General features: G+C 67.3%; 61 protein-coding genes (1 of these 61 cut by a window edge). 41 read left to right on the forward strand and 20 right to left on the reverse strand.

What is annotated here, in order from left to right; translation table 11 throughout:
• The 23 genes from AC1DT6_RS20610 to AC1DT6_RS20720 form a co-directional block, all read left to right on the forward strand.
• The coding region (locus AC1DT6_RS20610; protein ID WP_477111534.1) for an acyl-CoA dehydrogenase family protein at positions 1 to 222 on the forward strand (222 nt) is incomplete at its 5' end.
• A gap of 132 nt (positions 223 to 354) precedes the next feature.
• Positions 355 to 2193 (forward strand): bifunctional isocitrate dehydrogenase kinase/phosphatase, encoded by a 1839-nt coding sequence (gene aceK, locus AC1DT6_RS20615; RefSeq protein ID WP_441636625.1) that lies wholly within the window; start codon positions 355 to 357, stop codon positions 2191 to 2193.
• The gene (gene can, locus AC1DT6_RS20620; RefSeq protein WP_441636627.1) at positions 2190 to 2861 is read left to right on the forward strand and encodes a carbonate dehydratase; all 672 of its coding nucleotides are present in this window, start codon (positions 2190 to 2192) and stop codon (positions 2859 to 2861) included. Before aceK ends, can begins: the two co-directional genes overlap by 4 nt.
• A gap of 105 nt (positions 2862 to 2966) precedes the next feature.
• Positions 2967 to 4163 carry an acetyl-CoA C-acetyltransferase gene (locus tag AC1DT6_RS20625; protein WP_477103451.1) on the forward strand — a complete coding sequence of 399 codons (1197 nt, stop codon included), beginning with the start codon at positions 2967 to 2969 and terminating at the stop codon, positions 4161 to 4163.
• Between the two features lie 84 nt (positions 4164 to 4247).
• Positions 4248 to 4928 carry an SDR family oxidoreductase gene (locus tag AC1DT6_RS20630; RefSeq protein WP_045236239.1) on the forward strand — a complete coding sequence of 227 codons (681 nt, stop codon included), beginning with the start codon at positions 4248 to 4250 and terminating at the stop codon, positions 4926 to 4928.
• A 60-nt stretch (positions 4929 to 4988) separates the two neighbouring features.
• Entirely contained in the window at positions 4989 to 6119 is a 1131-nt protein-coding gene (locus AC1DT6_RS20635) for an acyl-CoA dehydrogenase family protein (RefSeq protein WP_477114837.1), read from the forward strand.
• Positions 6120 to 6206: 87 nt separating this feature from the next.
• Positions 6207 to 6890, forward strand: a complete 684-nt coding sequence (locus tag AC1DT6_RS20640) for a 2-hydroxychromene-2-carboxylate isomerase (protein ID WP_441636633.1) — start codon at positions 6207 to 6209, stop codon at positions 6888 to 6890.
• Positions 6887 to 7576, forward strand: a complete 690-nt coding sequence (locus tag AC1DT6_RS20645; protein WP_441636635.1) for an HAD family hydrolase — start codon at positions 6887 to 6889, stop codon at positions 7574 to 7576. Before AC1DT6_RS20640 ends, AC1DT6_RS20645 begins: the two co-directional genes overlap by 4 nt.
• Positions 7573 to 7992, forward strand: coding sequence for a YchJ family metal-binding protein (locus tag AC1DT6_RS20650; RefSeq protein WP_441636637.1), 420 nt, complete (start codon positions 7573 to 7575; stop codon positions 7990 to 7992). Before AC1DT6_RS20645 ends, AC1DT6_RS20650 begins: the two co-directional genes overlap by 4 nt.
• Entirely contained in the window at positions 7989 to 8681 is a 693-nt protein-coding gene (locus AC1DT6_RS20655) for a glutathione S-transferase family protein (protein WP_477114838.1), read from the forward strand. Before AC1DT6_RS20650 ends, AC1DT6_RS20655 begins: the two co-directional genes overlap by 4 nt.
• A 44-nt stretch (positions 8682 to 8725) precedes the next feature.
• Complete coding sequence (locus AC1DT6_RS20660) at positions 8726 to 9595, forward strand: dienelactone hydrolase family protein (RefSeq protein WP_441636647.1); 870 nt, start codon at positions 8726 to 8728, stop codon at positions 9593 to 9595.
• Positions 9596 to 9895: 300 nt separating this feature from the next.
• Positions 9896 to 11371, forward strand: coding sequence for an adenosylmethionine--8-amino-7-oxononanoate transaminase (gene bioA, locus AC1DT6_RS20665; RefSeq protein WP_441636641.1), 1476 nt, complete (start codon positions 9896 to 9898; stop codon positions 11369 to 11371).
• Positions 11361 to 12578 (forward strand): 8-amino-7-oxononanoate synthase, encoded by a 1218-nt coding sequence (gene bioF / locus AC1DT6_RS20670; protein WP_441636643.1) that lies wholly within the window; start codon positions 11361 to 11363, stop codon positions 12576 to 12578. Before bioA ends, bioF begins: the two co-directional genes overlap by 11 nt.
• The gene (gene bioD / locus AC1DT6_RS20675) at positions 12575 to 13312 is read left to right on the forward strand and encodes a dethiobiotin synthase (RefSeq protein ID WP_477114839.1); all 738 of its coding nucleotides are present in this window, start codon (positions 12575 to 12577) and stop codon (positions 13310 to 13312) included. Before bioF ends, bioD begins: the two co-directional genes overlap by 4 nt.
• A 57-nt stretch (positions 13313 to 13369) precedes the next feature.
• Positions 13370 to 14416 carry a biotin synthase BioB gene (gene bioB / locus AC1DT6_RS20680; RefSeq protein ID WP_477114840.1) on the forward strand — a complete coding sequence of 349 codons (1047 nt, stop codon included), beginning with the start codon at positions 13370 to 13372 and terminating at the stop codon, positions 14414 to 14416.
• Between the two features lie 372 nt (positions 14417 to 14788).
• Positions 14789 to 15730, forward strand: coding sequence for a 2-hydroxyacid dehydrogenase (locus AC1DT6_RS20685; RefSeq protein WP_045236229.1), 942 nt, complete (start codon positions 14789 to 14791; stop codon positions 15728 to 15730).
• Positions 15731 to 15815: 85 nt separating this feature from the next.
• A complete protein-coding gene (locus tag AC1DT6_RS20690) occupies positions 15816 to 16751 on the forward strand; it encodes a hydroxymethylglutaryl-CoA lyase (RefSeq protein ID WP_477114841.1) in 936 nt (311 codons plus the stop codon).
• Between the two features lie 26 nt (positions 16752 to 16777).
• Positions 16778 to 17299 (forward strand): YbaK/EbsC family protein, encoded by a 522-nt coding sequence (locus AC1DT6_RS20695; RefSeq protein ID WP_477114842.1) that lies wholly within the window; start codon positions 16778 to 16780, stop codon positions 17297 to 17299.
• Positions 17300 to 17377: 78 nt separating this feature from the next.
• Positions 17378 to 17626, forward strand: coding sequence for a DUF1289 domain-containing protein (locus AC1DT6_RS20700; RefSeq protein ID WP_441635915.1), 249 nt, complete (start codon positions 17378 to 17380; stop codon positions 17624 to 17626).
• 54 nt (positions 17627 to 17680) lie between these two features.
• Positions 17681 to 18361: a 2-hydroxychromene-2-carboxylate isomerase gene (locus AC1DT6_RS20705; protein WP_441635917.1), complete on the forward strand. Its 681-nt coding sequence runs from the start codon at positions 17681 to 17683 to the stop codon at positions 18359 to 18361.
• A 27-nt stretch (positions 18362 to 18388) separates the two neighbouring features.
• Positions 18389 to 19321: an MBL fold metallo-hydrolase gene (locus AC1DT6_RS20710; RefSeq protein WP_477114843.1), complete on the forward strand. Its 933-nt coding sequence runs from the start codon at positions 18389 to 18391 to the stop codon at positions 19319 to 19321.
• A 59-nt stretch (positions 19322 to 19380) separates the two neighbouring features.
• Complete coding sequence (locus tag AC1DT6_RS20715) at positions 19381 to 19977, forward strand: GatB/YqeY domain-containing protein (RefSeq protein WP_477114844.1); 597 nt, start codon at positions 19381 to 19383, stop codon at positions 19975 to 19977.
• A 97-nt stretch (positions 19978 to 20074) separates the two neighbouring features.
• On the forward strand, positions 20075 to 20647 hold the full coding sequence (locus tag AC1DT6_RS20720) for a GNAT family N-acetyltransferase (RefSeq protein ID WP_441635923.1): 573 nt from the start codon (positions 20075 to 20077) through the stop codon (positions 20645 to 20647).
• 67 nt (positions 20648 to 20714) lie between these two features.
• Here the strand turns inward: AC1DT6_RS20720 and AC1DT6_RS20725 are convergent, their stop codons facing one another.
• On the reverse strand, positions 20715 to 22298 hold the full coding sequence (locus AC1DT6_RS20725) for an ABC transporter substrate-binding protein (protein ID WP_441635925.1): 1584 nt from the start codon (positions 22296 to 22298) through the stop codon (positions 20715 to 20717).
• Between AC1DT6_RS20725 and AC1DT6_RS20730 the strand changes: the two genes are divergently transcribed.
• Together AC1DT6_RS20730 and AC1DT6_RS20735 are read left to right on the forward strand one after the other, a co-directional pair.
• Positions 22288 to 22530, forward strand: coding sequence for a hypothetical protein (locus tag AC1DT6_RS20730; RefSeq protein WP_441635927.1), 243 nt, complete (start codon positions 22288 to 22290; stop codon positions 22528 to 22530). The genes AC1DT6_RS20725 and AC1DT6_RS20730 overlap by 11 nt on opposite strands.
• 55 nt (positions 22531 to 22585) lie before the next feature.
• Complete coding sequence (locus AC1DT6_RS20735) at positions 22586 to 23209, forward strand: glutathione S-transferase family protein (RefSeq protein WP_477114845.1); 624 nt, start codon at positions 22586 to 22588, stop codon at positions 23207 to 23209.
• Positions 23210 to 23254: 45 nt separating this feature from the next.
• Here AC1DT6_RS20735 and AC1DT6_RS20740 read toward each other — a convergent pair whose 3' ends face one another.
• From AC1DT6_RS20740 to AC1DT6_RS20765, 6 genes are all read right to left on the reverse strand, one after another.
• On the reverse strand, positions 23255 to 25423 hold the full coding sequence (locus AC1DT6_RS20740) for a TonB-dependent receptor (RefSeq protein WP_477103454.1): 2169 nt from the start codon (positions 25421 to 25423) through the stop codon (positions 23255 to 23257).
• Positions 25424 to 25590: 167 nt separating this feature from the next.
• Entirely contained in the window at positions 25591 to 26058 is a 468-nt protein-coding gene (locus tag AC1DT6_RS20745; RefSeq protein WP_441635933.1) for a hypothetical protein, read from the reverse strand.
• On the reverse strand, positions 26048 to 27361 hold the full coding sequence (gene zigA / locus AC1DT6_RS20750; protein WP_477114846.1) for a zinc metallochaperone GTPase ZigA: 1314 nt from the start codon (positions 27359 to 27361) through the stop codon (positions 26048 to 26050). Before zigA ends, AC1DT6_RS20745 begins: the two co-directional genes overlap by 11 nt.
• Positions 27362 to 27613: 252 nt before the next feature.
• Positions 27614 to 28033 carry an RNA polymerase-binding protein DksA gene (gene dksA / locus AC1DT6_RS20755; protein ID WP_035874393.1) on the reverse strand — a complete coding sequence of 140 codons (420 nt, stop codon included), beginning with the start codon at positions 28031 to 28033 and terminating at the stop codon, positions 27614 to 27616.
• Between the two features lie 574 nt (positions 28034 to 28607).
• Entirely contained in the window at positions 28608 to 29690 is a 1083-nt protein-coding gene (locus AC1DT6_RS20760) for a CobW family GTP-binding protein (protein WP_477114847.1), read from the reverse strand.
• A 102-nt stretch (positions 29691 to 29792) separates the two neighbouring features.
• Complete coding sequence (locus tag AC1DT6_RS20765) at positions 29793 to 30269, reverse strand: Fur family transcriptional regulator (RefSeq protein ID WP_276286661.1); 477 nt, start codon at positions 30267 to 30269, stop codon at positions 29793 to 29795.
• Between the two features lie 230 nt (positions 30270 to 30499).
• Here AC1DT6_RS20765 and AC1DT6_RS20770 point away from each other — a divergent pair, with 230 nt between their 5' ends.
• From AC1DT6_RS20770 to hslU, 4 genes are all read left to right on the forward strand, one after another.
• On the forward strand, positions 30500 to 31399 hold the full coding sequence (locus AC1DT6_RS20770) for an alpha/beta fold hydrolase (RefSeq protein WP_477114874.1): 900 nt from the start codon (positions 30500 to 30502) through the stop codon (positions 31397 to 31399).
• 295 nt (positions 31400 to 31694) lie between these two features.
• Positions 31695 to 32681 carry a tripartite tricarboxylate transporter substrate-binding protein gene (locus AC1DT6_RS20775; RefSeq protein WP_477114848.1) on the forward strand — a complete coding sequence of 329 codons (987 nt, stop codon included), beginning with the start codon at positions 31695 to 31697 and terminating at the stop codon, positions 32679 to 32681.
• 238 nt (positions 32682 to 32919) lie between these two features.
• A complete protein-coding gene (gene hslV / locus AC1DT6_RS20780) occupies positions 32920 to 33456 on the forward strand; it encodes an ATP-dependent protease subunit HslV (RefSeq protein WP_006162714.1) in 537 nt (178 codons plus the stop codon).
• 89 nt (positions 33457 to 33545) lie between these two features.
• Complete coding sequence (hslU, locus tag AC1DT6_RS20785) at positions 33546 to 34877, forward strand: ATP-dependent protease ATPase subunit HslU (RefSeq protein ID WP_477114849.1); 1332 nt, start codon at positions 33546 to 33548, stop codon at positions 34875 to 34877.
• Between the two features lie 66 nt (positions 34878 to 34943).
• On the opposite strand, the gene AC1DT6_RS20790 is transcribed toward hslU, so the two are convergent.
• The gene (locus tag AC1DT6_RS20790; RefSeq protein WP_477103455.1) at positions 34944 to 35495 is read right to left on the reverse strand and encodes a YcnI family copper-binding membrane protein; all 552 of its coding nucleotides are present in this window, start codon (positions 35493 to 35495) and stop codon (positions 34944 to 34946) included.
• Between the two features lie 255 nt (positions 35496 to 35750).
• Here AC1DT6_RS20790 and AC1DT6_RS20795 point away from each other — a divergent pair, with 255 nt between their 5' ends.
• From AC1DT6_RS20795 to AC1DT6_RS20805, 3 genes are all read left to right on the forward strand, one after another.
• Positions 35751 to 36332 (forward strand): hypothetical protein, encoded by a 582-nt coding sequence (locus tag AC1DT6_RS20795; RefSeq protein ID WP_441631449.1) that lies wholly within the window; start codon positions 35751 to 35753, stop codon positions 36330 to 36332.
• 75 nt (positions 36333 to 36407) lie between these two features.
• Positions 36408 to 36611 carry a CsbD family protein gene (locus tag AC1DT6_RS20800; protein WP_045236210.1) on the forward strand — a complete coding sequence of 68 codons (204 nt, stop codon included), beginning with the start codon at positions 36408 to 36410 and terminating at the stop codon, positions 36609 to 36611.
• Positions 36612 to 36902: 291 nt separating this feature from the next.
• Entirely contained in the window at positions 36903 to 37199 is a 297-nt protein-coding gene (locus AC1DT6_RS20805; protein ID WP_441631451.1) for a hypothetical protein, read from the forward strand.
• A gap of 19 nt (positions 37200 to 37218) precedes the next feature.
• On the opposite strand, the gene AC1DT6_RS20810 is transcribed toward AC1DT6_RS20805, so the two are convergent.
• On the reverse strand, positions 37219 to 37818 hold the full coding sequence (locus AC1DT6_RS20810) for a response regulator transcription factor (protein ID WP_441631453.1): 600 nt from the start codon (positions 37816 to 37818) through the stop codon (positions 37219 to 37221).
• On the reverse strand, positions 37815 to 39230 hold the full coding sequence (locus tag AC1DT6_RS20815; protein ID WP_477114850.1) for an ATP-binding protein: 1416 nt from the start codon (positions 39228 to 39230) through the stop codon (positions 37815 to 37817). The genes AC1DT6_RS20810 and AC1DT6_RS20815 overlap by 4 nt, the downstream gene beginning before the upstream one ends.
• Before the next feature lie 179 nt (positions 39231 to 39409).
• Between AC1DT6_RS20815 and AC1DT6_RS20820 the strand changes: the two genes are divergently transcribed.
• Complete coding sequence (locus tag AC1DT6_RS20820; protein WP_045236206.1) at positions 39410 to 39889, forward strand: copper chaperone PCu(A)C; 480 nt, start codon at positions 39410 to 39412, stop codon at positions 39887 to 39889.
• Between the two features lie 34 nt (positions 39890 to 39923).
• Here the strand turns inward: AC1DT6_RS20820 and AC1DT6_RS20825 are convergent, their stop codons facing one another.
• Complete coding sequence (locus AC1DT6_RS20825; RefSeq protein ID WP_477114851.1) at positions 39924 to 40859, reverse strand: LysR family transcriptional regulator; 936 nt, start codon at positions 40857 to 40859, stop codon at positions 39924 to 39926.
• 95 nt (positions 40860 to 40954) lie between these two features.
• Here AC1DT6_RS20825 and AC1DT6_RS20830 point away from each other — a divergent pair, with 95 nt between their 5' ends.
• Positions 40955 to 41467, forward strand: coding sequence for a DMT family transporter (locus tag AC1DT6_RS20830; protein WP_477114852.1), 513 nt, complete (start codon positions 40955 to 40957; stop codon positions 41465 to 41467).
• On the opposite strand, the gene AC1DT6_RS20835 is transcribed toward AC1DT6_RS20830, so the two are convergent.
• Genes AC1DT6_RS20835 through AC1DT6_RS20845 form a run of 3 tightly spaced genes read right to left on the reverse strand, consistent with a single transcriptional unit; the run spans position 41468 to position 42510 of the window.
• Positions 41468 to 41686, reverse strand: a complete 219-nt coding sequence (locus tag AC1DT6_RS20835; protein WP_035874353.1) for a cysteine-rich CWC family protein — start codon at positions 41684 to 41686, stop codon at positions 41468 to 41470. It lies immediately after the preceding gene.
• The gene (locus AC1DT6_RS20840) at positions 41683 to 41910 is read right to left on the reverse strand and encodes a zf-HC2 domain-containing protein (protein WP_441631463.1); all 228 of its coding nucleotides are present in this window, start codon (positions 41908 to 41910) and stop codon (positions 41683 to 41685) included. Before AC1DT6_RS20840 ends, AC1DT6_RS20835 begins: the two co-directional genes overlap by 4 nt.
• 24 nt (positions 41911 to 41934) lie before the next feature.
• Positions 41935 to 42510 (reverse strand): sigma-70 family RNA polymerase sigma factor, encoded by a 576-nt coding sequence (locus AC1DT6_RS20845; protein ID WP_035874347.1) that lies wholly within the window; start codon positions 42508 to 42510, stop codon positions 41935 to 41937.
• Positions 42511 to 42760: 250 nt separating this feature from the next.
• Here AC1DT6_RS20845 and argB point away from each other — a divergent pair, with 250 nt between their 5' ends.
• The 3 genes from argB to slmA are packed head-to-tail and all read left to right on the forward strand — an operon-like array spanning position 42761 to position 45387.
• Positions 42761 to 43690 carry an acetylglutamate kinase gene (gene argB, locus AC1DT6_RS20850; protein WP_017226062.1) on the forward strand — a complete coding sequence of 310 codons (930 nt, stop codon included), beginning with the start codon at positions 42761 to 42763 and terminating at the stop codon, positions 43688 to 43690.
• Between the two features lie 60 nt (positions 43691 to 43750).
• Positions 43751 to 44731 (forward strand): pyrimidine 5'-nucleotidase, encoded by a 981-nt coding sequence (locus AC1DT6_RS20855; RefSeq protein WP_441631466.1) that lies wholly within the window; start codon positions 43751 to 43753, stop codon positions 44729 to 44731.
• Positions 44728 to 45387: a nucleoid occlusion factor SlmA gene (gene slmA / locus AC1DT6_RS20860; RefSeq protein WP_045236201.1), complete on the forward strand. Its 660-nt coding sequence runs from the start codon at positions 44728 to 44730 to the stop codon at positions 45385 to 45387. The genes AC1DT6_RS20855 and slmA overlap by 4 nt, the downstream gene beginning before the upstream one ends.
• 42 nt (positions 45388 to 45429) lie before the next feature.
• On the opposite strand, the gene AC1DT6_RS20865 is transcribed toward slmA, so the two are convergent.
• The 5 genes from AC1DT6_RS20865 to creB all read right to left on the reverse strand — a co-directional run bounded on the left by AC1DT6_RS20865 (position 45430) and on the right by creB (position 50611).
• Complete coding sequence (locus AC1DT6_RS20865; protein WP_441631468.1) at positions 45430 to 46335, reverse strand: DUF817 domain-containing protein; 906 nt, start codon at positions 46333 to 46335, stop codon at positions 45430 to 45432.
• A gap of 7 nt (positions 46336 to 46342) precedes the next feature.
• A complete protein-coding gene (locus tag AC1DT6_RS20870; RefSeq protein ID WP_477114853.1) occupies positions 46343 to 46900 on the reverse strand; it encodes a metal-dependent hydrolase in 558 nt (185 codons plus the stop codon).
• Between the two features lie 15 nt (positions 46901 to 46915).
• Complete coding sequence (creD, locus tag AC1DT6_RS20875) at positions 46916 to 48331, reverse strand: cell envelope integrity protein CreD (protein WP_477114854.1); 1416 nt, start codon at positions 48329 to 48331, stop codon at positions 46916 to 46918.
• A 101-nt stretch (positions 48332 to 48432) separates the two neighbouring features.
• Positions 48433 to 49875, reverse strand: a complete 1443-nt coding sequence (gene creC, locus AC1DT6_RS20880; protein WP_441631474.1) for a two-component system sensor histidine kinase CreC — start codon at positions 49873 to 49875, stop codon at positions 48433 to 48435.
• Between the two features lie 37 nt (positions 49876 to 49912).
• The gene (gene creB, locus AC1DT6_RS20885) at positions 49913 to 50611 is read right to left on the reverse strand and encodes a two-component system response regulator CreB (protein ID WP_477114855.1); all 699 of its coding nucleotides are present in this window, start codon (positions 50609 to 50611) and stop codon (positions 49913 to 49915) included.
• Between the two features lie 354 nt (positions 50612 to 50965).
• On the opposite strand from creB, the gene metX reads away from it, so the two are divergent.
• Together metX and metW are read left to right on the forward strand one after the other, a co-directional pair.
• Entirely contained in the window at positions 50966 to 52138 is a 1173-nt protein-coding gene (metX, locus tag AC1DT6_RS20890) for a homoserine O-succinyltransferase MetX (RefSeq protein ID WP_441631478.1), read from the forward strand.
• On the forward strand, positions 52135 to 52746 hold the full coding sequence (gene metW, locus AC1DT6_RS20895; protein ID WP_441631480.1) for a methionine biosynthesis protein MetW: 612 nt from the start codon (positions 52135 to 52137) through the stop codon (positions 52744 to 52746). Before metX ends, metW begins: the two co-directional genes overlap by 4 nt.
• Before the next feature lie 32 nt (positions 52747 to 52778).
• Here the strand turns inward: metW and AC1DT6_RS20900 are convergent, their stop codons facing one another.
• Positions 52779 to 53705 carry a LysR family transcriptional regulator gene (locus AC1DT6_RS20900; protein ID WP_477103456.1) on the reverse strand — a complete coding sequence of 309 codons (927 nt, stop codon included), beginning with the start codon at positions 53703 to 53705 and terminating at the stop codon, positions 52779 to 52781.
• Positions 53706 to 53825: 120 nt separating this feature from the next.
• Between AC1DT6_RS20900 and AC1DT6_RS20905 the strand changes: the two genes are divergently transcribed.
• Both AC1DT6_RS20905 and AC1DT6_RS20910 read left to right on the forward strand, forming a co-directional pair.
• Positions 53826 to 54770 (forward strand): DMT family transporter, encoded by a 945-nt coding sequence (locus AC1DT6_RS20905; RefSeq protein ID WP_441631484.1) that lies wholly within the window; start codon positions 53826 to 53828, stop codon positions 54768 to 54770.
• 93 nt (positions 54771 to 54863) lie between these two features.
• Positions 54864 to 55342, forward strand: the 5' portion of a protein-coding gene (locus AC1DT6_RS20910) for an acyl-CoA thioesterase (protein ID WP_441631486.1). 352 nt of this gene lie beyond the right edge of the window; 479 of the gene's 831 nt are visible here — the first part of the coding sequence; the start codon lies at positions 54864 to 54866; the stop codon falls past the right edge of the window.

Below are 55342 nucleotides of genomic sequence, written 5' to 3' on the forward strand. Positions count from 1 at the left end.
CGCCAGGTGCGCAAGGACTGCGCCGCGGTCATCCTGTACACCGCCGAGAAGGCCACCTGGATGGCCGGCGAGTCGGTGCAGATCCTGGGCGGCAACGGCTATATCAACGAATACCCGGTCGGCCGGCTGTGGCGCGACGCCAAGCTGTACGAGATCGGCGCGGGCACGTCGGAAATCCGGCGCATGCTGATCGGAAGGGAGTTGTTCTCGCAAACCATGTGATGCCGGCGCTGCATGGCGATGGCGCCCGGTCTGGCGCCGCGCCGGCCATGCCGGATTGACCGAAAGAGCACTCGCCCTGCCGCCGAACCAATTTACAATCTCCGGAACCCCCAATCGTCATCGGCCTGCGTCATGTCCCACTTCCCAAAGCTGCTGTCCTCGCAGATTGCCTATGACGTGGCCCGCACCATGCTGGACGGGTTCGACAAGCATTACCGGCTGTTCCGCGAGGTCAGCCACCAGGCCAAGGTGAAGTTCGAGGCGGCCGACTGGCAAGGCCTGCAGCAACTGCAACGCGACCGCATCGCCTTCTACAACGAGCGGGTGCGCGAAACCAGCGTGATCCTGGAAGACGAGTACGACGCCGAGAACATCGAGGACGAAATCTGGCAGCAGATCAAGCTGCACTACATCGGGCTGCTGACCAACCATCACCAGCCGGAACTGGCCGAGACCTTCTTCAACTCGGTGTGCACGCGCATCCTGCACCGTTCGTACTTCAACAACGATTTCATCTTCGTGCGCCCGGCCATCTCGACCGAGTACATCGAGAACGAGGAGTCTCCCACCAGGCCGACCTTCCGTGCCTACTATCCGGGCAGCCGCGCGGGCATGGCGGCGTGCTTCGAGCGCATCGTCCACAACTACCAGATCGAGCGTCCATTTGCCGATCTCACGCGCGATATCGGCTACGTGGTGCGCGCCGTCACCGAGTATTTCGGCGACTTCCGCATTGCGCCGAATTTCCAGATCCATGTGCTGTCGTCGCTGTTCTTCCGCAACAAGTCGGCCTTCATCATCGGCCGCATCCTGAACGCCGACCGCACCTTCCCGCTGGCGATTCCCATCGTGCACACGCCCGACGGCAAGCTGTCGCTCGACACGGTGCTGCTGAAGAAGGTGCAGCTGCTGATCCTGTTCTCCTTCACGCATTCCTACTTCATGGTGGACATGGAGATCCCGTCGGCGTACGTGACCTTCCTGCGCGACGTCATGCCGCGCAAGCCGCGCGCGGAGATCTACACCTCGCTGGGTTTGCAGAAGCAGGGCAAGAACCTGTTCTACCGGGACTTCCTGCATCACCTGCAGCATTCGTCCGACAAGTTCATCAGCGCGCCGGGCATCAAGGGCCTGGTCATGCTGGTGTTCACGCTGCCATCGTATCCCTACGTGTTCAAGGTGATCAAGGACTACTATCCGGCGCCAAAGGAGACCACGCGCGAGCTGATCAAGTCGAAGTACCAGCTGGTCAAGCAGCACGACCGCGTGGGCCGCATGGCCGATACGCTGGAGTATTCCGACGTGGCATTTCCGCTGTCGCGCTTCGACGACGCGCTGGTGCGCGAGCTGGAACTGCACGCGCCGTCGATGATCGAGTACCAGCGCGGCAAGGACGGCGGCGAGGAAATCGTCGTGCGGCACGTCTACATCGAGCGCCGCATGACGCCGCTCAATATCTGGCTGCAGGAGGGCTCCGATGCGCAGGTCGAGCACGGCATCGTGGAGTACGGCAACGCCATCAAGGAACTGATCGCCGCCAATATCTTCCCCGGCGACATGCTCTACAAGAATTTCGGCGTCACGCGCCACGGCCGCGTGGTGTTCTACGACTATGACGAGATCGAGTACATGACGGACACCAATGTCCGCCACGTGCCGCAGCCGCGCAACGAAGAGGAGGAGATGTCGGGCGAGGTCTGGTACAGCGTGGGCCGGCACGATATCTTCCCCGAGACCTACCGCAGTTTCCTGCTGGGCGACCCGCGCGTGCGCGCCGCCTTCCTGCGCCACCACAAAGATTTCTTCGATCCTGCCATGTGGCAGGGGCACAAGGACCGGCTGCTGGCCGGACAAATTCACGATTTTTATGCCTATGACGTTTCAGAACGCTTTGTCAATCGCTATGCCGCCGCAGCCTCAACCCGGGCTAAATCCGGCGACCAGCCAGAACCGGCAAGGAGAGTCGCATGAGTGACGCCATCGCCCAGCTGTTCCGCAACAATCGGGAGTGGGTCGACCGCGTGAACGCGGAGGATCCGGGTTTCTTCATGAACCTGGCAAACCAGCAGGCACCCGAGTACTTGTGGATCGGCTGCTCCGATTCACGCGTTCCGGCCAACCAGATCCTGGGGCTCGCGCCGGGCGAAGTGTTTGTCCATCGCAATATCGCCAATGTCATCGCGCACAGCGATCTCAACGCGCTCTCCGTGATCCAGTTTGCCGTGGAGTTGCTCAAGGTGCGCCACATCACGGTGGTGGGCCACTATGGGTGCAGCGGCGTCAAGGTCGCGCTCAAGCGCCAGCGCGTCGGGCTGGCAGACAACTGGCTGCGCCACGTGCGCGACGTTGCCGACAAGCACGGCGCCTACCTCGGCACCATCACCCGCGAGGAAGACGCGCACACGCGGCTGTGCGAGCTCAATGTGATCGAGCAGGTCAACAACGTGTGCCAGACCACCGTGCTGCAGGATGCCTGGGACCGTGGCCAGCCAGTCACCGTGCACGGCTGGGTCTACGGCGTGTCCGACGGCCTGCTGCGCGACCTCGGCATGGCTGCCAGCAGCAATGAGGAACTGCACGAGCAGCTCGAAGCGGCCTACCGCCAGTTCGGCGATCCGCCGCAGGCGTCGATCCGCTAAGCGCCGGCCTCGCACGCATCGGCAAGCAAAGAGAGATTCAGGAAGAGCCAACAATCGCCGCCACGTATCGCGCCAACCCGCGCCCCTAATCATTGGAGACACCCCATGCATGATCCCGTTGTCATCGTATCCGCCGCCCGCACCCCGATGGCGGCCTTCCAGGGCGAGTTCTCCGCCCTGACCGCCCCGCAACTGGGCGCCGCCGCCATCCGCGCCGCGGTGGAGCGCGCCGGCCTCAAGCCGGAGCAGATCGAGGAAGTGGTGTTCGGCTGCGTGCTGCCCGCCGGGCAGGGCCAGGCGCCTGCGCGGCAGGCAGCGCTGGGGGCAGGTCTGCCGCTGGGCGTGGGTTGCACCACCGTCAACAAGATGTGCGGCTCCGGCATGCGTGCCGCCATGACCGTGCACGACGCACTGATCGCGGGCTCGTTCGAGATYGCCATCGCCGGCGGCATGGAAAGCATGACGAATGCGCCATACCTGGTGCCCAAGGGCCGCGGCGGCTACCGCATCGGCCACGGCATGATTTTCGACCACATGATGCTGGACGGCCTGGAAGACGCCTATATCAAGGACGAGAAAGGCGGCGGCCGCTCCATGGGCACCTTTGGCGAGGACTGCGCGTCCAAGTACAACTTCACCCGCGAGGCGCAGGATGCGTTCGCCATGGAGAGCGTGCGGCGCGCACAGCAGGCGACCGAGCGCGGCGATTTCCGCTGGGAGATCGCGCCGGTGACGGTGCCTGGCCGCGGTGGCGACACTGTCATCGATACGGATGAAGGCCCGCGTCGCATCAAGGTCGACAAGATCCCCTCGCTCAAGCCGGCCTTTGCGAAGGACGGCACCATCACCGCCGCATCGTCCTCGTCGATCAACGACGGTGCCGCCGCGCTGGTGATGATGCGCGAATCCACCGCCAAGCGCCTCGGCCTGGTGCCGCTGGCCCGCTTGCTGGGTCACACCACGCATGCGCAGGCACCCGGCTGGTTTACCACCGCGCCGGTGGAAGCCATCAACAAGCTCTACCGCAAGCTCGACTGGACCACGGACAGCGTCGACCTGTTCGAGATCAACGAAGCGTTCGCCGTGGTGCCGATGGCCGCCATGCACGACCTCAAGATCCCGCGCGACAAGGTCAACATCCACGGTGGCGCCTGCGCGCTTGGCCACCCGATCGGCGCCTCGGGCGCGCGCATCATGGCCACGCTGATCGGCGCGCTGCGCAAGACCGGCGGCAAGCGCGGCGTGGCCAGCCTGTGCATCGGCGGCGGCGAAGCCACCGCGGTGGGGCTGGAGATCGTCTGAACCCGCGGTACCGCCCGCAACAGAGTGGCTGCCGCCATCGCGCGGCAGCCACACCGCAAACAACATAGAGAAAGGAGTACTGCCTTGCCAACCGCTCTCATCCTTGGTGCCTCGCGTGGCATCGGTCTCGAATTCGTGCGCCAGTACCGAGCCGATGGCTGGCGGGTACTGGCCGTCGCGCGCAGCGACGACGGCATCAAGGCCATCGAAGCGCTTGGTGCGGAGGCGTTGCGCGCCGACCTGACCGACGCGGGCCAGGTCGCCGGGCTGGGCTGGAAGCTGGACGGCGAGTCCATCGACGTAGCGATCTACAACGCCGGCGTGATCGGCCCGCGTACCGAAGGCGCGCAGCCCGTGACCCGCGAGGATTTCGACAAGGTGATGCATGTCAACGTGCTGGGGCCGATGATGGCGCTGCCGTTGCTGCTGCCGCTGGTCGAGACCGGACGTTCGGGCAAGGGCGGCGTACTGGCGGTGCTGGCCTCGCGCATGGGCAGCATCGGCACCATGGACAGCAACCGCAGCTGGCTCTACCGGGTCAGCAAGGCCGCCGCCAACGCGGCGCTCAAGGCCGCCTCGCTCGATGCGCGCCATGCCACCTGCCTGGCCTTCCATCCTGGCTGGGTGCAGACCGAGATGGGCGGCAAGGAAGCCGACCTCACGCCGCAGCAGAGCGTCTCCGGCATGCGCGCGGTGATCGCCGGCGCGACCCGGCAGGACAACGGCGGCTTTCGCAACTACGATGGCAGCGTGATCCCATGGTGAGTGCCATGGCCGATGCATCCTTCGTCACGCCCGCAGCGGCGACAACCTTGGTGAGCTGACATGCTGCTAACGCCAGAACAGGAAATGATCCGCGACGCCGTGCGCCAGTTCGCGCAGCAGGAGATCGCGCCGCACGCCGCCGCGTGGGATCGCGACAAGACCTTCCCGCATGCGGTGCACCGCGAGCTGGCCGCGCTTGGCGCGTACGGCGTGGCGGTGCCCGAGCAATACGGCGGGGCGGGGCTCGACTATCTGTCGCTCGCGCTGATCCTGGAGGAAATCGCCGCCGGCGATGGCGGCACCTCCACCGTCATCAGCGTCAACAACTGCCCGGTGTGCAGCATGTTGATGGCCTTCGCCAGCGAGGCGCAGAAGCAGCAGTGGCTGGTGCCGCTGGCGCGCGGCGAGATGCTCGGCGCCTTCTGCCTGACCGAGCCGCACGTGGGCTCGGACGCCGCGGCGCTGCGTACCAGCGCGGTGAAGGATGGCGACGACTACGTGCTCAATGGCGTCAAGCAATTCATCACCAGCGGCAAGAATGCCGATGTGGCGATCGTGCTCGCCGTGACCGACAAGGCTGCCGGCAAGCGTGGCATCAGCGCCTTCCTGGTGCCGACAACCACGCCCGGCTACATCGTGGCGCGGCTGGAGGAAAAACTCGGCCAGCATTCGTCCGATACCGCGCAGATCCTCTTCGAGGATTGCCGCGTGCCGGCCGCCAATATGCTGGGCGAGGAGGGCGCCGGCTACAAGATGGCGCTGTCCGGGCTGGAAGGCGGCCGCATCGGCATCGCCTCGCAAAGCATCGGCATGGCGCGCGCCGCCTTCGAGGCGGCCCTGGCTTACGCGAAGGAACGCGAGAGCTTCGGCCAGCCGCTGTTCGCGCACCAGGCGGTGCAGTTCCGCCTGGCCGACATGGCGACCAGGATCGRGGTGGCGCGGCAGATGGTGTGGCACGCCGCGTCGCTCAAGGATGCGGGGCGGCCCTGCCTGAAGGAAGCCGCGATGGCCAAGCTGTACGCCAGCGAGATGGCGGAGGAAGTCTGCTCGGCCGCCATCCAGGTCTTCGGCGGCTATGGTTATGTCAGCGACTTCCCGGTCGAGCGCATCTACCGCGATGTGCGCGTCTGCCAGATCTACGAAGGCACCAGCGATATCCAGAAGATACTGATCGCGCGGGCGCTGGCCTGACGCCTCGCCTGCGGATCGCGGAACCATTTCACCAATGCAGCACCGAAGTATCGAACCCAACGGCCAGACGCCAGGAGCCCCCAGACAATGACTGCTGCCATCGATTTCTACTTCGATTTTTCTTCGCCGTACGGCTATTTCGCCAGCACGCGCATCGACGAGCTGGCGCAGAAGTACGGACGCATCGTCGCATGGCATCCGATCCTGCTCGGCGTGGTCTTCAAGACCACCGGCTGCTCGCCGCTGCCGCACGTGCCGCTCAAGGGCGACTACGCGTGGCGCGATTTCGAGCGCACCGCGCGCTTCCACGATATCGAGTACAAACGCCCGACGCACTTCCCGCTGCCCACCACGCAGGCCGCGCGTGCCATGCTGTGGCTGCAGAACCATCACGGCGACGATATCGCCACCGCGTTCGCCAAGGCGGTCTATCGCGCCTTGTTCGTGGATGACATCAACATCGCCGAGCCGGCCGAACTGGTGAAGCTGGCCGAGCCGCTGGGCATCGACGCGCATGCCATGGATGCTGGCGCCAGCAGTTTCCAGATCAAGGACCAGCTCAAGGCCGAGATCGACGTGGCCATGGCCAAGGGCGTGTTCGGCTCCCCGTTCGTGATCATCGACGGCGAGCCGTTCTGGGGCTTCGACCGCTTCGACCAGATCGAGGCGCACCTCAAGAGCAAGCGCCCGACGGCGCTGCGCGCGGTGGGCAGCACGGACAGCCATACACTCGGCAACACAGACAGCAGCAAGGAAAAGAAGCCCGCATGAACCCCAGCATCAAGCCGATCCGCCATCCCCGTTTCGACTGCGTGATTTTCGACTGCGACGGCGTGCTCGTCGACAGCGAGCCCATCGTCAACCGCGTGCTCAACGAGATGCTCAACGAACTCGGCATCCGCATCTCGATCGAGGAATCCACCAAATGGTTCCTCGGCCGCGCGGTGCGCGAGGAGCTTGAGAACATCGAGCGCCGGCGCGGCGCGCCGTTGCCCGAGAACTGGCTGTCGCAATGGTTCGCGCGGCGCAATGCCGTGCTGGAGGCGGAAGTGCAAGCCGTACCGTACGTTCGCGAGGCGGTTGCCGCGATCGCCGCCGCCGGCCTGCCCGTTTGCGTGGCGTCCGGCGCCGACCGCATCAAGGTCAAGCTGCAGCTGACCCGCACCGGCCTGGTCGAGCTGTTCCAGCAGGACGAGCGCGAGCACATTTTCTCGTCCACCGAGGTCGAGCGCAGCAAGCCCGCGCCTGACGTGTATCTGCTGGCGGCGCGCACCATGAACGTGGAGCCCGCGCGCTGCGTGGTGATCGAGGATAGCCCGACGGGCGTTACCGCCGGCGTAGCCGCGGGCATGACCGTGCTCGGCTATGCCGCGCGCAATGCCGCCGAATCGCTGCTGGCGGTCGGCGCTGGCAGCATTTTCACCGATATGCGCGAGCTGCGGGGGTTGATCGGATGAAGGCGCGGGCGTCCGGCGCCGGCGGCTGTCCCTGTGGCGGCGGCGACTATGCCACCTGCTGCGGACGCTTTCATCGTGGCGAGGCGCTGCCGGGCAACGCCGAGCAGCTGATGCGTTCGCGCTATAGCGCCTATGTGCTGGGCGACGTGGATTGGCTGCGCCATACCTGGCATCCGTCCACCTGCCCGGCGGATCTCGCGCCAGATACCGGTACGCGCTGGCTCGGGCTGGCCGTCAAGGCGCATGCGCAGCAGGACGAGACGCACGCCGAGGTGGAATTCGTGGCGCGCTACAAGGTGGGCGGGCGCGCCTGGCGGCTGCACGAGCGCAGCCGCTTCGTACGCGAGCCGCGCGACGCCAGCGAGGCGCCGCGCTGGCTTTATGTGGATGGTGAAATGCTGGGGGAGAAACCATGACGGAACCGAAGACTGCCGCGGGTGCGACACCGGATGCCGACTACGTGCTGTACGGCTTCGCGCAATCCGGCAACACCTACAAGGTGGCGCTGCTGCTGGAAACGGTCGGCGTGCAGCGTGGCCGCAAGCTGTGGGCGCCGCGCTTCGTAGATTACTTCAACGGCGAGACGCACACCCCGGAGTACCGCGCCATCAACGAGATGGGCGAGGCGCCGGTGCTCGAGTTCGACGGCCGTAGACTGTCGCAATCGGGCGCCATCCTCGACGTGCTGGCGCAGCGGCTTGGCATCCATGGCCCCGCCGATGACGCCGAGCGTACCGAAGTGCTGCGCTGGCTGCTGTTCGACAACCACAAGTTCAGCTCCTATACCGCGACCTACCGCTTCCTGCGCACCTTTGCCAAGGCGCCGGACCCGGCGGTGCTGCAGTTCCTCCGGCAGCGCTGCGAAGGCGCATGGAGCGTGCTCAACGCGCATTTGTCCGGGCGCGCCCATGTGCTCGGCGAGCGGCTCACGATTGCCGATTTTTCGCTGGCCGGCTATGTCTACTTCGACGACGAGATCGGCGTGCACTGGCGCAAGGAATATCCGCATATCCACGCCTGGACCGAGCGGCTGCGCGCGCTGCCGGGCTGGCAGCATCCCTATGCGCTCCTGCCCGGCCATCCGCYGCCGAAACGGGCCGGCTGAGCGGTGGGCACGGGACAAGAGAGGCACAGGCAATCGTGAGATCGATAGCGGGGCTGGCCGTGGCGCTGGCGCTTGTGGTGGGCGGGCCTGCGCTCGCGCAGGACGCCGCGCCGGCGTCTTCACCCGTGGCGGCTGGCAAGATGGCGGAGCAAGTCGCAATGATCCCCAAGCCGGGGGTGCTGTTCTCGGTGGAGCTCGAAACCACCATCTTCAAGCCGCCCGGCGAAGGCCCTTTTCCATTGATCGTGCTCAATCACGGCAAGGCGTCGGGCAAGCCGGCATTCCAGCCGCGCGCACGCTATTCCGCCCAGAGCGCTGAATTCGTCAAGCGCGGCTATGTAGTGGCGCTGCCGATGCGCCAGGGCTTTTCCAGATCCGGCGGTGCCTATATCGGCGCGGGCTGCAATGTGGAAAGCAATGGCCTCGTGCAGGCCGAGGATGTGGTTGCCACGCTCGACTACATGGTCAAGCAGCCTTATGTCGACAAGTCGCGCATCGTTGTGATTGGCCAGTCGCACGGCGGGCTGACCACCATGGCATTCAGCACCCTTGCGTACCCCGGCGTGCTCGGCCTGGTCAATTTTGCCGGCGGGCTGCGCGATGAATCGTGCAGCCGCTGGGAGTTCAACCTGATCGATGCGTTTGGCGACTACGGCAAGCAGGCGCGCTATCCCTCGCTGTGGATGTATGGCGATAACGACAGCTACTGGCCGCAGCCGCTCCCAGAGAAGATGTTCGGCGCTTACAAGGCGCAGGCGCATGGCGCTGCCGCGAACACGCGCATGGTGGACTTCGGCACCTTCGCGGGCGATTCGCACGCCATGTTCGGCAGCCGGGCCGGCTTGCCTATCTGGCTGCCGGAAGTCGGGCGGTTTTTCAAGGAAATCGGGCTTCCTTTCGATCCCCTGCCATAAGCCGGAGCATCAGCGGGAGCATCAACAGGCTCCTGCCGGCGGAAGGTTTACCCCGACAAGCAATCCCGCTGGCGGCGCAGGGTGTGGAGATAAGGGCATGCTGGCATGGAGATGTGGCGACGATACGCCCTTCTCCCCGCTTTTTCGTTTAACGCGCTGCTAACGTGTAAATCCGGTCCTGTTTGCCAAGTGGCCGGGGAGCTCCCTACCATGACTCTCCCCAACCCGCACGCAAGTGCCGCCACGCCAGGCTCTGCCCGGCCGGGCAGGCCACCGCGCGGTCAACAAAGGAGGGTTTCCTTGGAAGACCAGTCCAATTCCGCATCCCCCGCGCCCGCCACGCTCGGCGAGCGCAGCCTGCGCGCCGTCTGGCATCCGTGCACGCCGCTGCGGCCCGATGCCGGCAAGCCGCCGCTGGCCATCGCCCGCGGCGAAGGCCCGTGGCTGCACGACACCGGCGGCCAGCGCTATTTCGACGCCACCAGCTCCTGGTGGGTCAACCTGTTCGGCCATGCCAATCCCGAGATCAACGCCGCGCTGCGCGAGCAGCTCGACACGCTGGAGCACGTGATGCTGGCCGGCTGCACGCATGCGCCCGCGGTGGAGCTTGCGGAGCGGCTGTCGGCCCTGACCGGCGGCGCGCTCGGCCATGCGTTCTATGCCAGCGACGGTGCCTCGGCTGTCGAGATCGCGCTGAAGATGAGCTTCCACTACTGGCGCAACACGGGCCTGGGCGGCAAGCGCGAATTCATCTGCCTGCGCCATGGCTACCACGGCGAGACCGTGGGCGCGCTGGCGGTGACCGACGTGGCGATCTTCCGTGATGCCTACGATCCGATGCTGATGAGCTCGCACGTGGTGATGTCGCCCGACGCGCGCCAGGCCGCGCCGGGCGAGAGCGCCGCGCAGGTGGCGCAGCGCGCGCTGGACGAGCTGGAGGCGCTGCTCCACGCGCGCGGCGGACAGATCGCGGCCCTTATCATCGAGCCGCTGGTGCAATGCGCCGCCGGCATGGCGATGCACGATCCGCTGTACCTGGAGGGCGTGCGCGCGCTGTGCGACCGCTACCGCGTGCACCTGATCGCCGACGAGATCGCGGTCGGCTGCGGCCGTACCGGCACCTTCTTCGCCTGGGAGCAGGCGCGCGGCGCCGGCGATGCGCCGGGCGCGCCGTTGCCGGCGCACCTCTGGCCCGATTTCCTGTGCCTGTCCAAGGGCATCAGCGGCGGCTACCTGCCGCTCTCGCTGGTGCTCTCGCGCAGCGCGATCCAGCAGGCCTTCGTTGCGGACGCCGGGGACCCGGACCGCGCCCGCAGTTTCCTGCACTCGCATTCCTACACGGGCAACCCGCTCGCCTGCCGCGCGGCGCTGGCCACGCTGGACCTGTTCGCGCGGCAGGACGTGATCGCGCAAAACCGCCAGCGCGCCCGGTGGCTCACGCAAGCCATGGCGGGACTGGCAGCGGATGCGCGGCTGCAGCATGTGCGCCAGCGCGGGCTGATCTGGGCCGCCGACGTGCGCGAGGAATATGCCGCGAATGCTGGTGAATTCTCCGCGCGTTTCCATCATGCCGCGCGCGCGCACGGCGTATTGATCCGTCCGATCGGCCGCACGCTCTACGTGATGCCGCCGTATGTGTTCGACGCCGACATGGCGCACTGGCTGGCCGGCCGCCTGCAGGCCACGCTCGACGCGGTGCTGGCCGGCGGCCTCGACAAGAACGAAAGCGCCGGCAACGATGCCGGCGCCACCAGGGAGATTCGCCATGTTGCTTGAGCACCTGACCCTCGCCGCCGCCGAGCGTGACGCAAAGGCGCTGACGCGCCGCCGCCGCACTGCGTATTCCGCCTGCGCTCCGCACCAGGCCGTGAGCGACGCCTGCGGCGACGAAATGCACTCCTTGCTCACCTTTTGCAGCAACGACTACCTGGGCCTGGCCAACCATCCCGCGCTGATCGCGGCGATGGCGGACGGCGCGCGCCAGTTCGGCGCGGGCAGCGGGGCGTCCCATCTGGTGAGCGGCCACTCGCTGGCGCACCACCGGCTCGAGAGCGAACTGGCGGAGTGGTACGCGCCGCATATCCCGCACGCGCGCGCACTGTATTTCTGCACCGGCTACATGGCCAATATGGCGGTGCTGACCGCGCTGGGCAGCGCCGATGCCACGCTCTTCTGCGAGGAACTCAACCATGCTTCGCTGATCGACGGCGCCCGGCTCGCGCGTGCCGAAGTCCGCCGCTATGCCCATCGTGACGTGGCCGGGCTGGAGGGGTTGCTGACCGCCAGCAGCAGCCCGCTCAAGCTGATCGTTACCGACAGCGTGTTCAGTATGGACGGCGATCTCGCCCCGCTGACCGAGCTGCTGGCCCTGGCCGAGCGCCACGACGCCTGGATCATCGTCGACGATGCGCATGGCTTCGGCGTGCTGGGCGAACAAGGGCGCGGCGTGCTCGAGCACCTGGGCCTGACTTCGCCGCGGTTCATCTATATCGGCACGCTGGGCAAGGCCGCCGGCGTGGCGGGCGCCTTCGTGGCCGCGCACGAGACCATCATCGACCACCTGGTCAATACCGCGCGGCAGTACATCTACACCACGGCCGCGCCGCCGGCGGTGGCGCACGCCTTGTCCGCCAGCCTGGCGCTGATCGCCGGGGATGAAGGGCGGCAACGCCGCGTGCAGCTCGGTACGCTGATCCGCACGCTGCGGGGCGGGCTGGCCGAGCTGACCCGCGCCGCGGGCTGGCGCCTGGGTGAGAGCACCACGGCGATCCAGCCGGTGATCGTGGGCGACAACGTAGCCGCACTGGCGTTGTCCGCGGCGCTGGAGGCCGACGGTATCCGCGTGGGCGCGATCCGTCCGCCCACCGTGCCGGTGGGTACGGCCCGCTTGCGCATCACGCTATCGGCCTCGCACACCCTGGCCGATGTGGATCGCCTGCTGGCCAGCCTGCGCAGCGTGGTGCCGCACATGGAGGCGTCATGAGCGAGCGTGCCGCCATCGCCTGCTTTGTCACGGGCACCGACACGGGCGTCGGCAAGACGCACGCCAGCGCCACCTTGCTGCACGCGCTGCGCGCCGCCGGCTACCGCGCGGTTGGCATGAAGCCGGTAGCGAGCGGCAGCGAGTGGCGCGGCGACCATTGGCATAACGACGACGTGGCGCAGCTGCGTGCCGCCAGCGCGCTGGCCGTGCCGCAGGCGCTGACCTGTCCCTTCCTGTTGCGCACGCCGGCATCGCCGCACCTCGCCGCCGCCATCGAAGGCGCCCGCATCACGCGCGAGCCGATCMGTGCCGCCTTTGCCGCGCTGCGGGCGCAGGCCGATGCGGTGGTGGTGGAAGGCGTCGGCGGCTTTCGCGTGCCGCTCGACGGGGCGCCGCCGGAAGAGGGCGGCTGGGATACCGCCGACCTCGCCGTGATGCTCGGCCTGCCGGTGCTGCTGGTGGTGGGCATCCGCCTTGGCTGCATCAGCCATGCGCTGCTGACCGCCGAAGCCGTGCGCGCGCGCGGCCTGCACCTGGCCGGCTGGATCGCCAACCGCATCGACCCGGCCATGGATCTCGCCGACGAGAACATCGACACACTGCGTGCCGCGCTGGATGCCCCGCACCTGGGCACGCTGCCGTGGCAGRCCGCGCCCGCCGATGCCGCCGGGCAGCTCGCGCTGGCGCCGCTGCTGGCCGCCTGCCATGCGCGGTCCGCGGTCGCCGCCGCCTGAACGCGCGCCTTGCAGAAACCGAATACACCGAAAGCATTACTGGAACAGATAACAATCATGACCACCACTTCCCTCGCAACCGACACCGTAGCCACCATTTCCGCCGACACCCTGCGCCAGACAGCCCGCCGCTTCACCGAGACCGCGCCCGCGGCCAGGCCCGGAGACTGGACCGTGGCCGAAGTTGCCGCGCTGTACGCGCTGCCGTTCAACGACCTGCTGTTCCGCGCCCAGCAGGTGCACCGCGAGCATTTCGATGCTAATGCCGTGCAACTCTCCACGCTGCTGTCGATCAAGACCGGTGGCTGCGAAGAGGATTGCGGCTACTGCCCGCAGAGCGCGCACCACGATGCCGGCGTCACGGCCGGCAAGCTGATGGCACTGGACGAAGTGCTGGAAGCCGCGCGCGCCGCCAAGGCCAGCGGCGCAGGCCGCTTCTGCATGGGCGCCGCCTGGCGCAGCCCCAAGGACCGTCACCTGGAGCCGGTGATCGAGATGGTGAAGGAGGTCAAGGCCATGGGCCTGGAGACCTGCGTCACGCTCGGCATGCTGGAGGCCGAGCAGGCCCAGCGCCTGAAGAACGCCGGGCTGGACTACTACAACCACAACCTCGATACCTCGCCCGAGTTCTACGGCGAGATCATCGGCACCCGCACCTACCAGGACCGCCTGGACACCATCGGCCATGTGCGCGAGGCTGGCATCAACGTATGCTGCGGCGGCATCGTCGGCATGGGCGAATCGCGCGAGGCGCGCGCCGGGCTGATCGCGCAGCTCGCCAACCTCGACCCGTACCCCGAGTCGGTGCCTATCAACAACCTGGTGGCTGTCAAGGGCACGCCGCTGGCCGACACGGCGCCGATCGACCCGTTCGAATTTGTCCGCACCATCTCGGTGGCGCGCATCACCATGCCGCGCGCCATGGTGCGCCTGTCCGCCGGCCGCGAGACCATGGACGATGCGCTGCAGGCGCTGTGTTTCATGGCCGGCGCCAATTCCATCTTCTACGGCGACCGGCTGCTGACCACCGCCAATCCCCAGGCCGACCGCGATCGCGCCCTGCTGTCCCGGCTGGATATCCGCACCGAGGGCTACGCCGGGTAAGCCGGCCGGCCCCGTGACCGCTTTGCCTGCGCCCGGTTGGTGACATCGCAGGCGTTCCGCACTGCGGATCCCGGCACCGCGCCTTTCGGGGGTGCGGTGCGCCGCCGGCGACATCCGTGTCGATCCCGGCAAGTGCCCTGCACTGCGGGCAGGGCCATGCGGAAGGTGATACCTTTCATGTGTTCAGCGGCCAGCGTCACGTGGCACCTGTCTGGACCGGCCCGCTGGCAGACGCCGGTTAAGGCGCGCGGTTGCTGTCCTTCCGGGCCGGAAACGGCCGGGCCGCCGCCTCCAGGGCGCGCCTGCCGCAAGAAAACCGCAGGCAACGCCCATCCTCTGCGAAAATAGAAACAAAACCAGAGTGGAGATGAGATGAAGTTGCAGTTGTATGTACCGGACGGCCGTTACCAGCCCTGGATCGACGGTTTTGCCGAAGCCCTGCCCGAGGCGCAATGCCTGACCTGGGAAGACAGCAAGAATGAGCAGGTGGACTACGCCGTGGTCTGGCGGCCGCCGCTGGAGATGCTGCGCGGGCGTACCGACCTGAAAGCGGTCTTCAATCTCGGCGCCGGCGTGGATGGCATCCTGAGCCTGCGCGACACCGACGCGAACGCACTGCCGGCCGGCGTGCCCATCGTGCGCCTGGACGATGCCGGCATGGCCGCCCAGATGATCGACTACGTGACGCACGCGGTACTGCGCTACTTCCGCCGCCTGGACGAATACGCGCTGGCCCAGCAGGCCGGTACCTGGCGTTTTCTCAAGCCGCACCGCCGCGCCGATTTCACCATCGGCGTGATGGGCGTAGGCACGCTGGGCGCGCAGATCGCCAAGTCGCTGGCCGGATTCGGTTTCCCGGTGCGTGGCTGGAGCCGCACGGCGCGCGAAGTCGAAGGCGTGCAGGGCTTTGCCGGCGAGGCTGGCCAGGCCGGCTTCCTGGACGGGCTGCGCGTGCTGGTCAATGTCTTGCCGCTGACGCCGGAAACCGAGAACATCCTGGATGCCGGACTGCTGGGCAAGCTCGCCAAGGGCGCCTACCTGGTCAACGTGGCGCGCGGGCCGCACCTGGTCGAGGAAGACCTGCTGGCCGCGGTGCAATCCGGCCAGGTTGCCGGTGCCATGCTCGACGTGTTCCGCACCGAGCCGCTGCCTGCCGACCATCCCTTCTGGTCCGAGCCGCGCATCACCATCACGCCGCATATTGCGGCGCTGACCTTGCGCGAAGACAGCATTGAACAGATCGCGGGCAAGATCCGCGCGCTGCGCGCGGGCCAGCCGATCGCCGGCGTGGTCGACCTGCAACGCGGCTATTGAACGAACCGGGCACCGGGGCGGAGCGCCCCGGTGCCATGCACCGGATACGCCGCGCCTGCGCGGCTATCCGAAACGAGGAGACATCGTGAACCTGCCCCACTATGTGAAAGTCGTCGAAGTCGGTCCGCGCGACGGCCTGCAGAACGAAAAAGCCATGGTGCCGACCGAGGTCAAGGTCGAGCTGATCAACCGCCTGAGCGATGCCGGCTTCGTCAATATCGAAGCCGCTTCCTTCGTCTCGCCCAAATGGGTGCCGCAGATGGCCGACGGCGCCGATGTGATGGCGCGCATCCAGCGCCGGCCCGGCACCTTGTACTCGGTGCTCACGCCCAATATGAAGGGATTCGAAGGCGCGGTGGCCGCGTCCGCCGATGAGGTCGTGATCTTCGGCGCCGCCAGCGAGGCCTTCTCGCAAAAGAACATCAATTGCTCGATCGCAGAATCCATCGCGCGCTTCGAGCCGGTGGCCGCCGCCGCCAAGGAGAAAGGCTTGCGACTGCGCGCCAGCGTCTCCTGCGCGCTGGGCTGCCCCTACCAGGGCGAAGTGCCGGTGCACGCGGTGGTGGATGTGGTGCRCCGCATGCGCGATCTCGGCTGCGACGAGATCGACATCGCCGACACCATTGGCGTGGGCACGCCGGGCCGGGTGCAGGAGGTGATGCACGCGGTGGCCGCCGAATTCCCCATCGACCGCCTCTCCGGCCATTTCCACGATACCTATGGCCAGGCGCTATCCAATATCCTGGCCAGCCTGCAGGTCGGCATCTCGATCTTCCACGCGTCGGTGGCCGGTCTCGGCGGCTGCCCTTATGCCAAGGGCGCCACCGGCAATGTCGCCACGGAAGACGTGCTGTACATGCTGCACGGCATGGGCATCCACACCGGCGTGGACCTGGAGCAGGTGGTGCGGGCGGGCGACTTCATCTCGCAGTCGATCGGCCGCGCCAACAGCTCGCGCGTCGGACGCGCGCTGCTGACGAAGTGGGGCGCCGGTGCCGACGCCGCGCCCGCCTGCGTGTAAGGCATTGCCATTCGCACCCTACCGACATGAACATTCGCACTCCTGACAACGCCGGGGACACGGCAGCGTTGCCCGAAGCCGCGCAGCGCGTCGCCGGCCTGCTGGCCGGCCTCGGCCACGACAAGCCGGTGGTCATGCTGCGCGCCACCGGCAAGACCTCGGCCGAGGCCGCGGCCGGGCTCGGCTGCTCGGTGGCCGAGATCGCCAAATCCATCATCTTTCGCCGCGTGGCGGACGACGCGCCGGTGCTGGTGATCGCCAGCGGCAGCAACCGCGTCGACGAAGCCAAGGTGGCCGCCGTGGTGGGCCAGCTCGGCAAGGCCGACGCCAGGTTCGTGCGCGAGAAGACCGGCTACGCCATCGGCGGCGTCTGCCCGATCGGCCACGCGGTGGCGCCGGTGATGCTGCTCGACAGCGACCTGTTCCGCTACGACAGCCTGTGGGCCGCCGCCGGCCATCCGCACGCGGTGTTCAACCTCACGCCGCAAGAGCTGCAGCGCATGACCGGGGCCGAAGTGGCCGATGTGGCGCAGCGCGATTCCGCATGAAGCCGCCACTCGCACCCGGCATCGCCCGCGCCGCGACCGCCGCCGCACAGGCGCCCATGGCTGGCAGGGACTGATCCGATGTCGCAAGCCACCCGCCTGGCCGCCGAACTCACGCGCGGCGCGCAAGCCGCGCAGCGCGCGCAGCCCGTACCGTCGCCTTGCCGCAATGTATGCCGCATGGATGCCGCCAGCGGCTACTGCGAAGGCTGCCTGCGCACCATCGGCGAGATTGCCGCATGGTCCGGCAGCGACGAGGCCGAGCGGCGCAGGATCTGGCTGCTGTTGCCGCCGCGCGCCGCGCAACTCGCCGCACGGGCGGCGCCTTGACTGCGCCGGCGGCTGCCATGCGTGTCCACCCCAACACCACGGAGTGATCCGGCCATGACAAACGCCATCGACTGGTATTTCGACCCGATCTCGCCGTTCGCCTACCTCGCGTTCGAGCGGCTGCCCCGGGCCTTGCCGGCCCATGCCACGGTACGCTACGTGCCGCTGCTGTTTGCCGGGCTGCTGCGCCATTGGGGCAATGTCGGCCCGGCCGAGATCGCGCCCAAGCGCCGCTTCACCTTCGAACATGTGGCATGGATCGCGCACCGCGACGGCATCCGGCTCGCCATGCCTGCGGTGCATCCTTTCAATCCGTTGCCCTTGTTGCGCCTGGCGGTAGCGCTGGAACTCGAGGGCCGGCTAACGCACGCCACCCTGGCGCCGGTCTTCCGCTTTGTCTGGCAGCAAGGCCATGTGCCGCAGCAGCAGGCGGAATTCGACGCGCTGTGCGCCCTGCTTGGCGTACCCGCCGCTGCGCTGGCGCGGGACGCGGTCAAGGCGCGCCTGCGCGAACACGGGGACGAAGCCGTGGCGCGCGGCGTGTTCGGCGTGCCCACCGCCGTGCTGCAGGGCGACGCCCAGGGCCAGTTGTTCTGGGGCCTCGATGCGCTCGACATGCTGGCTGCACGGCTGAACCATGACCCCTTCTTTGCCTCCGGCGCGTTCCGTGCCGCCGCCGACTTGCCGGTGGGAACGGGGCGCGCCGATGCGCCCACCCCGGCCGCCGGCCGCTGATATTAGCCCTGACTAACCGATAGCCCGATGCCAGCCACCTTCGCGCCTCCCACCCTGCCATCCACCATGCGCGTCTTCGAGCGCGGCTGGCTGTCGGCCAACAACATCCTCTTTGTGGACGGCGACGACACCGCGCTGGTCGATTCGGGCTATGTCACGCATGCGCCGCAGACGCTGGCGCTGGTCGAGGCCGGCCTGCGGGGGCGGCCGCTGCGGCGCCTCGTGAACACGCATCTGCACTCCGACCATTGCGGCGGCAATGCCGCGCTGCAGGTCCGCTGGCAACCGCGCACGCTGATCCCCGCCGCGGAGGCCGGGGCGGTGCGCGCGTGGGATGTGGACGCCCTCAGCTACAGCGCCACCGGCCAGCAGTGCGACCGCTTCGGCTTCGACGGCGTGGTGCAGGACGGCGATGTGTTGCGCCTGGGCGGGATGGACTGGCAGGTGGTGGCGGCGCCCGGCCACGATCCCCATGCGGTGATGTTGTTCGCGCCGCAGGAAGGCATCCTGATTTCGGGCGATGCGCTGTGGGAGAGCGGCTTCGGCGTGATCTTCCCGGAACTCGACGGCGAGAGCGGTTTCGCCGAGCAGGCGGCCGTGCTGGAGCGCATCGCCGGGCTGGATGTGCGCGTGGTGATTCCCGGCCACGGGCGGCCGTTCACGAACGTCGCCGCCGCGCTCGACGTTGCCGGCGGGCGCCTGGCCTACCTGAGCGGCGATGCCGGGCGCAACGCCGTGCACGCGGTCAAGGTGCTGGTGAAGTTCAAGCTGCTGGAGCAGCAGCGCATGCCGCGCGACACGCTGCTGGCGTGGATGGCGCAGGCGCCCCTGATGCAGCGCATTCACGCGCGCTTCATGGCCGGGCAGGACATGGCGCAGGTCCTGGACCGGGTGCTGGAATCCCTCGCCGCAGCGGGCGCGCTGGCGCTGGCAGACGGCGAGGTGTACAACCGGGACTGAGCGGCGGCGCCCCGCCCTGGCGCTTGCGCCTGCCCCGATCCCTTGCGAGGAAGTCGCCCATGCCTGCCTTTCCCGTCGCATTGCTCCAGCCGCTGGTCGCGCATCTCCTGCCCTCGGCCATCCACGCGCACGGCGCCGACCTGCAGATCGAACTGGCGCCCTTCGTGCTCGGCGGCGCGCCGGTGCGTACCGCGATCCGTCTCGATGGCGTGAGCCTGCCCTCGCAAAGCCTGGAAGGACTGGCAGGCCGGCGCCTGCTGTTCCCGCTCAACCCGGAGCCCGGCTATATCGACGGCTCGATCTACGTCGACGGCCGCCATCACGCGGTCGACGTCAGCGAGCTGCGCTTCGGCGAGCTCGACCCGCACGGCCTGCCCGTGACGCTTGAAGGCTGGATTCATTTCGACGACGGCGCCCGCTTCGACGACACCGCGCTAAGCCTGAGCGCCCACATTTCCCATCCGCTGTCGGAGCCGGAGCTCGATGCATTGATCGACAACACCGCTGCCGAAGCCGGCATCGCTACCGCGCATCAGTCCGGCAAGGTGATGGCCGCACTCAGCCGCAACCCCCGCCTGCGCCATGCCGACATGGCACTGCTGCATGCGCGCGTGCAGGCCCGGTTGCTGATCGCCGAAGCCAGGAAGGCGCGATGAGCGGCGGGTTGCTACACTGACTGGCAGGGAGCGCCCGATGCACCGCCGGGAGTGGGTGCCGGCAACTCCTCCGCTGACCTAGTCGCAAGGACGCATCATGCAATCCCTCCACGGCCAAGGCTTTCTGCTTCGTCCCTTTCGCTATACCGACGTGCCGCAGTTCGTGGCGGCCGTGCACGAATCGCTCGACACGGTGGGCAAGTGGCTGCCGTGGTGCCACGCGGGCTACACCGTGCGCGATGCGGAGAACTGGGTCGACATGTGCACCGAGAACATGGGCATCGGCGAGGCCTACGATGTCGGCGTGTTCGCGCCGGACGGCAGGGAGTTGTACGGGGGCGTCTCCATCAACCAGATCAACCGGGACTACAACTTCGCCAACCTGGGCTACTGGATCCGCCAGAGCCGGCAGCGGCAGGGACTGGGCGCGCGCGCGGCGGAACTGATGGCCTGCTATGGATTCCACCGGCTCGGGCTGACGCGGCTGGAGGTGGTCGCCGCGGAGCACAACGTGGCCAGCCGCGCCGTGGCCGGGAGGATCGGCGCGCAGTTCGAATGCATCGCGCGCAACCGGCTGGTGCTGCACGGCGTGCCGTGCGCGGCGGCGATGTATTCGCTGGTGCCGCCGTGGTACCGCAATGCCGGCCCGGCCGCGGGCAAGGAGACATGAAACGAAGGGAAGCTGTCTGTGCCAGGCCATCGAATACGAGATCGGCCAGCTCGACAGCTTGCGCCCGTCAACCCTTGGTGATGGCAAACGCGTAGGTGCGCTCATCCTGCCGCGGCGTTACCTTGTATCCCTTCTTCGCCGCCCAGACATTGATCTGGAAATAGAGCGGAATCACGCCATAGTCCTTGATCCCGATTTCCGTGGCCTCCTGCAGCAGCTTCTCGCGGGCACGATCGTCGATAGTGGTCAGCGCGGTGGTCAGCTTGGCGTCCAGCGCCGGGTTGCTGTAGCGCCCGCGGTTGGATGCGCCCCAGCCCTTGGCCGGGTCATAGGTTGCCAGCAGCGACTTCAGCGACGATCCCGCTTCACCGGTATCCGCACCCCATCCGGCCAGCAAGAAGGAAAACTCCAGCTTGTTGGCGCGCGTGAAGAAGGTGGCGGACGGCATGGCCTCCACCTTTGCCTGGATGCCGATGCGCGACAGCATGGAGGCGATGGCCTGCGCGACCTGTTCGTCGTTGACGTAGCGGTTGTTGGGCGCATGCAGCGTGAGCTGGAAGCCGTCCGGGTAGCCGGCTTCGGCCAGCAGCTTCCTGGCGCCAGCCGCATCGAAGGTATCGGGCCTGAGGCCCGGCACATAGCCGAAGAGCGTGGCGTTGACCAGCTGGCCAGTGGGTTCGGCGGCGCCTTCCATCACGCGGTCGACGATGGCCTGGCGGGAGATGGCGTGCGAGATCGCGGCGCGTACGCGCGGGTCTTTCAGCGGGTTCTTCGCCAGCGGCTTGCCGGCCTTGTCGGTGACGAAGGGGGTGACATCGCGATTGGTGTCGAGGTGCAGGTACATCATGCGGAAGGTGGACACCTTGAACACGCTCACGCCGGGATCGGCCGAGAGCTTGCGGATATCCGACGTGGGCACGTTCTCGATGACCTGCACGTCGCCGGCAAGCAATGCTGCGACGCGCGGCGCATCGTTGGTGAGGATGCGCAGCGAGACCGTGTCCCACTCCGGCTTGTTGCCCCAGTAGGCTTCGTTGCGGGTCAGTTCCACGCGGTCGCCCTTGCGGAAGCTGGCGAACTTGTAGGGGCCGGTGCCCACCATCGCGCGGCCGCTGTTGAAGTCTTCGCTGGTGGCGTTCTCGGCGACCTTCTTCGACACCATGTAGATGGTGGACAGGTCATTGGGCACCAGCGGGTAGGGGCCGTGGGTGGTGATGCGCACGGTCAGCTTGTCGACCGCGACGATGTCCTTGAAGCCCTTGGTGTAGATGGTGTATGGCGAGGGGCTGTTCTTGACCGTGGCGGGGCGGTTCAGCGAGTAGACCACATCGGCCGAGGTGAACTCGCTGCCGTCGTGGAACTTCACGCCGGGGCGCAGCTTGATCTCCCAGGTGGTGTCGTCGACCGGCTTCCACGATAGCGCCAGCGCCGGCTTGAAGCGCATCTTCTCGTCCTTGGCAATCAGGGCTTCGAACATATGCTCGGCCACGTTCGCGTTGGGCGTGACGTTGTGATAATGCGGATCCAGCGAGGTGATGTCCCCGGACAGGCCGATGGTGAGGCCCGCGGCAAAAACGGTCGGGGAGAGGGCGGCGCAGGCAAGGCTCGTGGCAAGCGCTGCGGCGCCGAGGGCGCGGCGGATGATGGTCATCGATGAGTCCCTGGTCGGCGTGATGCGCAAGATGCGCAAGATGCTGTGCAGGGATTGTCGGGAGTCGCAGACATCCATGTCAAGGCGGGCAGACCCGCAGCGCCGGATGCACCGGCACGATGCGGCCATGCACAGCCGGCGTGCCGTTTTGCCGCGTGTTTTCCCTGCTGTGTGGCACGAACGGGCGGAGTGGCTCGCCGTGAAACAGCGCAACTGTTCCTGTGCGGCCTGACAGTCGCGCCGTATAGTGGACGCCGCATCCACTCCGCCAGCGGCGCCGCCCATCCATGCTGAAAATTCTCGGAAAAGCCTCCTCCATCAATGTCCGCAAAGTGCTCTGGTGCTGCGACGAACTCGGCTTGCCGTTCGTGCGCGAGGACTGGGGTTCAGGCTATCGCGCGACGGATAGCGCGGAATTCCTCGTGCTGAATCCGAACGCCATGGTGCCGGTGATCGACGACGATGGCTTCGTGCTGTGGGAGTCGAACTCCATCATCCGCTACCTGGCGTCGCGCTACGGCGATGGCACCCTTTACCCAGGCACCGCGCGGGAGCGCGCCCGGGTGGATCAATGGATGGACTGGCAGGCGACGGAGCTGAACAATGCGTGGCGCTACGCTTTCATGGCGCTGGTTCGGCAATCGCCGTTGCACCGGGACGAGCGGGAGAGCGCCGTCTCCGTCGCCAGTTGGTCAAGGCATATCGGCATCCTGGAGCGGCAGCTTGCAGACACCGGCGCCTATGTCGCCGGCGAGCGCTTCACGCTCGCGGACATCCCGATCGGCTTGTCGGTGAACCGCTGGTATGCCACGCCGCTGGCGCACCCCGCCTTCCCCGCGGTGGCGGCCTACTTCGAGCGGCTCGGCGCGCGCGAAGGATTCGCGCGGCACGGCCGCAACGGGATTGCCTGAGGCCCGGAGCGGGGGCTGCACCCCCGTTCGCGCCCCGGGCCGTGCTCAGAACGTCGTGCGCACGCCCAGCTTGACGCTACGCCCCGGCAGCGGCGCAATGTCGCGCAGGATCGAGGTGGCCATGCGCGCATCCTGGTTGGTCAGGTTATCGCCGCGCAGGTAGACCAGGGTCTGGGAGCCCGCCACCTTGAACTTGTAGGTGATGGACACGCCGAGCAGGGTGTAGGCATCGGTGGGCGTGTCATTGGCCGGCACACGGGTTTGCCGGGCCGCGTAGGTCACGTCGGCGCGCGCGCCCCAGGGGCCGGCGCCATAGACCAGGGAGCCGCCCAGGCGCAGCGGCGCCAGCCGCGGCAGCGGCTGGCCGGTGCTGCGGTTCTCGCCGCGCACGTAATCGGCGCGGGTTTCCAGGTCGAGGGTGTCGCTGCCGGTCAGCAGCTTCTGCGCCACGCGCGCCTTGCCTTCGGCCTCGAAGCCATACATCGTGGCCGGCACGCCCATGTACTGCATCACAGGCAGCGCGCCGGCGCTGCCTGGGGTCACGAAATCGCCTTCCGCGTCGCGTGCCGTGCCGGTGTTGGTGAGTGCCAGGTAGTTCGAGAACCGGCTGTAGTAGCCGGAGATGCCGGCGCTGTGCGGACCGGACTTGAAGCGCACGCCCAGGTCCAGCGAGGTGGCGCGCTCCTTGGCGGCGTTGGGGTCGCCTTGCTCCCATGAGCCGGTGGCCAGGTGGGGGCCATTGGCGTACAGCTCGTAGAAGGTGGGAGCGCGCTCCGTGTAGGCCAGATTGCTGGTCAGCGACCAGGCCGGCGCCAGCTTGTAGAGCAGGCCGGCCGAGGCGCTGCCGGCGTTGAAGCTGCGGCTGGCGTCGGCGAAGCGGTCGTTGCCGTTGGCGTAAGACTTCAGGCTGGTGTGGTCCATGCGGCCGCCCAGGTTGAGCTTGAGGTCGCCGTCGGCGGTCAGCGGCATTTCCTCGAAGACGAACAGCGCGGCATTGTCGGTATCGGTGGTCGGCACGAAGGCCTCCTCGCCGAGCGCCGAGAAGCGGGTCGAACCGAACTGGGTGCCGATCACGCCCGTCATGTTGCCGATACGCGCGTGCTTGGCCTCGAAGCGCGCATCCCAGCCATTGTTCTTGAAGATGGTGCCGGTCTGGCCCCCCTCGATTTCCTTGTGCTCGTAGTCGGTATAGCTGAACTTGCCCTTGACCGATTCGATAAAGCCGCCGGTATTGGCCGTCAGGTTGCGAGCCTCGCCCTCCAGCGCGAAACGTTGCTGGTGCATCTGGAGGCGTACGTCGCTCTCGGCCGGCGTGCCGTATGCGTTGTGGTACTCGCTGTAGTTGGCGCCGACGAAGCCGTCGGCCCAGGTGTAGGAGCCGCCCAGCGAGCCGCCTTGCTGCTGCGAACTGGTGTTGGGCAGGCGGCCGTAGGCTTCGCTTTCGCCGTCCGGAAGCGGCTGGCTGTTGCGCAGGGCGGCGCTGCGGGCGTAGCCGGGAATGTGCAGGTCGCTGGTCTTGCGCACGAAGGCATCGGCGTGGATGGCGATCTGGCCGTTGCCGGCCTCGATCAGGCCACTGGAGTTGCGCGCGACGTCGCCGCCGGCGGTGGCGCTGGCTTCGACCGCGCCGCCGATGCCCTCGATCGGCTCCTTGGGAATGCGGTTGTCGATGACGTTGACCACGCCGCCGATGGCGTTGCCGCCGTACATCAGCGCGGCCGGGCCGCGCACCACCTCGATGCGCTCGGCCACCAGCGGGTCGAGCGCCACGGCGTGGTCGTTGGACAGCGTGGAAGCGTCGATGGTGCTACCGCCGTTCTGCAGCACCTTGATGCGGTCGCCGTCCAGGCCACGAATGATCGGGCGGCTGGCATTGGGGCCGAAGTAGCTGGAGGACACGCCCGGCAGCTTGTCCAGGGTGTCGCCCAGCGTGCTGCCCTGGCGCACGGTGAGGGCATCGCCGCCGAGGGAGGAGACCGGCGCCACCAGGTCGGTGAGCTCGCTGCCCAGCGGGTTGGCGGTGACGACCACCTCGCGCAGGGTGGCCGAGGGCGCCGGCGTTGCCTCGCTGGCGGGGGCGGCGGCAGGTGCCGGAGCGGCGGGAGCGCCTTGCGCGAAGGCGCCGGTGGAAACGGAGGCGGAGGCGATCAGGGCCGCAATGGCGGCGAGCGGCGTGCGCCGCACGCGGTGTTCTTGTTGGAGGCGGAAAGACATGGCTCGCGGTGTTCTTGGATGCTATCGAACGCTGGGCGCTGGCATGCGAGCGCCGGCCATGCACCGCCCGGCGCGAAATGCGCTGGGCGGCGGCGGGCAGGGCGGTTCGGAAGCGTGGCGCGTTGCGTCAGGCGGCGAGCAGCGGCAGGGTGGCCGCCGCCCGGGGTTCAGGCTTGAGCGTGAACGGCCGGAGGTGCGCGCGAGCGGAAAGGCTGGGGATGCCGCAGGTCAGGCCGGCGCCAGCCGACGCTGAACGGAACCGGCGATTGCAGGTGCGTGAGCGCCGGCATGACCGGCGTGCCGCAATGGCTGGCGGCCACTGTGGCGCCATCGAACAAGACGCAGAAGTGCCCCGCCAGCTTCAGCGAGAAGGGCTGGCCGGGGTCGGCGGCCTGGATCGCGTCGGTGCCGGAGGCCGTGACGGCGGCTCCGTCGTGGCCAGCGTCAAACTCGCCGTTACTGGTGTTCGCCTGCTGTGGCGGGCTGAGCAGCCCGCCGTGATGGATGCGGTGCGTCAGGCCGGCATGCTGGGCCAGCAAGAGGCACAGCGCCAGCCATAGCGCCGGCCACAGGCCGAGGCCGCGGGCGCGGCGGCGCTGCAGGCGTTGCCAGAGCGGCGGGGGGTTAGTGTCCATGCCCGCCGTGAACGTGCATGTGGTGATGACCGTGGTCATCGCAACCGCAGTCCTCACCATGCTCGTGATCGTCGCCCTCGCCCTCCAGGCCGTCATCCCAGCTCGGGAACGGGTCGGCATACTGCGCCCAGGCGTCGGGGCCGTCCGCCATTTCGGCATCGGTCAGCAGGCAGGCATCGAGCAGGGCCTCGAGCGCGGGGCGGTCCAGATCCTGGCCGATCAGCACCAGTTCCTGCCGGCGATCGCCATAAGGGGCGGGTTTGCCGTCCACCGTCATGTCGGCTAGCAGTTCGGCGCGGCCTGCTTCGTCCTCCGGCCATTCGGCCGGGTCCAGCGCGGCCCACCAGGCGCCGGCGCCGCCGTGGCGGCATACGCCGCCGGCCTGGCCCCAGGTGCCGGCCGCGTGCATGCGCGTGGCCAGCCAGAAGAAGCCCTTGGAGCGCAGCACTGTGCCATGCTCGCGCAGCCACTCGGTATGGATCAGGTCGGCAAAGCGCTGCGGATGGAAGGGGCGGCGGCGGCGGTAGACAAAGCTGCCGATGCCGTAGGCTTCGCTCTCCGGCACGTGCTCGCCGCGCAGTTCGGCCAGCCAGCCCGGTGCCGCGGCGGCGGCATCGAAGTCAAAGCGGCCAGTGTCGAGAATGCTGTCCAGCGGCACTTCGCCGAAGCTCGCCGGTACGATGCTGGCGCGCGGGTTGAGCGAATGCAGGATGCCGGCGAGGCGCTCGCGCTCGGTCTCGCTGACGAGGTCGAGCTTGTTGAGCACGATCACGTCGCAGAACTCGACCTGCTCGATCAGCAGGTCGACCACCGTGCGGTCGTCGTCCTCGTCGCGGGCCTGGCCACGGTCCTGGAGAAAATCGGCTTCGTTGAAATCCTGCAGGAAGTGGGCGGCATCGACCACCGTCACCATGGTGTCGAGGCGGGCGATGCTGTCCAGCGCCACGCCGTGCTCGTCCTCGAAGGTGAAGGTTTCGGCGATGGGCAGCGGCTCGGCCACGCCCGTCGACTCCACCAGCAGGTAATCGAAGCGGCCCTCGCGCGCCAGGTTGCCGATCTCGGTCAGCAAGTCCTCGCGCAGCGTGCAGCAGATGCAGCCGTTGGTCAGTTCGATCAGGCGCTCGCCGGCCTGCGCCAGCATGCCGTCGCCAAGCAGCCGGGCATCGATGTTGACATCGGCCAGGTCGTTGACGATCACGGCCACCCGCTTGCCTTCGCGGTTGGCCAGTACATGATTGAGCAGGGTAGTCTTGCCGGCACCGAGGAATCCGGACAGCACGGTGACGGGCAGGCGATCGGCCATGGCATCTAGGCGCGCCGGGGCAGGGCGGCACGCGTTATTGCAACAAAGTTGCGACTGTATCAGAAAGCGGTCGGGAAAGCAGGCAATTCAAGGCGCGTTGGCCGCAAGAATCCCGCCGTTCCTAATGATAGGCCCGTGACTGTGACACCACAAAGGCGAAAGACGAAAGGGCGCCGTGCCCGGCCAGTGGCATGTGCCCAAGCAAAACGGCCCGGAGAACCGGGCCGTCGGGAAGCGCGGGCAGGCCGCGGATCAGTCGCCGAACAGCTTCTGGCGCAGTTCGCGGCGCTGCTGGGCTTCCAGCGAGAGCGTGGCGGTGGGGCGCGCCAGCAGGCGTGGCACGCCGATCGGCTCGCCGGTTTCCTCGCACCAGCCGTAGTCGCCGGATTCGATGCGGGCCAGCGATTGCTCCACCTTCTTGAGCAACTTGCGCTCGCGGTCGCGCGTGCGCAGTTCCAGCGCATGCTCTTCCTCGATGGTGGCGCGGTCGGCCGGATCCGGCACGATGACCGTTTCGCGCAGATGCTCGGTGGTCTGATCGGCGTTCTTCAGGATATCGTCGCGCAGCTGCTCAAGGCGATGTTTGAAGAAGGCGAGTTGCGCCTCGTTCATGTAATCCTTGTCGCCCATCTTCAGGATTTCAGCTTCAGTCAGAAGTTTATTGCTGCTCATGGTTGCTGCTGATTCTCTTGTTGGTGCGACCGGCGGCGTCTTGGTCCGCTCGGGTGCAGTGTCCGGCCGCTTGCGCGGTGCGGACGTTTCGCTCTGGCTGGCTGCAGTCTTGCTGCTTTGCGTGCCTCCCTTGGCCTCGCCCGCACCGGCGTGCGCCGTACTGCCGCGGGGAGCAGGCGCAGCCTCCATGGACTGCGCCTTCAGCGTCTCGGCCGCAGCGCTGCTGCTTTTGCTGCGGCTTTCTTTCGTTTTCGTTGCGGCTACCATGGGACACCTCTCTCTCGCGTCGATCGATGACGGCGCGTGACGGGTGCCCCAAGCGGAGGGCGGTCTCCGCATCAAGCACTGCGACCGCACCTGCCGGCAGCCCGCCTCATGCTGACGACGACCGCCGCCCTGCATTGCGGGCGCCATGACCAAAAGACAAAAGGCTACGTTACCCGCACTAAATCCAGCCTATTGTACTTGAACAAAAAATTTGGAGATATGGGAGAAAAGCGGGGAGTTTTCCCTGATATCCCCGCCTCCCTCCGGTGGAGGGGGGCGCCAGGGCGGGCTGCGGGGTCCGGAGGGCTCAGGCCAGGCAGGTGGCCAGGCCCTTCAGGATGGCGTCCTTGGGCAGGTCCACGCCAATGAAGACCATTTTGGTGCCGGGGGTTTCATCGCCCCATTTGGCGCCGATATCGCTGCCCATCAACTGGTGCACGCCCTGGAAGACCACTTTCCGGTCCACCGCGTCCATATAGAGCACGCCCTTGTAGCGCAGCAGTTTTTCCCCGTAGACCGACAGGATGCCGGACAGGAATTCCTCCAGCTTGCCGTAGTTGAAGGGTTTTTCGCTACGGAAGACGAAAGAGCCGATGCGATCGGTGTGATGGTGATGGTGGTGGTGGTCGTGCTTGTGGCCGTGATCGTGGTGGTCATGGCCGCAGTCGTCGCCGCAATGCTCGCCGTGGGCGTGCTCGTGCCCATGGTCGTGATCGTGCTCTTCGGCCTCGGCGCGCAGGAAATCCGGGTCGATTTCCAGTTTTTCGTTCAGGTTGAAGCCGCGCAGGTCGAAAATGGTGTCGATCGGCGCTTCGCCGAAATGCGCCGTGCGCACGGGCGCGCGCGGGTTCATGTGCAGCAGGCGGTGGCGCAGGTCGCCGATGTCGTCTTCCGCCACCAGGTCCGCCTTGGTGATGAAGATGGCGTCGGCAAAGCCGACCTGGCGCTGCGCCTCTTCCTGTTTGTCGAGTTGCTGGTTGGCGTGCTTGGCGTCCACCAGGGTGATCACGGCGTCGAGCAGGTAGCGCTGGGCGATCTCGTCGTCCATGAAGAACGTCTGGGCCACCGGGCCGGGGTTGGCCACGCCGGTGGTTTCGATCACTACCCGGTCGAAATCGATCTCGCCCGCATCGCGCCGGGTCATCAGTTGCGACAGCGCCGCCACCAGGTCGCCGCGGATGGTGCAGCAGATGCAGCCGTTGCTCATCTGCACGATCTGCTCGCGGCCATCCTGCACCAGGATCTCATTGTCGATGTTTTCTTCGCCGAACTCGTTTTCGATCACGGCGATCTTCATGCCGTGCTGCTCATTCAGGATGCGCTTGAGCAGGGTGGTCTTGCCGCTGCCGAGGAAGCCGGTCAGGATGGTGACCGGGGTCAGTTTGGACATTGTTTTCTCCGGGAAGGGATGCCGCTTGGCCTGTCGTGTGCGCGGGCAAGTGTGGCCAGGATAACTTCGTTCTTGTGTGGGGCGGGCAAGCAGCCCCCTCGCTCAGCCTTGCCGGCCATGGGTGCGTGCGCCGCATTCGGCGCAAACGCCGTTGACGGTGAGTTCCACGTGCTCCACGGCAAAGCCGCTGGGCACCTTGGGCGCGGCCTGTGCCGGCGCGCTGACGCCGTCCAGGCAGAAGGTGCGGTCGCAGCGGTTGCAGTGGAAATGGCTGTGCTGCCGGTGCACTTGCGCGCGGGCTGCCTCGTGCTCGACCAGGCTGAAGCGGAATACGCGGTCGTGGCCGGCCCGCTTCTGGGCCAGTCCCTGCTCGACCAGCCAGTCGAGCACGCGGTAGACGGTAACGCGGTCGATCGCTTCGCCGTCGGCCGGCATGCGATCGATCACGGCCTGGTGGGTCAGCGGCTCATGGCTTTCCATCAGGCAGGCCAGGATGCCAAGGCGCGGCTGGGTCACACGGGCGCCCAGCTCGCGCAGGCGCTCGTGGGCGGCGTCCAGGGTGCCCGGCGCGGGTGTCATGGCGGAGGAAGGCATGTCCTGGGTAGGGGAGGGGCTGCTGCTCATGGACCGATTTAACCATAGCGTCCCAGGTGATGCAATTCAGTTGCGTCAACTCGGTGCTGCTTGATGCCTTTGCCGCCGCCCGCCTGCTTTGCGTCTATCATCGCCAGCAGGCGGCACGCGAGGCGCAAGGGCAAGCATGGGCGCCGCAGACCGGCCGCAGTTCCGGAGAATCCGAGGAGACCCGAATGCAGAACGATGCCAGCGCCCTGCTGTTTCCCAATTTCGAGCCTTTCCGCATGCAGCTCGGCGAGGTCGCCATCGCCGGCGTGCGGGGCGGCTCGGGCCCACCCCTGCTGCTGCTGCACGGGCATCCGCAGAGCCACCTGATCTGGCACAAGGTGGCGCCGGCGCTGGCCGACCGTTTCACCGTCATTGCCACCGACCTGCGCGGCTATGGCAACAGCAGTGCGCCGCCGGGCAACACCGGCCACGAGAACTACAGCAAGCGCGCGATGGCACAGGACCAGGTGGAGGTGATGGCGCGCCTGGGCTTTAACGCCTTCGCGCTATGCGCCCATGACCGCGGCGCCCGCGTGGCGCACCGCTTGTGCGTGGACCACCCCGGCCGGATTTCGCGCGCCATGCTGCTCGACATCGCCCCTACGCTGGCCATGTACGAACGCACCAGCATGGCGTTTGCCGCCGCCTATTGGCACTGGTTCTTCCTGATCCAGCCGGCGCCGTTCCCGGAGACGCTGATCAATGCCGAGCCGGAGTTCTACCTTAACAAGCTGATGGGCCTGCGCCACGCCGGCCTGAGTCCCTTCGTGCCTGACGCGATGGCCGCCTACACAGCCGCCATGCGCGATCCGGCCCATGTGCACGCCATGTGCGAGGACTACCGTGCGGCCGCCACCATCGACCAGGATCACGACCGCGCCGACCGCACGGATGGCCGCCAGATCGATTGCCCGCTGCGCGTGCTGTGGGGCGAGCACGGCGTGGTGGCGCGCTGCTTCGAGCCGCTGTCGCTGTGGCAGGAGGTGGCGAGCGATGTCAGCGGCCGCGCGGTCCCGTGCGGGCACTACATTCCCGAGGAAGCGCCCGGGGTGCTGCAGGAGGAAATGCTCGCCTTCTTCTGTTGAGCCTCTGTTGAGCCAGCTCAAGACTTGTCTGTAGCGCATTGAATACATTTGGTGTGTCGCGGCGAAGAAATGTCTTAGCGGGTATTTCCGGATATTTGCCATTTTTCGACATTGATAGCATTGCGCTCCGGTCGCGCGGCCCAAGCCGCGCCGGCCGTATGCGCTGCGCCCGCGTCATGGTCGGCGCCGCCGCCCCGATCGGGCCGGCGGCGCAGGGGCGGCCGCGCCCGACAGGGCGCGCCACTCCGGCCGGGGCAGTGCCGGTACGGGAACAGAAGGGTATCCAGGAGAAAGCATGAAACGAGTTGCACAGTTTGTGGCTGCCGCGCTGACGGTCGGCGTGATGGGGATGCATGCGGGCGCGCAGGCACAGGAGTTCCCGGGCGGCAAGCCGGTCTCGGTGGTGGTGCCGTTCGCCGCGGGCGGCCCGACCGACAAGGTGTCGCGCGAGCTGGTCATGATCATGTCCAAGCACCTGGGTACCACGATGGTGATCGAGAACCTGGGCGGCGCGGGCGGCACCATCGGCGCCAAGAAGGTTGCGCAGGCCAAGGGCGATGGCTACACCATCCTGATCCACCATATCGGCATGTCCACCGCGCCGGCGCTGTACCGCAACCTCGGCTTCGATCCGCTCAAGGACTTCGAAACCGTGGGCGAGATCGCCGACGTGCCGATGGTGATGATCGGCAACAAGMAMCTGCCGCCSGCCARCTTCAAGGAMCTGSTGCCCTATATCAAGGCCAATGCCAGCAAGCTGTCGATGGCCAACGCCGGCATCGGCTCTGCCTCGCACCTGTGCGGCCTGCTCTTCCTGAGCGCGATCCAGACCGACCTGACCACGGTGCCCTACAAAGGCACGGCGCCGGCGCTGACCGATATCCTGGGCGGCCAGGTCAACCTGATGTGCGACCAGACCACCAATATCGCCGGCCAGCTCAAGGCGGGCGCGCTCAAGCCGTACGCCGCCATGCAGAGCCGCCGCGTGGAAGCCTTCAAGGACATCCCGACGGCCGCCGAGCAGGGCCTGCCTGGTGTCGAAGTGAAGATCTGGCACGCCATGTACGCGCCCAAGGGCACGCCCAAGCCGGTGGTGGACAAGCTCTCCGCCGCACTGCAGAAGGCCGTGACGGACCCGACCTTCCGGGCCAAGATGGCCGAGCTGGGTGCGGAGGCAGTGCCCGCCCAGCGCGCCACGCCGGATTCGCTGAAGGCCTTCCTGTCGGCGGAAATCGGCAAGTGGAGCCCGGTGATCAAGAAGGCCGGCGTCTACGCGGACTGATCGCCGCCACCCGCGGGGCGCGAGCCCGGATGCAGAAAAGGCCACGCGCGATGCGTGGCCTTTTTGTTTTTCATCCCACGGCCCGCCGCGCCCCCGCGCTTGCTGTGGCCTCCTCGTCTATATTGATCTGGTTGCTTTCGGTCCGGTGGAGGGCGCCAGGGATGGCCGGCGCGGTGGCCCTTGAATTCGCCCGCACCCGTCGCCACCTACGTCCAAGACATATTCTCGCGAAGCCACCATGGAACAGTATCACGGCACTACCATCGTCAGCGTCCGGCGCGGCAACCAGGTTGCAGTCGGCGGTGACGGCCAGGTCACTCTTGGCAATATTGTGATGAAGGGCACCGCACGCAAGGTGCGGCGCATCTATAACGGCAAGGTACTGGTCGGCTTTGCCGGCAGTACCGCGGATGCCTTCTCGCTGCTCGATCGCTTCGAGGCCAAGCTGGAGAAGTACCAGGGCAACCTGACCCGCGCCGCCGTTGACCTCGCCAAGGACTGGCGCTCGGACCGCGCGCTGCGCCGGCTCGAAGCCATGCTGATCACTGCCGACCGCGACACCACCCTGGTGATCACCGGTAACGGCGACGTGCTCGACCCCGAGGGTGGCGTGGCCGCGATCGGCTCGGGCGGCGCCTACGCGCAGTCGGCGGCCAAGGCGCTGGTGGAGAACACCGAGCTTTCGCCCAAGGACATTGTGGAAAAGTCGCTGGGCATCGCCGGCGAACTCTGCATCTACACCAACACCAATTTCGTCATCGAGACGCTGGAATGAGCGTCGGACGGCCGCGTAGTCCCTCGACGCGCGGCCGCCTGGGACCGGGGGCCGCCGCGCTCCGGCCCGTCTTCCACTGAACGGATACCATGTCGCATACCATGACCCCGTCGGAAATCGTTTCCGAACTCGATAAGCACATCATCGGCCAGAACAAGGCCAAGAAGGCGGTAGCGGTCGCGCTGCGCAACCGCTGGCGCCGGCAGCAGGTGGAAGAGCCCCTGCGTCAGGAAATCACGCCCAAGAACATCCTGATGATCGGACCGACCGGCGTCGGCAAGACCGAGATCGCGCGCCGCCTGGCCAAGCTGGCCGATGCGCCGTTCATCAAGATCGAGGCCACCAAGTTTACCGAGGTGGGCTACGTGGGCCGCGACGTCGACACCATCGTGCGCGACCTCGCCGAGATGGCGGTCAAGCAGGCCCGCGAATCCGAAATGAAAAAGGTGCGCACCAAGGCCGAGGAAGCCGCCGAGGACCGCCTGCTCGACGTACTGCTGCCGCCGCCGCGCGATATCGGCTTCAACCAGCCCGAGGAAAAGGATTCCAACACCCGCCAGGTGTTCCGCAAGAAATTGCGCGAAGGCCAGCTCGACGACAAGGAGATCGAGSTCGAGGTTTCCGCCGGCTCGCCCAATATGGACATCATGGGCCCTCCGGGCATGGAAGACATGACCGAGCAGATCCGCACCATGTTCGCGGGCCTGGGCCAGGGCAAGAAGGCGCGCCGCAAGATGAAGGTGCACGAGGCCTTCAAGCTGCTGATCGACGAGGAAGCCGCCAAGCTGCTCAATGACGAAGAGGTCAAGCACAAGGCGGTTGCCAATGTGGAGCAGAACGGCATCGTGTTCCTGGACGAGATCGACAAGATCGCCAGCCGCAGCGAAGTGGGCGGCGGCGAGGTGTCGCGCCAGGGCGTGCAGCGCGATCTGCTGCCGCTGGTCGAGGGCACGACGGTCAACACCAAGTACGGSATGATCAAGACCGACCACATCCTGTTCATYGCCTCGGGTGCKTTCCACCTGTCCAAGCCCAGCGACCTGATCCCCGAGTTGCAGGGCCGCTTCCCGATCCGGGTCGAGCTGGAATCGCTGTCGGTTGCCGACTTCGAAGCCATCCTGACCCAGACCGACGCCAGCCTGACCAAGCAATATCAGGCGCTGCTGAACACCGAGCAGGTCCAGCTGGTGTTCGCGCCGGACGGCATCCGCCGCCTGGCCGAGATTGCTTTCTCGGTCAACGAGAAGGTCGAGAACATCGGCGCGCGCCGCTTGTACACGGTCATGGAGCGGCTGCTGGAGGACCTGTCCTTCCACGCCACCAGGTCCTCGGGCGAGACGGTCACCATCGATGCGGCCTATGTGGACGAACGCCTGGGCGATCTCGCCGGCAACGAAGACCTGTCGCGCTACGTGCTGTAGTCGATAGCAGTCAGGATCAAAAAGGGCGCATCACGGTGCGCCCTTTTTGTCGTTTGCTGCGCCCGTTCAATGCGCGTGCACATGCCCCGCCGGCGTCGGCGCGGTCAGTTCCAGTTCCGCCGCAGGCGTTTTCAGCTCACGCAGGCTCTGGCCGTCGGCGGGGATCTGTGTCCACTCGGTGCGGCCGTCCTCGCACTCCTGCACCACCGGAAAATACAGCTTGCCAGCCTGCTCCGGCAGCTTCATCAACATCACGAATTCATCGAAATGCGCGTCGGCCAGCGAGCCGGCGAACCACCGCAGCGTGCGCACGTCCTCGCTCACGGTCTTGCCGTGCGAGGTATAGGGCTTGGCCAGCGGCGCGCGCTTCACTTCCAGTTGCCAGCCTGCCTTGGGTTGCGGATGGGCGCCTTGCACGCCTTCCGGGATAGTCACGGTAATGGCGCGCGTGGCGCTGCCGTTGCAGCCGTGGCCCACCATCAGCGCACCCTTGAAGTAGCTGCCGGCGGTGGCGGTCTTCTGCCCGAACACGATGTGCGCGAGCGCTGCGGGGGCCCAGCTTGCGCCGAGCGAGGCCAGCGCGATGGTTACTGCGGGCAGCAGGCGGGATGCGGTCATGTGGATTCTCCTGGGAAGCGCGCCAGTCTAGCGCCGATGGCGCTCCTCGGCGCTGCGGCGGAGCGCCGCAGGGCTGCGTGGCCCGGGAATCATGTCGGATTTGTCTTACGCGGCTTTCGGAGCGTGACGCCTGATTGCGGGAAGGGCCTGTACGTACTCTGTATCTACGGTGTGGGCAAACGCGGATCGCACCAGGCAGGTGCCTGGCGACGAGGCCGCTCTCCACAATATTCCGCCACTGAAAAGGAGCACGACATGATGAAGAAATGGCTGAGCGCAGCAGTGTGTTCGATGATGTTTGCCGGCCCTGCCGCCTTCACGCTGGCGCATGCCGCACCAGCAGGTTCCAAAGCGGACTACGACGCGGCCGTGAAAACCGCTAACGCCAACTACAAGGCTGCACGCGCCCAGTGCGACAGCCTCAAGGACAACGCCAAGGACGTTTGCGTGAAGGAAGCCAAGCGCGACGAAGACGTGGCCAAGGCCAACGCGGAGGCCGCCCGCGATGGCACGGAAAAGGCGCGCGCCAAGGCGGACAAGGTCAAGGCGGATGGCGACTACAGCGTGGCCAAGGAAAAGTGCGACGACCGCAAGGGCAATGACAAGGACGTATGCGTGAAGGAAGCCAAGGTGGCCCACGAGCAAGCCCTCGGTGTGGCCAAGGTCGAGAAGGCTGCCGCCACCGGCACCAGCACCGACGTCGCCGAAGCGCGCGCCGATGCCAGGAAGGACACCGTGGAAGCTGCCTACAAGGCTGACAAGGAAAAGTGCGATGCCATGTCCGGCGATGCCAAGGACAAGTGCCAGGCCAACGTGAAGGCCAAGTACGCCAAGTAAGTCATAGCCACGCACGAAATACCCAATCAGCCCGTCTGCGGGCTGATCGCAGCAAACACGAACCAGGAGTCGACCATGAATTGGGATCAGATCGCAGGAAAGTGGGATCAGGCCAAGGGTAAGGTGAAGGAAAAGTGGGGCCAGCTCACCGACGACGACCTTACTCAGATCCAGGGCAAGCGGGATCAGCTTGCCGGCCGGATTCAGGAGCGCTACGGCTATACGAAGGAGCGCGTGGAAGATGAGCTGAAGGCGTGGGAGCGTGACACACGCTGGTAAAGCTTAAAAAAGTAAAGATAAAAAGACAAAAGTAAAGCAGGTAAGCATTCGTAAGCGCACTGGTGCGCACAGCGATGCAATGCCAAAGTGGCGGCCGGCTCGGTCCAATGATCGCAGCCGGCCGGTTACCACCCGCCGCGATGCATGTCCGGCGGGTTTTTAGCGGCGCGGCGCCGGTTCCGCGAGTCACGGAATCCCGACCGCTCCCAAGCGGATTCGAGAATTCGCCGCCACCGCCGCTCACCGGCTCGCATCCACCCACTCACAAACCAACCAGGCAGGAGAACCGAAATGAAACGCGAGCTACTGTCTTCGTTCGGGGTGCTGTGCGGCCTCGCCGCTGCAACCGTGTTCCTGTGCGCGCGCCCGGAGGCGGCGCCCGCGCTGCGCCAGTCGGGCGCGTCCGTGGCGCTCAAGCGTGCCGTGCACACTCGCGCCGCCCCGCAAGCCGCGGTGGAACTGGCGGTGCAGGCCGGCGACCTGGGCTCGCGTGCCGATCGCCATGCCAGCGACGCCCTGCGCCTGGCCGAGCAAGCCGCCGGCCGGGAGGACGATCTGGACTGGGACTACGTGCAGTTGCGCCTCTGAGCGCGGGCGCTAGCGGACGTTAGCGCGACACTGGCCGCTTGCCCAGTTTGCGCTGCAGCGTGCGCCGGTGCATATTGAGCGCGCGCGCGGTGGCGGAAATATTGCCGTCGTGCTCGGCCAGCACCCGCTGGATATGCTCCCACTCCAGCCGTGCCACCGATAGCGGCACCGGCTCCTCCATGGCGGCTTCGGCCGCGTCTTCCGATACCCCGGCCATCAGCGCCGTCAGGATCGAATCCACATTGGCCGGCTTGGCCAGGTATTCGTCAGCCCCATGCTTGACCGCCGCCACCGCCGTGGCGATGCTGGCGTAGCCGGTCAGCACCAGGATGCGCGCATCGGGCAAGGCGGCCCGCAGCGGGGCGACCAGTTGCAGGCCGGACTCCGCCGGCGCGGTGCTGCCGGCTTCCGGCGGCGCGCTCAGGTGCAGGTCCAGGGTGATATAKGCAAACGGCGTTTGCGCGGCGAGTGCCAGCGCCTGCTGGCGGTTGTGCGCGATCTGCACCGCATAACCGCGGCGCGTCAGCGCGCGCGCCAGCGCGCCGGCGAAGACGGCATCGTCGTCGACGACCAGGAAGGGCGCGCCGTCGGCGGCGGGATTATTGAGGGCGTCGGTCATCGCGGATTCGTTGTCAGGGGTGAGGCGAACGGAGCGGCATCCGGGAAGGACGCCGCAGAGGGGGTGGGCAGGCGCAGTTCGGCCACGGTGCCGCCTTCGTGATGGTCGTGCCAGGCCAGCCGCCCTCCCATTTGCTGGGCGGCACTTTGCGCCAGGTACACGCCGATGCCCTGGCCGCCGTGCATGCTGGCCACCGGGGCTTCGCCAAGCCGGGCGCGTTGCGACGGTGGGATGCCGAGGCCGCGGTCGGTCACGCGGAACGTCAGCGTAGGCAGCGCGCCGTGGTTCTCCAGGGAGATGGCCAGGCGCAGCGGAATCTGCTCGTGCCCCGCGGCCAGCTGGCTGCGCGCGGCGTTGTCCAGGAGGATGGTCAGAATCTGCCCGACGCGCGCGGCCTCGACCGGCAGCGCGGCTGCCTCGCCGATGGCATTGGCTTCGAGGCGGGCATGCGGGTGGCGCAACTGCCAGCGCTCGACGTAACCGTCCAGCCACGCATCGATGCGCTGCGGCGCCGCGGTCTCGTGGTCGTCGCGCAGGCGCGCCAGGATCGATTTGCACAGCTCCAGCTGCTGTTCCATGGTCTGCAGGTCCGGCAGGTAGGCGGACACTCGCGTGCCGCCCAGGCGCGGGTCCGCGGCATCGGCGCGCAACTCGCCGGCGATGACCGCCAGCGTGGCCAGCGGCGTGCCAATCTCGTGGGCGACCGCGGCGGCCTGGTCGTTCAGCGCTTCGACGCGCGCATCGCGCAGCAACTGCTCGCGCGCCAGGTTGAGTTCGGCATCGCGCTGGCGCAGCACGCCGGACAACCGTGCCACGAACACCGCGATCATGGTCGCGCTGGCGACGAAGTTGAGCCACATGCCCGCCAGGTGGTAGTTGACGGCATTGTCCGGGTTGCGCAGGTTCAGCGGCACATACTCGATCAGCATCAGGCTGTAGCAGGCCATCGCGTAGACCGCGAGCGCGATCACGTTGCGCCACGGCAGGATGGCGGCCGCGATCGCCAGGCCCGGCAGGTAGAACGACACAAAGGGATTGGTAGCACCGCCGGTGAAAAACAGGTTGGCCGACAGCGCCGTCAGGTCGACCATCAGTTGGCCCATCAACTCTGCGTCGCTGGGCATGGTGCCGCGGCCGCCATGCATGCGCATGCGCAGGCCCGTCAGCAGGTTGAACACCGCTTGCAGGGAGAGGATCGCCAGCAGCGGGCTGTATGGCAGGATCACGCCGGCCACCGCCTCGCAAGACACCAGCAGCACCGACTGCCCGCCCATCAGCGCCCAGCGCAGCCAGAACAGGCGGCGCAGGCTCATGAGGTTGTGGCGCACCGGGGCAAAGCCCGCAGTGTGGCTCGTGGCGGGACCGGCGTGGGAGGTGGCCGTGTCTGGCGGCACGGCTGCGGTGGTATCCATGCCGCGAGTTTAACAACGACAAGGGCCGGGCCCGCCCTGTGCGACACCGTGCCGCATTGGTCGGCGGCGCAGGCGCTGCCAGACTGGCCGGTTAGCTGCGGGGCTTGCCGCCTGGCTCGCGCCGCCATGGACGACATGGTCTAATGATTCCTTTGTGAAGTTCAGTGGAGATGATCCCAATGCAAGCCAGATTCCTCGCCGCGGTGCCCGCCGCCCTGCTCGCCGCGCTGTGCTCGAACGCCGCTTTCGCCCAGGTCGACGTCAGCAACGCCTGGGCGCGCGGCACCGTGCCGGCGCAGACCGCCACCGGCGTCTTCATGACCCTGCATGCCCACGAGCCCGCCAAGCTGGTCGGCGTGAGCACGCCGGCGGCCGCCACGGCCGAGGTCCATGAGATGAAGATGGATGGCAACGTGATGCGCATGCGCGCCATCGGCGCGCTTGACCTGCCGCGCATGCAGGATGTCGAACTCAAGCCGGGCGGCTATCACGTGATGCTGATGGGTCTCAAGGCGCCGCTGAAGAAGGGCGATACCGTGCCGCTTACGCTCAAGATCGAACAAGGCGGCAAGGTGATCGAGCAGAAGGTCGACGCCGAAGTGCGCGACCTTGCTGCCGCAGCGCCGGCCGCCGGCTCGCACGGCGATCACAAGCACTGAAGCGCTACGGGCAGCCAGGCAGCCCGGCTGCTGCCTAGCTGCGCAGGCTGATCGCGTCGTCGGGTTCGTCCCCTGCGGCCACCGCCATGACGCGCTCGCGCAACCAGCTATGGCCGGGATCGGCGTCGGTGCGGTCGTGCCAGATCAGGCTGAAGACAAAGCCCGGCAAAGGGAAGGGCGGATCGAACACCGCGAAGCGCGGGTCTTCCTCGAACGCGGCCAGGCTGCGGCGCGCCGTGGTCAGGACCAGGTTGGTGCCGGCAATCAACGCTGGTGCCACGCTCCAGTGGGGCAACACGCAGGCGATCTTGCGCCGCCCGCCGACCTTGGCCACGGCGGCATCGATGGCATCCACGCGCTCGCTGTGGGCTGCCACCAGCACATGCGAGCGGGCCAGGTAGGCGACCTGATCCAGCTTGCCCAGGCCGCGCACCGTGGCCGCGTCCACCATGCAGCCATAGGTTTCTTCGAACAGTTCGGTACTGCGCACGCCTTCCGGCGTCTGCGCGAACACGCCCAGCGCCAGGTCGATCTCTGCGTCGGCCACCTTGGCCGTCATGGCCTCGCGGCTGGCCTGGCTGACCACCAGGTCGATCCCCGGCGCGATCTTGCGCACCGCGCGCAGCAGGCCGGGCAGCAGCGCCATGGCGCCGTAGTCGGACATGGCCAGGCGGAAGCTGCGGCGCGCCGTGGCGGGCTGGAAGCCGGACGGTCCGAGCAGGATGCGCACCTGCGCCAGCGCCTCGGCCAGCGGCCCCGCCAGTTCGTGCGCGCGCGCGCTGGGCACCAGGCCACCCTGGCCGCGCACCAGCAGCGGGTCGTCCAGCAACTGGYGCAGGCGGCCCAGCGCATGGCTGACGGCGGGCTGGCTCAGGTGCAGCCGCAGCGCCGCGCGCGAAATATGTCGTTCGGCCAGCAGGGCTTCCAGCACCACCAGCAGGTTCAGGTCGATACCGCGTAGATCATTCATGCGGCGCATATTAACGCTATGAAACGAGAATTGGAAATTCGCGGCGCAATATTTCACACTGGGGGCATCATATTTGTCCGTATGGAGATGCCCCGATGCCAGGAATCAGTAACTTTTCGCCGGCGCTGACCGGCCTTATCCCCGTACTGGTGGCCATCGCATCCGGGGCGGTGATCCCCTTCCAGGCGGGCGCCAATGCCATGCTCGGGCGTAGCCTGGGCCACCCGCTGTGGGCGGCCGTGGCCTCGCTGCTGGTCAGCCTGATGGTGGTGCTGCCGCTGCTGTTGCTGCTCAAGGCGCCCATGCCGGCGCTGGCGCTGGCGGCGCGCGGGCCAGCCTGGACGTGGGCAGGCGGCGTGGCGGGCGTGTTCTATATCTCGGCGGCGCTGCTGCTGGCCCCGCGCCTGGGCGCCGGCGGCTTTATCGCGGCGGTGGTGGCGGGCCAAATGGCGGGGGCCTTGCTGCTGGACCAGTTCGGCCTGGCCGGCTTCGCGGTGCGCGCGGTGACGCCGGGACGTTTGGCCGGCGCCTTGCTGGTGGTGCTGGGCGTGGTGGTGGTGCAGTTCGCCGGGACCGGCGCGGCCAGCCCGGCGCCAGCAGCCAGCTAATCAGGCCGGCCCACCGGCCTCCTCGCGGCGGCGGCCCAGGCACGCCGGGCACAGGCAGTGCTGGCCCGGCACGATGCGCCGGGCGGGCAAGAGCGGCTGGCTGGCGCACCAGCATTCCGGCAGGCCGGCGGCGTAGCCGCACACAAAGCCGGCGCCGCAAGCGCTGCAATGCTCGACCGGGCGCAATTGTCCCGTCAGCACCGTGGCCGGATCGCTCACGGATTGTCCTTGGGCGGCTCGTCGTCCAGGCCCAGCCGGCTCATGGCGGCGCGCATCAGCCGCATCTGGGCCGAAAAATTGGTGCAGGCGTCGCAAATGGCCAAGTGGCCGCGCATGCGCACGCGTTCGATCCAGCTGAGCGGGCGGTCCATGCCTTCCATGGTCAGGCGGTGGATCTCGCGGCAGTTCGGCAGCAGGGAGTCTCGTGGTGGCGTATCAGACATGGCTTCCTTTGGTCGGACAGGCGGTCACGCCTTTTGCCCGAACCAGTTCAGTTCCAGGCACTCGCGCAGGCGCATGCGGGCGCGGTACAGCATGACCCATGCATTGGTCGTCGTGATCTCCAGTTCCTGACAGATTTCTTCGGTTTCCAGTTCCAGCCATTCCCGCATCATGAAAATCCGGCCAATCTTGGCTGGCAGCTTGTCCACGCAAAGCTGCAGGATCTCGAAGAACTCGCGACGCTCCAGCGTCCGGTCGGGGTTGCCCCAGTCGGAAGGCGGCGTATGGTAGTGCCCGTTCTTGGCGAACAGGGCGTCGAACGCGTCGATATCCGACTGGGCTTCGCCGTCCTCGTCGCCGCCGAGCGCCAGGCGCACTTCGCGCCGGCCGCTGCGCAGCGTATCGATGATCTTGTGCTTGAGGATGCCGATCAGGTAGGTCTTCAGCGCGGACTGGCCGCTGAAGCGCTCCGGGTGCTCCAGCGCGGCCACCAGGGTGTCGGAGACGGTATCCTCGGCCAGCGCCTGGTCACGCAGTTGCAGCCGCGCGAAGCGCAGCAGATGGGGGCGCAGGGCGTTAAGATCGTCGGGGTGCAGGCTCATTTTTCTTGCCGCTGTCCGGTGGTGGGAAACTGTCAGCCGACTGTTGCGTGGATAGGACGCCATGGTGCGCCGCAGTACGCATGCACCGGTTTTGAGCCACTGCCGCACCAGCGTCTGCACGCGTGCGGCGCGGTTTCTTGTAAAATCGGCGCCTGCCGCGGCCGGATGTGGTCAATGCGGGGTCTGGAATGCCTGGAACCCGTTGTCCACCGCCGGTCAGAATTGCCATGATACCTGTTGAATCTCACGGATGTCCCTTGCCATGAACGCCGACACCCCTGGGCCTGCCGCTACCGCGGTGGCCGCAATTGCCCCAGCCCTCAAGGCCGAAATCCTCGCCGAGGCGCTGCCCTATATCCGCAAGTTTCACGGCAAGACCATCGTCGTCAAGTACGGCGGCAACGCGATGACCGAGGAAAAGCTCAAGCACGGCTTCGCGCGCGACGTGATCCTGCTCAAGCTGGTCGGCATGAATCCGGTCGTGGTCCACGGTGGTGGCCCGCAGATCGACGAAGCCCTGAAGAAAGTCGGCAAGGTCGGCACCTTCATCCAGGGCATGCGCGTCACCGATGAAGAGACCATGGAAGTGGTCGAATGGGTGCTGGGCGGCGAAGTGCAGCAGGACATCGTCATGCTGATCAACCAGTACGGCGGCCAGGCCGTGGGCCTGACCGGCAAGGACGGCGGCCTGATCCGCGCCAAGCGCCTGAAGATGCCGGACCGCGAGAATCCCGGCGCCTTCATCGATATCGGCTACGTGGGYGACATCGAAGCGATCAACCCGGCCGTGGTCAAGGCGCTGCAGGACGATGCCTTCATCCCGGTGATCTCGCCGATCGGTTTCTCCGACGACGGCCAGGCCTACAACATCAACGCCGATGTGGTGGCCGGCAAGATGGCCGAGATCCTCAAGGCCGAGAAGCTGGTGATGATGACCAACATCCCGGGCGTGATGGACAAGGCCGGCAACCTGCTGACCGACCTCTCGGCGCGCGAGATCGAGGAACTGTTCGCCGACGGCACCATCTCCGGCGGCATGCTGCCGAAGATCTCGTCGGCGCTGGACGCGGCCAAGAGCGGCGTCAATTCGGTGCACATCATCGATGGCCGCATCGAACACTCGCTGTTGCTCGAAATCCTGACCGAACAAGCGTTCGGTACCATGATCCGTTCGCACTAGAACGCATCTCCCGGCAGCGCGCGCCGCGCGCTGCCGCCTCACCCCCTCTTTCCTTCCCGCGTGCCATCTACTTCCCCGCCCTTGCGCCGCAGCCTGCGCGGTGCGCGCCGACGCCGCCCCGCGGGCGACAATTCCGGCCGCACGGTCTGGCTGTTCGACCTCGACAACACGCTGCACGACGCGTCGCACGCGATCTTTCCCGCCATCAACCAGTTGATGACGGCGTATGTCGCCCGCGTGCTGGGCAGCGACGAGGCCACCGCCAGCGAGGTAAGGGTGAAGTACTGGCAGCGCTATGGCGCGACCCTGCTCGGCATGATCCGCCACCACGGCGTGGATCCGGCCGACTTCCTGCGCGCCGCGCATGATTTCCCCGAACTGGCGGAAATGGTGCGCGTGCAGCGGGGCCTGGCCGGCCACCTGCGCCGCTTGCCGGGGCGCAAGATCTTGGTGACCAACGCACCGGCGCAATATGCGCGCGCCGTCATGCAGGTGGCCGGTATCCAGCATTGTTTCGAGCGCGTCGTCGCCATTGAGGACATGTGGGTGCATGGACACCTGCGGCCCAAGCCGGACCGCCGCATGTTGCGCCGCCTGCTGGCCCAGCAAGGCGTGGCGCCGCACCGGGCGGTGCTGGTGGAAGACACGCTGTCCCACCTCAAGCGTTATGCCGGCACGGGCATTCGCACCGCCTGGGTGACGGGCTACCTGCGCACGCTGGCGCCATCGCGCCCGCACGATGTGCCGATGCCAGCCAGCGTGGCGGCGGACGGCGTCAGCGGCGACGCCGTGCTGCGCAGCACGCTGGACGCCGAGGACAGGCAGCATGCCGGGCACGCCGCGCAAGAGCATTCGGTGACGCTGGTGGCGGCCGAGACGCAGGACCCGCCGTCGCGGCCGCAAGGCAAGACGGCGCCGCAAGCGCTGCCGGCATCGGCGCCGCGCGTGCGGGCGCGCATCGTAAATCGCCCCGGTTATGTGAACGTAAAAGTACAATCCATGCATCAACTCCAACGACGAATTCGGAGAATAGGGTCATGATGCACAGTAACGGGCGCCCATCGGGTGCGGCTCCGGCCGCGGCCGGGCAGGGCGCAGGCGCGGACGGGGCGCCGGCACGCAAACGCCCGCGTCCGGGCGAGCGGCGGGTGCAGATCCTGCAGACGCTGGCCGGAATGCTGGAAGTGCCGCGCGGGGAAAAAGTCACCACCGCGGCGCTGGCCGCCAAGCTCAGTGTTTCCGAGGCGGCGCTGTACCGCCATTTCGCCAGCAAGGCGCAGATGTTCGAGGGCCTGATCGGCTTTATCGAGCAGACCGTCTTCGGCCTGATCAACCAGATCACCACCCAGGAAGAACATGGGCTGCGCCAGGCGCATGCCGTGGTGCGCATGCTGCTGTCCTTCGCCGAGAAGAATCCAGGCATGACCCGCGTGCTGACCGGCGAAGCGCTGGTGGGTGAGCACGATCGCCTGCAGGAGCGCATCAACCAGGTGGTGGACCGCATCGAGGCCTCGCTGCGGCAGTGCCTCAAGGTTGCCATCACCCAGGGCGCGTTCCCGCCCGACGCCGACGTGCCGGTGCGCGCGGCGCTGATCATGGCGACCGTGCAGGGCCACTGGCATCGCTACGCCAAGAGCGGCTTCCGCAAGCTCCCGAGCGAGAATGCGGACGCGCAACTGCGCGTGCTGCTGGGCTAGGCGCCGCGGGCGGCCCCGCCCGGGGCCTCCTCTGCCTCTGCTTCAGGCCGCGGGCACATGAATGCTGGCCTTGATGTGCTTCAGGTTGGCCACGATGGTGAACGTCATCACGATCAGCAGCGACCACGAACTCCATTTGCCCACATGCACCGCCGACCACGCGCCTAGCTGGTTGGGGTAGCGCCACACCGCGAAGAACGTGCTGATGTTTTCCGCGATCCAGACGAACAGGCCGATCAGCACGAACGCCAGCAGCAGCGGCATCTCGCGCTCCCGGTCCAGCGGGCGGAAGCGCACCGTGCTGCGCGCATACAGCCCGGCAATGCCGCAGGCCAGGTACCAGCGGTAGTCGCCGATATAGTGGTGCGTGAAGAAGTTCGCGTACACCAGCGCCGCCATCAGGCCGGCCATCCAGTACGGCGGATGGTGCCGCACGCGCACGTCCAGGATGCGCCAGGCCTGGATGATGTAGCTTCCCACTGCCGCGTACATGAAGCCTGAAAACAGCGGCACGCCCAGCACCTTGGTGTAGGCGAAGTCAGGATAGCTCCACGACTGGATGCCGCCCGATGTCTTGAAAACTTCCAGCGCAAAGCCCACCACGTGGAACAGGCTGATGGCCCTGAGTTCGTCCATCGTCTCCAGCCGTGCCCACACCATCGCCGCCTGGATCGCGACTGCCGCCGCCAGCAGCAGGTCGTAGCGCGGGATGCCCATCCAGCCGCCGCGCGGCACGGCGAAGACCGCCAGGAAGAACAGTCCCGCGAACAGGCACGATCGCGCTTCCTTGACGCCGAAAGCGAGAAACTCGCAAAGTCCGCGGCGCGCGCCGGCCAGCGCCAGTCCGGGGCGGGGCGCGGTGAGCAGGCGGTCGAGCCGGTTGGATGCGGCGTTCCGGCCGCTGTGCAGGCGGAACGGATCGGGCATGCGTTTCGTAGCGGTGATCATGTCGGCCTCAATCCACACAGGCGCGCGCGGGCGCACGATGCCGGGTCGGCTTGTCGCGCTCGATCCACTGGCGCAGCGCAACACCGGTCGCCGCCAGCGTCATCAGCGGCAAGCCGATCCACAGGCATTCCAGCCAGAAGCGCGTTGCGCCGAACGGCCCGGCGCCGGTCAGCGGCAGCGGCCGCCACGGCAGCGTCACGCGCTGGTCCGCCAGCGGATAGAACAGCGCCGTGCCGATGCCGCGGTCGGTCAGCAGGTCCAGCAGGGGGTGCGACACGGTGCTCAAGGCCACGAACAGGAAGGCGATGCCGCGCCGCCAGCCGCAGCGCCTTGCCGCCAGCGCCGCCACGAGGCCGAGCGCCAGCGCGAAGCCGATCGAGTGCGTCAGGCCCCGATGGCCCAGCACGCTGCTGTAGCGCACCCCGGCATACCAGACGCTGAGCATGTCGACGTCGGGCAGCACGCTGGCCGCGACGCCGGCCAGCATCAGGCTTGCCGGCACCCTGCGCCGGCCCAGCGCGGCGGCCAGGGCGAGCGGCGGGGCGCAATGGAGGTAGGTGGGCATGGCGTTCTCCCCCGCTCAGGCTTGCACGGCGGTTTCGGCGGCCACGGCCGCGGCGGGCTTGTCGCGCTGCGGCTGCCAGGCGGCGCCCGCCGCATACCAGTCGATGCGCCGGGTCATCACCATGATGGCGGCGAGGATCACGAACAGCAGCAGCGAGCCCAGCATCAGCGCGTTGTCCTCTGACAGCAGCAGGCCATAGAGCGCGCCGTACAGCACGGTCAGCAGCGTGGCGAAGGCCAGCCCGCGCTGCCAGCTCTGCAGCACGAACGAGAGGTAGAAGCCCAGCAGCCCGATGCACGCGGCACTGGCCGCCAGGTAGGCCAGCGCGAAGGCGATATGCTCGGACAGGCTCAGCAGCAGCAGGAAGAACACCGCCAGCGCCAGGCCCACCAGCAGGTACTGGATGGGATGGATGCGCAGGCGCTTGACCAGCTCGAACATAAAGAAGCCGGCGAAGGTCAGCAGCACGAACATGGCGCCGTACTTCACCGCGCGTTCAGCCTGCAGGTAGATGTTGACCGGATCGATCAGCGTCACGGAAACCGATTCGAGCGTGCCGTCGCCCGGACCGGCGAGCTGGTTGCGGACCTTGGTGTTGTAGGAGGTCACGCTCCAGTTGCTGTGGAAGCCTTGCGCGTTCACGCTGCGGGTGCGCGGCAGGAAATCGCCATCGAAACTCGGATGCGGCCAGGCGGAGTCGATCGAGATGTCGTTCTGGTCGGCCACCGGCGTAAAGGCCAGCGACTGCGCGCCCAGCAGCGGCAAGGTCAGCGAGAACGGCACCACGCGCTGCGCCTGCGCGGACCTGCCGTCGAGGCCCGGTTTTGCGGCTTTGGCCGACGGCAGGTCGATCTCCGCATGCAGGCCTTGCGTCAGGCTCTTCAGCCGCACGCCTTGCTCCAGTTTCAGCGCCTTGCCGTCGAGTTCGAACGTGGGCGCCGCCATCAGGCCGCGCGTGTCGCTGATGCCGATCGCGATGTAGGGCTGCCCCACCTCGAAGCCCACATGGCCGACCGAGCGCGGCAGCTCGCCCGGGTCGGGCAGCGCGATGGTGCCCTGCCAGCGGCTCTGCATCTCGTACACCAGTACCTTGTGGATGCCGCGATAGCGCTCGCTTGGCGTCACCTCGCCCTTGACCCGCAGCGTGGCGGGGAACACCAGCACCTGCCCTACCTCGGCCTGCAGCATGGTGGCATTGGGCCGCTTGGGGTCGCTGTTGTCCGCCACGCGCAGGATTTCCTTGTACGGCAGCACCAGTACCGGGCCGGTCAGGGTCTGCGGGCCGGCGTAGCTTTGCCAGACACTGCGTACTGCCTCTTCGCGGTAATGCTTGCGATCTTGCACCGCGTTGCCGACGAGATGCAGCGGGATCAGGATCAGCAGGATCAGCAGCGCGGTGATGGAGGATTTGAAAAACAGGATTCGGTTCATGGCGGCAGGCGCGCGGGAGTGACGATGCCGCGAGCTTAGGACTCCCGTGTGAGCCGCCAAGGAAGCCTGCGTGAAGCGATTGTGTGGCGAGTGTGAAGCCGCTACGCGGCCGGCAAGGTCAGCGTGGCGCAGGCCCCGCCTTCCGCGCGATTGGCCAGCACGATCTCGCCACGATGCAGCGTGGCGATCTCGCGCACGAAGCACAGGCCGAGCCCGGTGCTCTTGTCCTGGCCGCCAGGGCGCGGCAGCGAATAGAAGCGCTCGAACAGGCGCGGCAATGCATAGTCGGGAATGCCCGGGCCGTGATCGGTGACGCGCACGGCGATCGTATTGGGCGGGCCGTCGCGGCGCTCCACGGCGATTTCCACCACGCTCGCCGGCGGGGCGAAATCGAGCGCGTTTTCCAGCAGGTTGGCCAGCGCCTGGTGCAGCAGGAACCGGTCGCCTTTCACCGCCGGCGCGGGATGGGCCGGCGGCAGCAGGCGCAGGGCCAGCCCGCGCTGGCGCGCGCGCGGCTCCAGCTCGTGCAGCAACTGCTCGATCAACGCCAGCAGCGCAACCGGCTCGTGCGTCTCCAGGCTCTGCCGCTGCTCCAGCGCCGCCAGCGCCAGCAGCTTGCGGATCATTTCCTCCAGCCGCTGCGCCTGGCGCCGGATGTTGGCGACGAAGCGGCTGCGGTCGGCGGCGGGCATGTCCTCCTGCAGCAGTTCGGCCGCGCCGCTGATGGCCGCCAGCGGGCTCTTCATTTCATGCGTGAGCGTGTGGATGTAGTGCTCGACGTATTGCTTGTTCTCCAGCCGCAGGCGCATGCTTTCCACCGAGCGCCCCAGCTCGGCCAGCTCGCTGGCGCCGCGCAGCGGCATCTCGGCGCGCTCGCCGGCGGCCACCGCGCGCGCGTAGCGCTGCAGGCGGCGCAGGCCGTGCACCAGCCACAGCGTGCAGCCCAGGCCGATCACGAACGCGCCGCCCATCAGCAACAGGCCGTTGAGCAGGATCTTGCGCTGGCTGCGCTCGATGAAAGGCGCCATGGTCACGTTGGGCTTGGCCACGGTCAGCACGCCGATGGTCTTGTTGCCGTCGCGGATCGGCGCGGCCACGTGCATCACCGTGCTGGCGTCGTCGTCCGGATTGGCGCGCGTGCTGCGCGCGCCGTACTCGCCCCGCAGCGTGCGGTAGACATCGTTCCAGCGCGAGTAGTCGGCGCCCACGGCCGCCTCGCCGGAATCGAAGCGCACGATGCCGCGTTCGTCGGTGATGTAGATGCGGTAGCCCACCGCATCCTTGTGCATGCCCCACACACTGGCATCGACTTTGTCCTCGCGCAGCCGCGCCAGCCGGCGGGCGAAGGCGCCGTTGGCGATGCGGCCGTTCTTCATGTCGTCGGCGGCCAGCACCGCCAGGACATGCGCGGTATCGACCAGCGTGTCCTCCATGGCTTGCCGCACCCCCGGCTTGACCTCCTGCACGAACACCCGCAGCGTGAGGAATGCCGCCAGCCCGACGATCAGGAAGAAGCCGAAGAAGATGCGAAGCCCGATATGCATGCGTGGCCGTAGGTGAGAGGGGGAGGGAAGGCGCCGTTCAGCGTGCGAGCGAATAGCCCATGYCGCGATGGGTCCGGATCGGGTCGCACTCCGCGTCGAGCGCGCGCAGCTTGGCACGCACGGTCTTGATATGGGTGTCGACGGTGCGGTCGATGGTGTCGACCGCGTCATGCCAGACCAGGTCCATCAGCTGCGCGCGCGAATAGATGCGCCCGGGATGCTGCAGCAGCAAGGCGAGCAGCCGGTATTCGTAGCGTGTGAGGTCGAGCCACTGCCCGCGCCAGGCCAGGCGCGCGCCGTCGGCGTCGAGCGTGAAGCCATCGGGCGGAGCGGCTTCCTGCGCGGGGGGTGCCTGCGCGGCGCGCRTGCCGGTGCGCCGCAGGATCACCCGCACCCGCGCCGCCAGTTCGCGCGGCGAGAACGGCTTCACGACGTAATCGTCGGCGCCGATCTCCAGCCCGACGATGCGGTCGATTTCCTCGTTGCGCGCGGTGAGGAAGATCACCGGCACATCGGAGAAGGTGCGCAAGGTGCGGCAGACTTCGAAGCCGTTGATGTCGGGCAGGCCCACGTCCAGGATCACCAGGTCCGGCGCCTGCGCGCGCAGGCGTTCCAGCGCCGCGCCGCCGAGCGCGCAATGCTCCACCGCCATGCCGTCTGTCGCGAGCGCATAGAGGATGGTGTCCGCGATCGCGGATTCGTCTTCAATGACCAGGATGCTGGGTGATTTCGTCAAGGCTGGGCTCGGTTCGGGCTCGGTTCTGGGTTGGTTGCGGTGGCGCGCCGCCGCCGCGTTGGTTTGCTCTATAATAAGCGGGTCGCGCCGATTTGATGACTGGCTTGCGGGCGCGCGGCGGCATGGTAACTCCTGAAGTCACTGATTCGGGGGAAACCGGCAGCCAATATAAATGCGGCTAAAGAGGTGGGTCGGTACCCTGCCACGCAAGGCACCGGCACGCGGGACGCAAGACCCGTGCAAAACCCGATTTGGCTGCGCCATCGTTGATGCCATGTTTGATGTCATGTGCTCGCAACGTCCACGCAATGCCGGTCGGGTTTTTTTACGCCCGTTTGCCAACGGGCCTATTCCATGACAGACGTAGCTCCGCCTCTTGCCGCGCTGGCCCTGCCGTCCGACTCGGTCGGCATTGTCGAGCCGCAGTGCATGCATTTTCCCGAGCCGTTGAAGCTGCGCAACGGCACCTCGATCGCCGACTACGACCTGATGGTCGAGACCTACGGCACGCTCAACGCCGCGCGCTCCAACGCCGTGCTGGTGTGCCATGCGCTCAATGCCTCGCACCACGTGGCCGGCGTGTACGCGCACGACCTGCGCGACGTGGGCTGGTGGGACAACATGGTCGGGCCCGGCAAGCCGCTCGACACCAACCGCTTCTTCGTCATCGGCGTCAACAACCTCGGCTCGTGCTTCGGCTCGACCGGGCCGATGAGCCCCAATCCCGCCACCGGCCAGCCCTACGGCGCCACCTTCCCGGTGGTCACGGTGGAAGACTGGGTCAACGCCCAGGCGCGCGTGGCGGACAGGTTCGGCATCAGCCAGTTTGCCGCGGTGATGGGTGGCAGCCTCGGCGGCATGCAGGCGGTGGCCTGGAGCCTGATGTATCCGGAGCGGCTGCGCCATTGCATCGTGGTGGCTTCCACGCCCAAGCTGTCGGCGCAGAACATCGCCTTCAACGAGGTGGCGCGCAGCGCCATCCTGTCGGACCCCGACTTCCACGGCGGCAATTACTACGCGCACGGCGTCAAGCCAAAACGCGGCCTGCGCGTGGCACGCATGATCGGCCATATCACGTATTTGTCCGACGAGGACATGGCGGAGAAATTCGGCCGCGAGCTGAAGACCGACGATATCCGCTTCTCCTTCGATGTCGAGTTCCAGGTGGAGAGCTACCTGCGCTACCAGGGCGACAAGTTCGCCGAGTACTTCGATGCCAACACCTACCTGCTGATCACGCGCGCGCTCGATTACTTCGATCCGGCGCTGGCCTTCGGCGGCGATCTCACGCGCGCGGTGTCGCACACGCAGGCCAGCTTCCTGGTGGCCAGTTTCACCACCGACTGGCGCTTCGCGCCGAATCGCAGCCGCGAGCTGGTCAAGGCCTTGCTCGACAACAAGCGTCCGGTCAGCTACGCGGAGATCGACGCACCGCACGGCCACGACGCCTTCCTGCTCGACGACCCGCGCTATCACAACCTGATGCGCGCCTACTACGAACGCATCGCCGAGGAGATAGGCGCATGAATGCCGCGGCCAACCCCAATATCCTGGCGCTGCGCCCAGACTTCCGCGCCATCGCGCGCTGGATCGAACCCAACTCCACCGTGCTCGACCTGGGCTGCGGCGACGGCAGCCTGCTGCGCGTGCTGCAGGATGAGCTCGACGTGCAGGCCTACGGCATCGAGATCCAGGACGACGGCGTGCTGGCGTGCGCGCAGAAGGGCGTGCACGTGATTCAGCAGAACCTGGAAGGCGGCCTGGCGCTGTTCGAGGACAAGAGCTTCGATACGGTGATCCTGTCGCAGACGCTGCAGACCATCCACAACACCGCGCAGGTCTTGCGCGAGACGCTGCGGGTGGGGCGCGAATGCATCGTGTCCTTCCCCAACTTCGGCTACTGGCCGCACCGGCTGTCTGTGTTCCGCGGGCGCATGCCGGTGTCGGAGGCGCTGCCTTACCAGTGGTACAACACGCCCAACGTGCGGGTCCTGACCATCAGCGACTTCGAGTCGCTGGCGTCCAAGGTGGGGCTGCGCATCCTTGACCGCGTGGTGATGCACGAGGGTGTGACCGTCAACTGGGGGACGAACTGGCGCGGCAGTCTGGCGGTGTACCGCGTCTGTTCCACCTGAGCGTGAGCGGACAGGGCGCGGTGAAGCTTCGTCTAGGCGCACGCCGCGCCCTGCTCCAGGGCGGCCTGCATCACAAGGTGATCGATGAAGGCGCGGACCTTGGGGGCAAGGTGGCGCGTCGGCGTATAGACGGCAAAAGCGGTGCCCACGTAAGGCTCCAGGATTTCCCAGTCGTCCAGCACCGGCACCAGGCTGCCTGACGCCAGCGCGGCCACGGGGGAGAAGTCGGGCACCAGTCCGATGCCGCCGCCGGCCTGTGCCATGGCGACAATCGCCGCGCTGTTGTTGAGCGTGACCCGCGGCGGGATGCGCAGCGTCACTGTCTGTCCGTCCTGCTTGTGCCGCAGGCTCCAGCGTTCGCCAAAGGCGCCATAGCCCAGGTAGAGGCAGCGATGCCCGGCCAGCGCCGCCGGCTCGGTGGGCGTGCCATGCCGGGCCAGCCAGTCCGGGGCGGCCACCAGCCGGTAGCGCACCGCGCGGATCGGCCGCGCCGCCAGCCCCGGCGCCAGTTCGCGCGCAATGCGGATGGCCACGTCGACGCCTTCTTCCACCAGGTCCACCATGCGGTCGGCCAGCGTCAGTTGCAGATCCAGCCCGGGATAGCTGTCCAGCAGGGCCGGCAGCCGCGGCGCCAGCCAGGCCTGCCCGAACACCACCGGCGCGCTGATCCGCAGCAGGCCGTGCGGCGTGCCGGCGTGGTCGCCTGCCAGCGTGTTCACCTCCTGCGCGGCCGCCACCATGCGCGCGCAGGCGGCGTGCACCGCTTGTCCCAGTTCGGTCAGGGCGAAGGCGCGCGTGGTCCGCTGCAACAGGCTGCCGCCGATGGCCGCCTCCAGCCGTGTCACATGGCGGCTGACGGCCGAAGGCGTCATGCCTAGCTCGCGGGCGGCGGCGGAGAAGCTGCCGCATTCCACCACCCTGGCGAATACCGCCATGGCGTTCAGCTGTGCGATTGGCATGGCCTGTCTCCTGAATTTGTGACTACAGGTCAAATGGTAATTGCTTATCGGGCGGATTGTTGACCTGCCTGCATGGTGGAACAATAGCGGCCATTGGCACGAAGTACGCAGGAGACTCCCATGAACATCGATCAATCCGGCACCGCCGCCGCTTCGCCGGCCGGCGCATCGGCGTCACCGGCCACGGAACCGGTCCGGCGCGGCGGCGCGTGGCGCATGGTGGCCGCCATGACGCTGTCGGGCACCATCGGCTGGTTCGTCGTGACCAGCGGACAGTCACCGCTGGACGTTGTGTTTTTCCGCTGCATCTTCGGCGGCGCCGCCCTGCTGGGCACGCTGGCCCTGCGCCGCGGCTGGCAGCCCATGCGCAGCCGGGACTGGGGCTGGCTGGCGCTCGGCGGTGTCACGCTGATCCTCAACTGGCTGGCCCTGTTCTCCGCCTATTCGTATAGCGGCATATCGGTGTCCACGGTTGTCTATCACACCCAGCCATTTTTCCTGCTGCTGCTTGCGGCGGCGTTCCAGCGCGAGGCCATCGCCCCGGGGCGGCTTGCCTGGCTGGTGCTGGCCTTTGGCGGGGTGGTGCTGATCACCGGGCTGGAGCACGGCGGCGCCAGCGGCGGCATGCTGTACGGGGTGGCGCTGGCGATGCTGGCGGCCTTGCTGTACGCCGTCACCACCATGGCCACGCGCCGCCTCAAGGGCATTCCGGCAGGGCAGATCGCGGGTTTGCAGATGGTGATGGGGGTGGTCCTGCTGTTCCCGCTTGCGCACCCGGCCGTGGAGACGTTTGGCGGGCGCACCTGGGGGGCGTTGCTGGCGCTGGGCCTGGTACATACCGGCGTGATGTACACGTTGCTGTACGGCGCCTTCCAGCGCCTTAACGTGCTGTCGATCGCCACGCTGTCCTTCGTGTACCCGCTKGTGGCCATCGTGATCGACGTGCTGGTGTTCGGGGTCGTGCTCACGCCGCTGCAAGTGGCCGGCATGGCGCTGATCCTGCTGGCAGTGATCGGCAACCAGCTGGGCTGGAATCCGTTCCGGCACGCGCGGACGCAGGGCTGAAGCCAACGGACTGGAGGAGAAGTTCGACGGCGGCACCAGCATCCGTCCATCGTTTGCAGTATTATCGAACGATCGTACTTTTTTGGTCCCAACATGTCAGCCACGCCAGCCAGCCAGACCGTCCATTCCTTCGACCACGCGATCGCGCTGGAGCCGGCGGGCGACAATCTGTTCCACGGACGCACCACGCCCGCCTACTGGAACATGATCGGTCCCTTCGGTGGCATCACGGCGGCAACCCTGTTGCAGGCCGTGCTGCAGCATCCCGCCCGGCTGGGCGACCCGTCCGCGCTGACTGTCAACTTCGCCGGGCCGATCGTCGAAGGGCCGTTCGTGATCGAGGCGCGCCCCGTGCGCACGAACCGCAACACCCAGCACTGGTCCATCGAACTGCGCCAGGGGGACGAGGTGGCAACCACGGCCACCGCCTTCTTCGCGGTGCGCCGCGAGACCTGGAACTGCGGCGAGGCGGTGTTCCCGCAAGTACCGCCGGCGGAAACCGTGGCGCCGATGTCGGGCTTCGCGAAGGTGCGCTGGCTGGATGCTTATGAGTTGCGGCCAGTGCGCGGCGC

Source organism: Cupriavidus sp. 01L45, from assembly GCF_056399885.1.

Bases quoted from the DNA above. Each gene is read 5' to 3' on its own strand.
- AC1DT6_RS20795 (WP_441631449.1), top strand. From the start codon at position 35,751: ATGATGAAGAAATGGCTGAGCGCAGCAGTGTGTTCGATGATGTTTGCC.
- creD (WP_477114854.1), bottom strand. From the start codon at position 48,331: ATGAACCGAATCCTGTTTTTCAAATCCTCCATCACCGCGCTGCTGATC.
- AC1DT6_RS20840 (WP_441631463.1), bottom strand. From the start codon at position 41,910: ATGTCTGATACGCCACCACGAGACTCCCTGCTGCCGAACTGCCGCGAG.
- metW (WP_441631480.1), top strand. From the start codon at position 52,135: ATGAATGCCGCGGCCAACCCCAATATCCTGGCGCTGCGCCCAGACTTC.
- AC1DT6_RS20650 (WP_441636637.1), top strand. From the start codon at position 7,573: ATGAAGGCGCGGGCGTCCGGCGCCGGCGGCTGTCCCTGTGGCGGCGGC.
- slmA (WP_045236201.1), top strand. From the start codon at position 44,728: ATGATGCACAGTAACGGGCGCCCATCGGGTGCGGCTCCGGCCGCGGCC.
- metX (WP_441631478.1), top strand. From the start codon at position 50,966: ATGACAGACGTAGCTCCGCCTCTTGCCGCGCTGGCCCTGCCGTCCGAC.
- AC1DT6_RS20710 (WP_477114843.1), top strand. From the start codon at position 18,389: ATGCCAGCCACCTTCGCGCCTCCCACCCTGCCATCCACCATGCGCGTC.
- dksA (WP_035874393.1), bottom strand. From the start codon at position 28,033: ATGAGCAGCAATAAACTTCTGACTGAAGCTGAAATCCTGAAGATGGGC.
- AC1DT6_RS20640 (WP_441636633.1), top strand. From the start codon at position 6,207: ATGACTGCTGCCATCGATTTCTACTTCGATTTTTCTTCGCCGTACGGC.
- AC1DT6_RS20745 (WP_441635933.1), bottom strand. From the start codon at position 26,058: ATGGACACTAACCCCCCGCCGCTCTGGCAACGCCTGCAGCGCCGCCGC.
- hslV (WP_006162714.1), top strand. From the start codon at position 32,920: ATGGAACAGTATCACGGCACTACCATCGTCAGCGTCCGGCGCGGCAAC.
- aceK (WP_441636625.1), top strand. From the start codon at position 355: ATGTCCCACTTCCCAAAGCTGCTGTCCTCGCAGATTGCCTATGACGTG.
- AC1DT6_RS20645 (WP_441636635.1), top strand. From the start codon at position 6,887: ATGAACCCCAGCATCAAGCCGATCCGCCATCCCCGTTTCGACTGCGTG.
- AC1DT6_RS20900 (WP_477103456.1), bottom strand. From the start codon at position 53,705: ATGCCAATCGCACAGCTGAACGCCATGGCGGTATTCGCCAGGGTGGTG.
- AC1DT6_RS20685 (WP_045236229.1), top strand. From the start codon at position 14,789: ATGAAGTTGCAGTTGTATGTACCGGACGGCCGTTACCAGCCCTGGATC.
- can (WP_441636627.1), top strand. From the start codon at position 2,190: ATGAGTGACGCCATCGCCCAGCTGTTCCGCAACAATCGGGAGTGGGTC.
- AC1DT6_RS20790 (WP_477103455.1), bottom strand. From the start codon at position 35,495: ATGACCGCATCCCGCCTGCTGCCCGCAGTAACCATCGCGCTGGCCTCG.
- AC1DT6_RS20695 (WP_477114842.1), top strand. From the start codon at position 16,778: ATGAACATTCGCACTCCTGACAACGCCGGGGACACGGCAGCGTTGCCC.
- AC1DT6_RS20770 (WP_477114874.1), top strand. From the start codon at position 30,500: ATGCAGAACGATGCCAGCGCCCTGCTGTTTCCCAATTTCGAGCCTTTC.
- AC1DT6_RS20820 (WP_045236206.1), top strand. From the start codon at position 39,410: ATGCAAGCCAGATTCCTCGCCGCGGTGCCCGCCGCCCTGCTCGCCGCG.
- AC1DT6_RS20720 (WP_441635923.1), top strand. From the start codon at position 20,075: ATGCAATCCCTCCACGGCCAAGGCTTTCTGCTTCGTCCCTTTCGCTAT.
- bioB (WP_477114840.1), top strand. From the start codon at position 13,370: ATGACCACCACTTCCCTCGCAACCGACACCGTAGCCACCATTTCCGCC.
- AC1DT6_RS20830 (WP_477114852.1), top strand. From the start codon at position 40,955: ATGCCAGGAATCAGTAACTTTTCGCCGGCGCTGACCGGCCTTATCCCC.
- AC1DT6_RS20735 (WP_477114845.1), top strand. From the start codon at position 22,586: ATGCTGAAAATTCTCGGAAAAGCCTCCTCCATCAATGTCCGCAAAGTG.
- creC (WP_441631474.1), bottom strand. From the start codon at position 49,875: ATGCATATCGGGCTTCGCATCTTCTTCGGCTTCTTCCTGATCGTCGGG.
- AC1DT6_RS20725 (WP_441635925.1), bottom strand. From the start codon at position 22,298: ATGACCATCATCCGCCGCGCCCTCGGCGCCGCAGCGCTTGCCACGAGC.
- AC1DT6_RS20715 (WP_477114844.1), top strand. From the start codon at position 19,381: ATGCCTGCCTTTCCCGTCGCATTGCTCCAGCCGCTGGTCGCGCATCTC.
- AC1DT6_RS20705 (WP_441635917.1), top strand. From the start codon at position 17,681: ATGACAAACGCCATCGACTGGTATTTCGACCCGATCTCGCCGTTCGCC.
- AC1DT6_RS20730 (WP_441635927.1), top strand. From the start codon at position 22,288: ATGATGGTCATCGATGAGTCCCTGGTCGGCGTGATGCGCAAGATGCGC.
- AC1DT6_RS20805 (WP_441631451.1), top strand. From the start codon at position 36,903: ATGAAACGCGAGCTACTGTCTTCGTTCGGGGTGCTGTGCGGCCTCGCC.
- AC1DT6_RS20870 (WP_477114853.1), bottom strand. From the start codon at position 46,900: ATGCCCACCTACCTCCATTGCGCCCCGCCGCTCGCCCTGGCCGCCGCG.
- bioF (WP_441636643.1), top strand. From the start codon at position 11,361: ATGTTGCTTGAGCACCTGACCCTCGCCGCCGCCGAGCGTGACGCAAAG.
- AC1DT6_RS20765 (WP_276286661.1), bottom strand. From the start codon at position 30,269: ATGACACCCGCGCCGGGCACCCTGGACGCCGCCCACGAGCGCCTGCGC.
- AC1DT6_RS20740 (WP_477103454.1), bottom strand. From the start codon at position 25,423: ATGTCTTTCCGCCTCCAACAAGAACACCGCGTGCGGCGCACGCCGCTC.
- AC1DT6_RS20845 (WP_035874347.1), bottom strand. From the start codon at position 42,510: ATGAGCCTGCACCCCGACGATCTTAACGCCCTGCGCCCCCATCTGCTG.
- AC1DT6_RS20700 (WP_441635915.1), top strand. From the start codon at position 17,378: ATGTCGCAAGCCACCCGCCTGGCCGCCGAACTCACGCGCGGCGCGCAA.
- zigA (WP_477114846.1), bottom strand. From the start codon at position 27,361: ATGGCCGATCGCCTGCCCGTCACCGTGCTGTCCGGATTCCTCGGTGCC.
- AC1DT6_RS20865 (WP_441631468.1), bottom strand. From the start codon at position 46,335: ATGATCACCGCTACGAAACGCATGCCCGATCCGTTCCGCCTGCACAGC.
- AC1DT6_RS20760 (WP_477114847.1), bottom strand. From the start codon at position 29,690: ATGTCCAAACTGACCCCGGTCACCATCCTGACCGGCTTCCTCGGCAGC.
- AC1DT6_RS20815 (WP_477114850.1), bottom strand. From the start codon at position 39,230: ATGGATACCACCGCAGCCGTGCCGCCAGACACGGCCACCTCCCACGCC.
- AC1DT6_RS20800 (WP_045236210.1), top strand. From the start codon at position 36,408: ATGAATTGGGATCAGATCGCAGGAAAGTGGGATCAGGCCAAGGGTAAG.